Below are 57,233 nucleotides of genomic sequence, written 5' to 3' on the forward strand. Positions count from 1 at the left end.
GGGGCGGACGGTGGACGAACGCTGACCCGACGGGCGCGCGCGAACGTGATTGACACACCCAGAAGGCGCACGAAGGATGATGTGGATAGCAATTCACATTAACCCCGGAGTCGAAGCTTCCGCGTATGACTCAGTCGTACGTCATCATCGGCGACGGTATCGCGGGGAGTTCCGCCGCCGAAACCCTCCGCGAGGAGGAGCCAGACGCCGACATCACCGTCGTGACCGACGAGGGTGAGGCCCTGTACAACCGCATCCTGATCAAGGAGTTCGCCAAGGGCAAACTCCCGGAGGCGCCCATCTCCATCCACGACCCCGAGTGGTACGACGAACGCGACATCGAGCTGAAGATGAACACGCTCGTCACCGACGTCGACCCCGAGGGCCACACCATCGAGACGCACGAAGGGGAGACGCTCTCGTGGGACAAACTGCTCGTCTCCGTGGGAGGGACGCCGACGCAGTTGCCCGTCGACAACTCCGACGCCGAGGGCGTCCACCACTTCTGGACGTTCCAGGACGCCCGCAAGATTCGCTCGCACATGGAGGAGGCCGACAGTTCCGTCATCGTGGGAGCCGGTCTGCTCGGCATCGACCTCGCGGCCATCACCGCCGCGCAGGACGTCGAGGGCAAGTACCTCATGCGCGGGAACTGCTGGTGGCGCTACGCGCTCTCCGAGGATGGGGCGGAGATAATCCACGAGGCGCTGCGCGAGCGTAACGTCGAACCCGTCTTCGACTCCGGCGTCGACCACTTCGAGGTGGACGAGGAGAACAACGTGACGACGGCCGTCGACCCGAACGGCGACGAGTACGACGCCGACTTCGTCGGCATCGCCATCGGCCTCGACTTCAACACCGAGATTCTACAGGGGACCGACATCGAAGTCGACGGCGGCATCGTCGTCGACGAGTACATGCGGACGAATCACGACGACATCTTCGCCGCCGGCGACATCACGCAGTTCCACGACACCATCCTCGGCGAACGCGCGCAGAACGGGGCGTGGGGCTCCGCGAAGGAGCAGGGCACCATCGCCGCGAAGAACATGGTCGACTACGAGTCCGAGGCGTTCCGCTGGGTCTCCTCGTACTCCATCACGCACTTCGACTTCCCGTTCCTCTCGTTCGGCCACCCCACCCTGGGCGACGACGAGGCGGAGGCGAAACACTCCGATAGCGAGTGGCGCCGCCTCGCGTTCAAGGACGGGAAGATATGCGGCGGCGTCCTCATCGGCGACCTCGCCCCGCAGTCGAAGTACAAGAAGCTCATGCGCGAGGAGCGAGTCGTCGCCGACCAGAAGGACGTGCTGATGCAGGAGGAGTTCGACATCGAGGACCTCGACCTCGAAGAGGCGCCCGCGGAGTAGCGCGGCCCGTTCTGAAGGTCAGTTCTCCCGTTTCGCCCGACTCGGCGCCACGCGCTCTCGCTTTCGTTTCTCCCCGTCCGACCCGCTCGGCCGACAAATTCCCCGCAGAGACCGATTCTCTCTTCGATTCGAACCCTCGCTGGTTCCCCAATCTTTATCAAAAGTCGTGTTGTTTGTTACCCTATGTCACGAACCGCGCGCGGCGCGCAGGGGGATGCTTCGACCGATGGCGTGACCGTCGTCCGGACGGGTCCGGCGGACATCGACGCGGACGCGACGGTCCGCCACTACGACCAACTCTCTGAACGGGGCCGGCGGGCCGTCGCCGAGGCGGCCGCCGGATTGGACCCGACCGTTCGGGCGCCGGACCTCGCGCCCGGCGACGTCGTCCGCTTCACCGACTACTACGTCGTCCGCTGACGCCGACACCGACGGCCCGCACCTTCGCGCTCTCCGGTCCCCGTCGCTCGCGCCGTCTCTCGTCCCCCGTCGCTGAGAGTCGTCAGCGGCGTCCGCCGAACCGAAGCGGTTTTGCGTCCCACGCGACCACGTTTCTCCATGGACGGAGGCGGCTCGACAGACATGACGCTGGCGTTCGAGTTGGAGGCGCTGAAGGCGCTCGCCGACCCGACCGCCGTGTTCAACGACGCGCGACAGTGGACGGAGTACGTCGGCGTGGTGAGCGAGAAGCCCACCTACGTCGTCACGAACTTCACCCGGAAACACCGCGTCCGTCAGGATTTCTTCTCGGGGCCCCGCGGCGTCAAGGAGAGCCTGGAGAACGTGAAACGCCAGTTCGACACCGACCGGCACGTGTTCGTCGGCACCTCCGAAGAGGACCGCGCGCTGGCCGAGGAGACGGACTGGGAGTACCTCCCGCTCGAACAGGCCTCCGAGGCGGCCGACTGGGCGCTGGCCGGCGAAACGGAAGAAGACGACCCGTTCGACTCGGAGACGCGGGACGACTGGCCCTGACCTCGACGCGAGGGAGACGCCTCGTATCGCTCGAATTCGCGGTAGAGAGGGGTTCCCGTAACGAAAGCGTTAATCGACCCCAAACTAACCGTTGGTACGATGAGTCACCAGTTGCCTGACGTGCAGGCAAGCCAACCCGACGTCACCGTCGGACTGAGTCAGGTGGGAGTGACGGGCGTCGACAAACTCGTCAAAATCGCCCGCGACGGCAAGCGACCGCTGATTCTGATGGCGGAGTTCGAGGTGTTCGTCGACCTGCCGAGCGGCCGGAAAGGTATCGACATGAGCCGCAACATGCAGGTCATCGACGAGGTGCTCGAAGCGGCCGTCGCCGAACCGACCTACCGCGTCGAGGATATGTGCGGCGACGCCGCCGAACGACTCCTCGCGAAGCACGACTACACCTCGAAGGCCGAGGTGCGGATGACCGCCGAACTCGTCCTCAAAGAGGAGACGCCGGCGTCGGGGCTGCCGACGCAGAGCACGACGGACATCATCGCCAGCGCCGTCGCCACCGACGAGGGCACCCGCGAGGAGATCGGGGCCGAGGTCGTCGGCATGACGGTCTGCCCGTGTTCGCAGGGGATGTCCGCTTCGCGCGCCCGCGACGTGCTCCGCGACTTGGAAGTCGACGACGACACCATCGAGGAGTTCTTAGAGCAAGTGCCGCAACCGGGCCACTCCCAGCGCGGACACGCGACGCTGACCGTCGAGACGGAGGGGTCGCCCGACGTCGACCTCATCGACCTCGTGGACGTCGCCCGCGACTCGATGTCCGCGCGCATCTACAACCTCGCGAAGCGCCCCGACGAGGACCACATGACCTACCACGCCCACGCCGACGCGAAGTTCGTCGAGGACTGCGTCCGCTCGATGGCCGAACAGGTCGTCGAGCAGTTCGACCATCTCGACGACGACGCCGTGGTCCACATGAAGCAGTCGAACGACGAATCCATCCACCAGCACAACGCCCACGCGGAACGCGTCGCTCCGCTCGGCGAACTTCGCGACGAGGTCGAGGTCGCCGACCGCTCGTAGTCGCCCTCGACGGGTCGGGGCTCTCTGTACTCCGTTACTTCCGCTGCCGCTACGCCCGCCCGCCGGGCGCGATGACCGCTTTCAGTATTCTGTCCTCCTCGGCCTCCGCGATGTCCGGCGCGTCGAAGCAGGCGCGGACGACCTTGCAGGTAAGGAGCACACGGGGTCGAGCGCGCCGAGGGCTGGCGATTTAGCCGGCGGTGGAATCCGCTTAGCAGTCCGTCGAGCTCGGAGCAGCCCTCTCAGCCGTCTGCGTCGACCGTCGAGAGCGACAGCACGTCGGCGTCCGCCCAGCGCGGGTCGAACATCTCCCGGATGTCGGCGGCGAAGTCGGCGTCCTTCAGGTCGATCATCGCGAACGCCTCGCCGGGGTCCAGCGGGTTGGGAACTTCGATGCACACCTCCACGTCGTCGATGAGGTTGAACGTCCCCGGAAGCTGTTCGGTCGTCCGCACCTCGAACCGGGGATGGTCCTCCAGTCGCTCCACGTAGCGCTGGCCGACGCTCCGCGGGAGGGAGTCGACGATTTCCGGCGACATCAGCACCGACACCTCGACGCCGCGGTCCAGGGCGGCCTCCAACTCCCCGGTGACGAGTTCGCCGACGCGCCCGAGGTCGAACTGCGGCGAGAGCGCCCCGGCGACGATGACGAGCGAATCGTCGGCCGCCGAGAGGCGTTCGAGAAGCAGGTCCACCGACTCGTCCATGCCGACCGCGGCGGTCCAGAACTGCCCCTGCACCGGTTCGGCCGTCTCGAGTTCGTCCGTCAGGTCGTCGACGACCGACTGGTACTGTTCGGCCTTCTCCTCTAACTCCCGCCGCTTCGTTTCCAGGAGGCGGTCCAGCGCCGTGTCGGGTTCGACGGCGACGTACTTCTTCGGCCGACTGGCGGCCTGACTCCGCACGAGGCTGTGCTGTTCGAGGCTGTTCAGAACGTCGTAGATTCGGCCCATCGGCACGTCGCTGGCGCGCGACAACTCTTTGGCTGTTGTCGCACCGGTCCGAAGCAGCGAGCGGTACGCGCGCGCTTCGTACTCCGACAATCCGAGGTCCCGGAGGCTGGCCATACCGCTCACACAGTCTCCACCGGTAAAAACAAATCGGAGGTTTACACGGTTCGGTCGTTCACCCGTCCGCTTCTCTTCTGCGGGTTCAGGCGCCGTCGGTGAGGTCGGAGACGGCGGTCATCAACTGCTCCGGTGTGGTCGCCGCCCGTTCGCGCTCTCCGACGCGAACGACGGCCTCCTCGGGCGAGACGCCGTCGGCGCCGGGGAGGACGACCTTCTCGTGGTCGGCGACGCGCAGGGCCGCGCGGTGGAGGTCCGACCCCGCGGTCGCGCCGACGGCGACGGTCAGCGTCGGGCGCGTCAACCGGGCGGCGACCGACCCGTAGCCTGCGACCTGCACGCCGATGCGGTCCCACGCGCCCGCGAAGGCGCCGACGGCCCCGCGGGCCGCCTCTTCGTACCCTCCCTCGCCGGTCGCCGCCGCGAGGTCGACCAGCGCGTCCGCCATCTCGACGTTCCCGTCGAGGGGGCGGAGCGGTCGGTCGAGGAGGCCCAACCCGGACGCCGGGCCGTCGCGGAACGCGCCGTCGTCCGACCGCAGTTCGTCGACGGCCGCGTCCGCGACGGCGCGCGCCCGGTCGAGATATCGCTCGTCGCCGAGCACCTGCCGGGCGCGGACGAACGCGCCCACGGTCCGCGCGTGGTCCTCCAAGAGGAGCGTCTCGCCCGACTCGTCGGCCGCCTCGAAGTGCGTCACGACGCCGTCGTCGACGAGGCGGTCCGCGAGGTAGTCAAGCGTCCGCGCCGCGTACTCGCGGGCGTCCTCGTCGTCGGTGTACGCGGTCAGCGTCAGGAGGGCGTCGGCGGCGAGGGCGTTCGCGCCCGCGTAGGCCGTCAGGTCGCGGCGCGGGCCGGCCCCCTCGGCGCGTTCGGCGGCGTCGCCGTCGTGGTAGTCGTCGTCGCCGGGGCCGACGCTCCCGCCGAACGCGGCGCCGTTCCAGAGTCGGTCGACGAGGAACCCGCGGGTCCGCCGGGCCGGGTCGAGGAGGGCGTCGTCGCCGGTGTAGAGGTAGCCGTTGGCGAACGCGCGGACGAGGGCGGCGTTCGCGTCGAGCAGTTTCTCGCGGTGGGGCTCCGACCAGTCGCGGCCGTCGGCGTAGCGGAAGAACCCGCCGGCGACGTCGTCGAACAGCGTCTCGCCTATCGTCCGGAGCGTCTCGACCGCCTGCCGGTTCGACCGTTTGAGGGCGAACTCTATCGTCCGCGGCATCGGGAACTTCGCCTCGTCGCCCCACCCGGCGAACCGGTCGTCGTACTTCTCGTCGAGTTGGCCCGCGAGGTGCTCTTCGATGTGGGTGTCGACCGGTCCCGAAGGGGTCGGGTCGCCGGCGAGGGCGCGGGGAATGCGTCCGGACTCGGCGCCCTTCTCGGTCCAGGTCTGCCGCACGCGGTTCAACACCTGTCGCATCCCGTCGGGGCCGAGGTACATCGCGCCGGTGATGAGTTCGCCCGCGGGCGTGCAGAACACCGTCGAGGGGAACCCGCCCATGTTGTAGCGCTCCCGGACGCGCGGGTGGCGGTCCACGTCGACGCGGACGGGGACGAAGTCGTCGTTCACGTTCGCGGCGATGCGCGGTTCGCCGTACGTCTCGACGTCCATCTCGTGACAGCCGTCACACCACGTCGCCGTGAGCGAGAGCAACAGCGGCTTTTCGGCCGTCTCGGCCTCCTCGAACGCCTCCGGCCCCCACTCGCGCCACTCGACGCGCGTCTCGTCGTCCGTCATGTCCACACGTGGGCGGCGGCCGGGGGTAAGCCCTTCGAGGCGTCGCTCGGTTCGGCGCCAACGAACGCGAGGCGCGCCGATGCGAAAGCCGCCGGGTGTTCCGCGAGGGAGGTAGTCAGATGGGAGAGACTGTCTCGGACGAGAGTTAGTTTCCGCGGCGGCGTGTTTTAAGACAAGGCGAGTGATACTGTACGGCGAGCATGCCCTCTCAGTTCGAGTGTTTCCAAGACGGTTGCAACTTCATGGTCCGCGCGGACAGCGACGAGGAGGTCGTCCACCTCGTCCAAGAACACGCGCGGTTCACGCACGACATCTCCCTCGACGGCGACACCATCGAGTCGGAGATCGAACACGTCTGATGCGTGCGCTCCCGGTGCGCTCCGTGTCCGAGCGCGATTCCGAACTCACTCCCTCCACATGGACGACGACGACCTCGTCGAGGTAGTCAAGCGCCTCCCCATCCTCGAAGCCCTCCGGAACGGGCCGCAGAGCGCGGGGGGTCTGGAGGAACGGCTCTCCTTCTCTCGGTCCACGGTCCACCGGGCCACGAACGCCCTCGGCGCCTTAGGGATGATCCGCAAGCGCGACGGCGAGTTCGAGTTGACCTCGTTCGGCCGCGTCGCGGTCCGACGCCTGTCGGAGTGCCGACGCGACCTCGACATCGCCGACCGCCTGTCGCCGTTTCTCAACGCCGTCGACGCCGACGTGGCGTTCCCCGTCGCCGCCCTCTCGGACGCCGCGGTCACCTCGCCGGACCGCGGGCAGGCCCACTTCGCCGTCAAGCGCGTCTCCGACCTGATGAGGGAGTCCAAGTCGCTCCGCACCTTCTCGGCCGTCGTCTCCCCGGTGTACGTCGACATCTGCTGTCGACAGGCGCGACGGGGCGCGAGCGTCGAGGCCGTCTTCGACAGACGCGTCGTCGACATCCTGTTCGACGAGTACGGTCCGGAGGCGCGCGAGGCGATACGGGGCGGCGACCTGGAGGTGCTCATCTGCGACGACTGCCCCTTCGAACTGTTCGTCTTCGACGACTGCGTGGCGATGACGGCGCACGGTTCCGGCGGCGAGCGAACGCCGTTCGTCGAGTCGTCGAACCCCGACCTCTACGAGTGGGCCGAAGACCTGTTCGTGCGATACAAATCCGACGCGGAGTTCGCCACCGTCTTCTGAGCCGTCGCGCCGTCCAGCCGAAGTGACCTGTTCGATCACTCTTCCCAGATTTGAAACGGCTCTCACCGGCCGAACCGTTTTCTAAACTGAACAAACGTGCAAATTTTGTCCGCCACACCGACGTATATTTGTGTGTTCGTCCAAGGTGGTGAACGAAGGATGTCAGCCGACACTGGGGATGGAGACGGACCGTCGGTTCCGTTCAAAACGATAGACGACTTCCGATACGACGACCAGATGGGGATGTACCGAGCGAGATACGACGCCGCGTCCGCGCACGAACTCCTCGTGGATATCGTCCTCGCCGTCGCGGACATCGAGGGCGCCACGACCGACGATATCGACCCGGCGTACCGGAGTATCGACGCGGACGCCTTCGAGACGCTGGTGCGCGCGAACGCGGGCGAGGACCTCTCGGCCGGACCGCTGACGTTCCCGCTCGGCGGACATCGAGTGACCGTGGTCGCGGGCGAGGTCACGTTCGAGCGCCGACCCCCCTGACCGACCGGCGGCCGCCGCCTCCGCCTTCGTCGCCGTCGTCGTCGGGACCGGGGTCGCCGGCGAACGTCTTATCGGTAGAGCGACGAATCGGCTGTCAGAAGATGTTTTAGGCACGCCCGTGCTACGTTCGGGTAGTCGGGCGCCCCCCGTCGCCCCGTCGAACATGAGACCAGAACTCTACCGAGAGACTCGAACCCGGAGCCCGAACCACGTCCAGACGGACGGCGGCGAGCCCTCGCTCGATACCGTCTTCCAGATACTCAGCAACCGTCGTCGCCGCTTCGTCCTCTACTTTCTCACCGAAATCGACGACCCCGTCGGGCGCGAGGAGTTGGCGAGGCGCATCGCGACGTGGGAACGAGACGAGGACATCGGCGACGTCCCGAGCGACGAAATCGCCCGCGTCACCGTCTCGCTCGACCACGCGCATCTCCCGCGACTCGAAGACGGCGGCGTCGTCTCGTACGACCGCGAAGAGCGAGAGATAGCGGCGACGGACGCCGTCGACCGCTTCCTGCCGTATCTCGACTTGGCTCGATCCGAAGACTTCGACTGACGCCGCCGCCGTCCGCGTTCGCGTCCGCATCCGCACCCGCACCCGCACCCGGTCGTCCAGTCCCGCGGTCGGCGCCCCGCGGGACACAAGGGCTATGAACGACGACCGAAAAGAGGGGGTATGCAGACGCGCTGGGTCATCGCGGCACTCCTCGCGATTCCGCTCTTGGACACGCTGCTGTTGATTCCGCTGTCCGGGTTCATCGGGTTCACGTCGACGGTGCTCCTGGTCGTTCTGACCGGTCTCGTCGGGATGCTCCTCGTCCGCGCCGAGGGGCGTCACACCCTCTCGAAACTCCAGCGGAAGGCCGCGACGGGCACGTTGCCGACGAACGAACTGCTGGATGGCGGCCTGCTCATCGCCGCGGGCGCATTTCTGCTCACGCCCGGTATCGTCACCGACCTCCTCGGGTTCGTCCTGGCCGTCCCAGTGACGCGCTATCCGCTCCGCGAGGCGCTGAAACGCTTCGTCGTCCGCCCGTACCTCGAAAAGCAGACCGAGGGGTTCTTCTCGGGCGACGTCTGGGTCGGCGGGTTCCCCGACGACGACGTCATCAACCTCGACCCCGAGAACTACGGTCGCCCGGACGACGATAACTCCTGATCCACGACTGACCTCCGGACTCGTCCGTTCTCATCCGCGTTTACCCGTCTTCGTCCTCGTCCTCCGTCAGATACCCCTCTCATAAACGATCTGGAATCTTAGAGGCTTTTCTGTCGATAAACTGGGCTTCATGTAGTCCTCTGTTCCCATATCTGAAGTTAGATATGATGGTGATAAAAACACATCTATCTATCGAGAGATGTTGTCTCAATTTTGAATCTATATCTCCGGAGACGGACACGAGAGGCCGTTGGTCGAAAGCTATACCCGAGGAGAGTAATCAGATACCGAACCCTCGCCGTTCGGCCGGCGGTCTGCGGCCGCCACCGGCTCGCGGTGACTCGGAATTCCCGACGGCGTGCCAACCGTTCCCATTACGGACGTATACCTGTAACTAGCCCCGTCACGAGTGACTGGGGCCCTCACGGGTCCGTTCGTCGACGCTGCCCTGCGGGGTCCGGTGGTTCGGTCGTTAGGCGACGTGACTACTGGTCCGCGAGCGCCGGAACGGTTTCGTTCTCCCACCGTCGGCGCTTCTCCAACGCCTCGCGGCCGGCCTCGGAGAGCGTGTAGTAGTTCGTCCGTCGGTCGAGTTGTCCCTTCTCGACTAGTCCGTTCTCCACGACCACGTCGAGGTTCGGATAGAGGCGACCGTGGTTCACTTCGTCGATCTCCTTTTCGATCTCCTCTTTGACGGTCTGACCCGACGGCTTCTCCAGTCCCGCGATCACCGTCAGCAGGTCCCGTTGGAACCCGGTCAACTCGAACATATCGTTCGTCATCGAGCATCTCTTCTCGCGACGAACATATATATTCGACTAATGTTCTATATTGATGACTGTACCATATCCTTGTATGACTGCACTACCGGAACCCGGCCGACGGCCGAGGCCCGGTCAGTCTTCGGTGAGGCTCGGAACGGTTTCGTTCTCCCACTGCCGGCGGTTCGCGAGCGCTTCGCGCCCCGACTCGGAGAGCGCGTAGTAGTTCGTCCGTCGGTCGAGTTGTCCCTTCTCGACCAGACCGTTCTCGACGAGGGCGTCGAGGTTCGGATAGAGGCGGCCGTGGTTCACCTCGTCGATCTCCTTTTCGATCTCCTCTTTGACGGTCTGACCCGACGGCTTCTCCAGTCCCGCGATTACGGTGAGAACGTCTCGCTGAAATCCCGTCAACTCGAACACGTCGTCTGTCATCGCTAGCCGTTCTCCGCTGAACGGCAAATAAGTATGGAGAGTATAGACAAGAATACTGTCTCATTATATGACTAGTAACGGGTCGCGACCCCGAGCGAATCCGCCGAGCGCTGAAGTGGCCGTCTTCGACGGTATCCCTGCCGGTCGACTCGAACCTCGGAGCGACCGTTCCGAACACGTACTCGCTCGGGCCGCCGAGAGCGGCGTGACCGACGCGGTTTCGAGGCAGTGACAGAGAGGGCTTCTCGGCTCTCCGCTCGCGCCACCGGGGATGCGGTTTCGGAGAACCGACTTAGGCCCTCGGGGCGATTGAGATCTCTTAGATAGTATCTATAACTATCTAAGCATCATCTCGTCTCGTAAGTTCGTATCTAGAGCTTTTTAACCGCGCTAAAGTGATAATTTTTCGATTGTGTACTCAAATACGCACTAGTCACATCTATAGTCCCCGATATATAGGTATATAGGTAGTCTCTGCGGTTGGTATCGAAATAGCCGGAATCGACGCCCCTCCGGTGGCAGTGCGTCGGTACGTATCACCCGGCGGAGTCGCCTCGAAAAGAAACTCTTAAACGAATCCTCGAACAACGACTGAATGCGCTCACCTGGGCCAATAGCTCAGTCAGGTTGAGCGCTCGGCTGATAACCGGGAGGTCCGCGGTTCAAATCCGCGTTGGCCCATCCACTGCGCGAGCGGTCTTCGACCGTTCCGCGTTAGGGGCTGAGAACTCCCCAGCCACCTAACTTCGTTGTACTTACTCCCGAAGGGGTTCCGGTATCTCCGTCGAACATCGCTCCGCGACGAACCGGCGACGTCGGCGCGTTCACGCCCCAACTCGATAGCTCCGAAAGCGGCGCGTCCGGTGTTTCGGCGGTCCGCAGGATTCGCGCTTAGTCGTCCGTCTTACCCGGGCGGCCCGTAGAACGGAAGCTCTCTTTCGGCCGGCCTAAAAACCGAAGCAACTATGATGTTTTAGGTGTCCCTAAAGACATGGCGAGAGCGAGTTCGGGTCGGGAGGTGCCGATTCGGCGCGGATGAGCGAGCGCTCGCAGTATCTCCTCGCGCTGTACATCGTCGAGCACCGGCACCGACCGCCGGTCGCGCCCGGTCGGGTCGCCGAACTCGTCGGCCGCACGCCGGCGACGGCCATCGAGGCGTTCCACCGGTTCGACGACGAGGGGTTGGTCGACTACGAACCCTACGAGGGCGTCGAACTCACGGGCCGAGGTCGAGCGGTCGCGTCGGACCTCCACGAGACGTACGTGACGCTCTCGTGGTTCTTCCGGAGCGTCCTTGAACTCGACGACTACGAGGGCGAAGCGATGCAGATGGCGGGCGTCCTCAGCCCCCACGTCGCCGGGCGACTCGCGTCGACGCTCCCGTACGAGGGCCCGGACGGGGAGGAGGGCGCGGCGTCGATGCGAAACGGCGAGGAGTGACGAACACGTCCGCGCCCCGCCCGTCGATGCTTCGGCGCGGCGTCCCTACCGACGACGTCGTCGTTCCCGAAGGTAGCGGATAGTCGAGAAACGCGCGTAGAAGTGTGGGTCCCATCCCGACGGGACGCTCGCGGAGAGAGGCGGCGTCCCGAGTTCGGATCGCCGCTACTTTCGCAGGCGAGTCTGCATCAGTCGACTCGCCGTGTAGTAGCTCTCAGTGAGCACGTATCTGCTCGCTTTCAGCGAGAACGCGACCGGGTCCTCGCTGAACTGCGCGGCGTAGTCGGTGCTCTTGTTCTGGATGCGGTCGACGTAGCCCGGATTCATCAGTTCGTTCGTCTCGTAGCAGAGCACGGGCTGCTTCGAGCGCTCGCAGATGACGGCGGCCTGCTTCGGCGAACTCTCGATGAACAGCTTCGTGTCCGTGTTCCGGTAGACGTTCGCCTTGTACTCGGCGTGGTTCCCCGCCCGCTGTCGAGCCTCCTTCGAGGGGTGGTCCATCATCACCAAGTTCTCGTACTCGACGCCGTGTTCGTTCAGCCACGCCTCAGTCTCTTCGCGGTACTTCTCCAGCCGGCACGTCACCAGCCACCCGATGGTCTCGGTGGGGACGACTCGCGGCTCGACGCTCTGCAGGAACTCGCGGTAGCGCGGGCCGTCGTCGTTCTCCTCGCGCGTCGGGTCGCGGCAGAGCACGCCGTCGATGTCGACGCAGGAGTGTTTCAGGTCGGGGTGATGCATCACGTTCCACTCGAACACGCGCGGTTTGTCGACCACGTCGACCCAGTAGTCGACGAACTGGTGTCCCTTCGAGGAGACGTAGACCGCTGCGTACTCGATGTCGAAATCGAGATTCTTCTCGGCCAACTGCGCCTTCGTCTCCCGCATCTGCCGTCCCGAGTCCACCGAGTCGTCGACGACGAGCACCCGCTCTACGTCGTCGAACGACGCCTCGCCGTCGTACCGGTGGCCGGTCTGGAGTACGCGTCCCTCGCACAACCCCTCTACGTCGGTCATCGGCACGTCGAGATTCAAACAGAGCAGGTTCGCGGCGAGCAGGCCGCTCCGCGGGATACCGACCACGAGGTCCACCCCACGTGGAACCTTCTGTGAGAGCCGGCGCGCCCCTCTGTTCAACTCGGCCACACTTCTGTAGTTCACTATACGATGTTCAGAGGGTTTGACCGTATTATTCTAACTATGATAACGCCGATTAGGAGGGGGAAAATCTGTCATCCGGACGGAAGTCGCGTGAAACAGAACCGCCTCTTGATAAGCCGGAGGGTCCTACGAGGGCCTACCCGGGGGAGCGTACGGTCTCTTCTCGTCCGGAACCCGACGCAGTCGGCCGATTCGCTGCCCGAGCGGACGAGCGCGGCCGACGGACTGCCCGAATTTACTCTGTTCCGTATCACAGTAGTATTATCTGTGTGAACGTCGTACACGGGTCGATGCCCGAGATACGCGTCTCCGACAGCCTGTACAGACAGCTCGTCTCCGCCTCCGAGGCGGAGGGCGGCGACCTCGACAAGGCGATGTGGAAGATGGTCGCGCGCTACGGCCGCGGCAACCACCCTGGCGACTGATACTCTCTGTTGGCGACCAGTACCGCCGGGTCGCCGGAACGGGATGAGGAACCGGCGGTCGTTCGCACCGCGCGCACGCCGGGGCAACCGGTATATCCGCTCGGCGCGTAGGGCGGACGTGGCAAACAACGACGACCTGTCATCCATCGCCGGACTCCCCGAAGAGCTCGGCATCGACCAGGACCTCTCGAAATCCCAACAGCAGCTCTCGGTCCACGTGGACACCCGCCGCTACGGGAAGGCGGTCACCGTCGTCAGCGGCTTCGACCTCTCGAAGGACGACCTGCGGGACGTGGCCTCGCAGTTGAAGAGCAAACTCGCGTGCGGCGGGACCGTCGAGGACGACTCGGTGGAACTACAGGGCGACCACACCGGCCGTATCGGCGACATCCTCCGCGACATGGGCTACGAACTGCAGACCTGAGCGGTCCGCGACGACCGACGCTGACGGACGCGCGACTGTTTTTCGCCGGTATCGTCTCCGCTATCCGACGAGCGACGTGACCCCGAGGCTCTCGGCGACCAACCAGACGATGAACGCGCCGTAGAGGGCGACGAGGAGGTACGCCTCGCGGTGGGAGAGACGCATGTCCGTCCGAAGGACGGCGAAGAACGCCACCGACGCGGCGACGAGAAAGCCCATCATGGGCACCACCTCCGAGAGCGATATCGTCGCCCGTCCGGCGGCGAAGACGCCGGCAGGGAGGACAACCAACAGCGCGAAGATGTTGCTGCCGAGGACGTTCGCGAGACTCACGTCGGCGTTGCCGCGGCGCGCGGCGACGACGCTGACGAACGTGTCGGGGAGGCTCGTTCCGGCGGCGACGACGGTGAGTCCCCACAGGAACGTCGACGTGCCGAAGGCGTTACCGAAGCCGATGGCGGCGCGGACGAGCAACTCCGCGGAGACGACGATGACCGCGAGGGAGGCGAGCAGTCGAACCCACTCGCGTCCGACGTTCACGGCGTCCGGGTCGACGTTGAACGGCGAGTCCAGCCGGTGTTCGAGGGTGTCCGTGTACTGGATGAAGAGATAGAGCCCGTACAGGAGGAAGGGGACGGCGCCGAGCGCGGGTGTCATCGTCCCGGTGAACGGGTCGCCGTCGGGCGTCCCGTCGTAGAGGACGGCCAGTGTGAAGGCGAGGAATACCACCGCGACGGAGAGCAGGTAGAACTGCGCCTCCTTGAACACCAGGTCGCGGTTCGACGCGAGCGACCCCTCGCCCGCCAGCGCGGAGATGGCCGGGATGACGAGGATGTTGAATACCGCCGACCCGACGACGGCGCCGACGCCGATGTCGAACGCGCCGTACCGGGCGGCGGCGATGACGGTGCTCGACAGTTCGGGGAAACTCGAACCGACGGCCGCGACGACGGCCCCCTGCACGACGGGCGGGAGGCGGTAGTACGCGCCGAGGCTATCGGCCGCCTCGACCAGCAGTTCGCCGCCCCGGAACGCGAGTCCCGCGCCGACGACGGCGGCTCCGAGATACAGCGCCAGCGTGAACGCCGTGACGGCCACCGTTCAGAACCCTTCTCTGAAGAACGTTCGTTCGCGCGGGAACAGCGCGTCGAGCGCCTCTCGCACCGACGCGTCCGCGACGGTCAGGTCGCCGGTGCGTTCGAGTCCGTCGGAGTCGCGCGCGCCGACGGCCAACTGCGAGAGCGCGCCGATATCGAGTTCGGCGTCCGGGCTCTCGGCAGCGTCCCCGTCGAGACGGCTCACGTGCCCGCCCGCGGCGTCCGCGCGGAGTTCGAACGTCCCGTCGTTCCACGCGCAGCGGTCGTCGTCGACGTCGAGGACGACCGACTCCCGCGCGTCGTACGGCAGCGTCGAGAGCGCCTCGGCCACGTCGACGATGCGGACCATCGGTCCGGGCTTCACCTCCAGCGTCGCCGCCCGCGGGTCGGTCAGTTCGTCGATGGGGCGCGCCCATTCGGGGAGCGCGCGGAACGTCACCGAATCCACCTGCGAGTCGTGGTCGCGGCAGAACCGCAGCAGGTGCCCGCGCGCCTCGCCGTCGACGGCGGCGCGTTCCCACACGCGCATCTCGCGGCCGTCGCCGTCGTCCTCGTCGATGCTGTAGACGAGGTAGCCCCGCAGCGACCCCTCCTCGTCCGCCCAGCCGAAGGCGTAGGGGTTCTTTCGCCACCCGCGGAAGACGCGCTCGCGCCACCAGCCCTCCGTCCGGCGGACCGCGAGCGACTCCGTCGCCCACGCCTCGTGAACCGCGCGCATCGCCGGGAGGTCCTCGTCCGGCGTCAACCGTCGGAACTCCCCGCGCGGGTCGGGGACGACGTCCGCGAGTTGCTCGGGCGGGAGCGTCGCCTCGGCGTGGTTACAGCAGGTGGCCCACCCCAGTCGGCGGTAGAACGGGTACTCGAACGGCCACAGCGCCGAGAACGCCGCTCCCCCCTCCCGGTAGCGGGCGAGGAGGGCGTCGAGCATGGCGCCGACGGTTCCACGTCGGCGGCCTTCCGGCGGGGAGGCGACGGCGGAGACGCCGGGCATCGAGCGCCACTCGCCGCGCACGCGGACGGTGAAATCGTAGCTGCCGCAGACGGTGCGGAGGGCCGAAGCGTCGGGGTCGGACCCGGCGTCGGGGGCCGCGTCGTAGAAGCCGAGCGGGGTGAACAGGTCGGGGTCCTCGCGGTCGCGGTCCTCCCAGTCGGGCCCGTCCTCCGGCCGGAAGGCGTAGTTCACCATCTCGCGGAAGGCGTCGCGGTGGTCCGCCGGTAACTGACGCAGGTGCACGTCAACTCCCTCTTCGCGGACGGTGAAAAACGCTCCCCGTCCGTGCGAGCGCGGGGCACGCCGGACCCGGGTCGGTCCCGGGGCGGACCGGTAGAGCGGGCGACGACGACCGGCGCCGGACCGAGCGATTCAGGGTCGTGCGGTCCCGAGCGGACGTATGGGTCAAGACGAGGCTCCCGTTCGGGACGACGGGGAGTCGTCGGGCATGTTCGAGCTCACGCGCGACAAACTGCTCCTGTTGGCGGTGCTGTTCGTCGGTATCGCCGGCACGGGGCTCGTCCGACGGTTCCTCGGCGAACTCGGCTACAACGGCGTCGGCCGCATCGTGTTCGTGCTCGGCTACGGAGGGATGGTGTTCATCATCTGGTACGGCTGGATTCGGCCGATGGACATCACCGGTCCCGGCGAGGGGTGACGGGGGCGCCCGTTCGGCCGGAGAGAACGGAACTTTAATACTCGATTCGCGCCGAATTTCGCGGTAAGGATGCTCCCCCTACAGCTCATCGACAGCTTTCTGCTGGACTACAACGTCGGGCAGGCGCTGTTGCTCGTCTTCGTCTTGGCGACGCTGGGCGCGCTACCGCTGAAATCCGCGAAGGTGGTCGCCCTCAACACGATGGCGTTCGGCGTCATCTTCCTCTTGACGCCCCAGTCGCTGGTTCCGATCCACTACCTGTTCCTCGGCATCGCGCTCGTCATCATCGGTCCGCTACTGTGGACCACCTCGCGGAACTGACCGCGGCGCGAGGCGCCGGCCGCATCCTTTCGCCCGTCCGGGCGGCGACGGCGGGCACAGACGCCGGCGCGGGCGCAGGACGCGAACGCGAACGCGAACGCGACGTTTAACCCACCGCGACGACAACGGCGGCACATGGCACAACCGCGCGTCCCCGGCGGTCCCGGCGAGGACCTCGAACTCCCGTGCGGGGAGACGAAGCCGGTCCGGAGCCTCGACCTCGGCCTCCGGGAGTTCGACTGCCCGTGCGGCGAGTCGCACGCCGTGGTGATGGACGTGCACCCGCCGGAGCGCTTCCTGCCCGACTTCCTCGTCGAGGTTCTCCAAGAAGCGGTCGAGACGACGAGCGAGGAGATGCCGGAGTTCGGCACGGCGCATCTGATGGGTATCGTCCTCGAGGAGTTCCCCCGGAAGGTCGTCTCCGAGGACGTGAGCGACGACGGCGACGTGGGCGCGGGCATCGTCTGGGTGACCGACTTCGACTCGCGTCGCCTCCACGAGATAATCGTCGAACTGGTCGTCGAACTGATGGAACACGCCGTCTCCCACGCCGAGGACGACGCCGCGGTCTCCGACTTCGAGACGAAGATGCTCGACTTCGACGTGGGCGAGTTCGTCGAACAGTACCGCGCGCAACGCGACCTGTCAGAAGACGACGTGTACGCGTAGGCGCGGGCGGCCCGAATCGGGCCGGGCCGGACGAACCGGACGCGCGCGAACCCGGCACTGCTTTCTTCCCTTGTCTCTCACACGCACACCGCCCAGCGGCGCGTCTCGACCCGTGAGAGCGCCGATTCGGCCGCGTCGAACCCTGTCTACGATATTCGAAACTCTGTTTCGTATCTCGTAGCGATTCGCCGGGCTTATTACGATGTGCTGATTTCGTTTCCACGATGACCGACGAGGACACCTCGACTGGCTCTCAGGCAGAGGGCGAGAACAGGACCATACTGCTCATCGGGAGCGGGCCCATTCAGATCGGACAGGCGGCCGAGTTCGACTACTCCGGCGCGCAGGCGTGCCGGGCGTTACAGGAGGAAGGGGCACGAGTCGTCCTCGTCAACTCGAACCCGGCGACGATTATGACCGACCCGGAGATGGCCGACAAGGTGTACATCGAACCCATCACCACCGAGGCCATCTCGGAGGTCATCCGCAAGGAGAACCCCGACGGCGTCATCGCCGGTCTCGGGGGCCAGACGGGGCTGAACGTCACGGCCGAACTCGCAGAGGAGGGAATCCTCGAGGAGTTCGACGTGGAGATAATGGGAACGCCGCTGGATACCATCTACGCGACGGAGGACCGCGACCTGTTCCGCCAGCGCATGGAGGACATCGGGCAACCGGTCCCCGCCTCGACGACCATCTCGCTCGACGAGGACGAGTCCGTCTCCGCGGTCACGGAGGAGGACCTCGCGGACCGCGTCGAGTCCGCGGTGGACGCCGTCGGCGGCCTCCCCGTCATCTCGCGGACGACCTACACCCTCGGCGGGTCGGGGTCGGGCGTCGTCGACGACATGGAGGAACTGAAACGCCGCGTGCGCAAGGGCCTCCGCCTCTCGCGCAACAGCGAGGTGCTCATCACCGAGTCCATCTCGGGGTGGGTCGAACTGGAGTACGAGGTGATGCGCGACGCCGACGACTCCTGTATCATCATCTGCAACATGGAGAACATCGACCCGATGGGCATCCACACCGGCGAGTCGATGGTCGTCACCCCCTCGCAGGTGATTCCGGACGAGGGTCACCAGGAGATGCGCGACGCCGCCCTCGAAGTCATCCGCGACCTCGGGATTCAGGGCGGGTGTAACATCCAGTTCGCGTGGCACGACGACGGCACCCCGGGCGGCGAATACAGGGTGGTCGAGGTGAACCCGCGCGTCTCCCGTTCCTCGGCGCTGGCCTCGAAGGCGACGGGCTACCCCATCGCCCGCGTCACGGCCAAAGTCGCCCTCGGCAAGCGCCTCCACGAGATAGAGAACGAGATTACGGGCGAGACCACCGCCGCCTTCGAACCGGCCATCGACTACGTGGTGACGAAGATTCCGCGGTGGCCCAAAGACAAGTTCGACGACGTGGACTTCACGCTCTCGACGGCGATGAAGTCGACCGGCGAGGCGATGTCCATCGGGCGGACGTTCGAGGAGTCGATGCTGAAGGCGCTCCGCTCCACCGAGTACGACCCGGTCGCGGAGTGGTCCGAAGTCTCCGACGAGGAACTCGAAGCCGACTACCTCGAACGCCCGACGCCCGACCGCCCGTACGCCATCTTCGAGGCGTTCGAGCGCGGGTACTCCGTCGACGACGTCGTGGAGATGACGGACATGAAGACGTGGTACGTCGAGCGGTTCAAGCGCATCACCGACTCCGTCGCCGCCGCCCAGGAGGGCGACTTCACCGCGGCGGCCACCGCCGGCCACACGAACGCCGAAATCGCCGCCGCGACGGGCAGCGACGTCGGCACCGTCGAGACGCAGGTGCCCGGCCGGACGTACAAACAGGTCGACACCTGCGCCGGCGAGTTCGCCGCGCAGACGCCGTACTACTACTCCTCGCGCAAGCCGGAGTTCTTCTCCGGTCCCTACGAGGGCGACGCCGCGGCGGGCGAACTCCGCGTCGACCGCGACGTGGAGAGCGTCGTCGTCGTCGGCGGCGGTCCCATCCGCATCGGACAGGGCGTCGAGTTCGACTACTGCTCGGTCCACGCCGTGCGCGCCCTCCGCGAGATGGGCATCGACGCGCACGTCGTGAACAACAACCCCGAGACCGTCTCGACTGACTACGACACCTCCGACGGCCTGTTCTTCGAGCCGATAACGGCCGAGGAAGTCGCCGACGTCATCGAGGCGGCCGACGCCGACGGCGTGATGGTCCAGTTCGGTGGCCAGACCTCCGTCAACATCGGCGAGAAACTGGAGGACGAACTCGACCGCCGCGGCGTCGACTGCGAGATTCTCGGGACGACCGTGGACGCGATGGACCTCGCGGAGGACCGCGACCGGTTCAACGTCCTGATGGACGAGTTGGAGATTCTCCAACCCGAAGGCGGGTCCGCCCGCAGCAAGGAGGAGGCCTTGGAACTCGCGCGCGACATCGGCTACCCCGTCCTCGTGCGCCCGTCGTACGTCCTCGGCGGCCGCGCGATGGACGTGGTGCACGACGACGACGAACTGGAGACGTACATCGAGGAGGCCGTGCGCGTCTCGCCGGACAAACCCATCCTCGTGGACGAGTTCCTCGCGGACGCCGTCGAACTCGACGTCGACGCCGTCTCCGACGGCCGTCGCACCCTCATCGGCGGCGTGATGGAACACGTCGAGAGCGCGGGCGTCCACTCGGGCGACTCGGCCTGCATGATTCCGCCGCGCGCGCTGGACGAGGAGACGATGGCGCGCGTCCGCGAGGTGACCGAAGAGATAGCCGCCGCCCTCGACACGGTGGGTCTGCTGAACGTCCAACTCGCCGTCAAGGACGGCGAGGTGTACGTGCTCGAAGCCAACCCGCGCTCCTCGCGGACGGTGCCGTTCGTCTCGAAGGCGACGGGCGTCCCCATCGCCAAACTCGCCGCGAAGGTGATGGCCGGCGAGACGCTGGCGTCGCTGGACGTCGAGGAGCAGATTCCCGAGCACACCTCGGTGAAAGAGGTCGTCCTGCCGTTCGACCGCCTGCCGAACTCCGACCCGCGCCTCGGCCCCGAGATGAAGTCGACGGGCGAGGTGATGGGCACCGCGCGGTCGTTCGCCAAGGCGTACGACAAGGCGCAGGACGCGACGAGCAAGGCGGTTCCGGCCGGCGGCACCGCCATCGTCGACCTCTCGGCCGAGGAGTTCCCGGACCTCGACACCGAGGCGGGCGCGGCCCTCCGCGACGGCTTCGCCGACTACTTCGACCTCGCCTCCTTCGAGGACGCCGAGGAACGCGACGCCGCCATCCGCGAGGGGAAGATAGACCTCGTGGTGTCGCGGAACCGCGACATGCTCGAACTCTGCGTCGAAGAGGAGATAACCTACTTCTCGACGCACGCCTCCGCGTCGGCGGCGCTCGAAGCCATCGGCGCGAAGGACGACCCCCTCGACGTGCTGGCCGTCTCCGACCGTCCGAAGCGGACGGCCGAGTGGGGCGGCGAGTAGGGAGTCGGAGCGCGTAACCCGGACGGAGAGACGCGCGACTCGGTTCTCCGTCCCCTCTATCTTCTCTCGCCGCCCGTTCGCCCACGTCCGCGTCCGACGAGCTCATTGCCTCGTGGTACCTATTCTCATCTGCGGGGCGACGTCGCCCGCTTGGGAAGCGGTGACCTGGTCACCTTGGGTACGCCGCGGGCGCCCGCTCCCGCCCTGCGCTCTCCCCGGAGAACGCGGATTTTGTGCGCGAACGAACCGTTATATGCGCTCGGGAGCCACGGTAGCGTATGTCGTTTTCACGCGGCCGGGTGCTGGTCGCCGGCGCGACGGGCGGGACGGGTCGGCGCGTGCTCGATACGCTCCGGTCGCTCGACGCCCACGTGACCGTCCGCGCGCTGACGCGGTCCGCCGACGAGGAGTCCGCGCTCCGCGGGCGGGGGGCCGACGAAGTGGTCGTCGGCGACGCCCTCTCCGCCGAGGACGCCGCCCGCGCCGTCGAGGGCTGCGACGCCGTCGTCTGCGCCCTCGGAACCTCGCTCGGACTCGGCTCTCTCACCGGCGACCACGCCGACGGGCGTGGGGTGGAGAACCTCGTCGACGCCGCCCGCGACGCCGGCGTCGAGCGGTTCGTCCTCGTCTCCTCCATCGGCGTCGGCGACTCGAAGCCGGGGATGCAACTCGGCCTCCGCCTCCTCCTCCGCGGCCTCGGCGTTCTCCCGGCGAAGGCCCGCGCAGAGGCGCACCTCCGCTCGTCGGGTCTCGCGTACACCATTCTCCGGCCCGGTGGGTTGACGAACGCCGAGGCGACGGGCGACGTGGTCGTCGGCGAGGGCGGCGACACCGTCTCGGGGTCGGTTCCCCGCGCCGACGTGGCGGGGCTCTGCGTCGCCTCGCTGTTCACGCCGGCGGCGGAGAACAGGACGTTCGAGGTGGTTTCCCGACGGGGCCTCCGCGGCAACCCCGAGGGCGTGGTCGAGGTGGACTGGCGGATGCGTCCCTCCGACTCCGAGCGACGGTCCGCGTCCGGGGACGCGCCAGAGGACGCCGCCGTCGAGGAGAGCGAGTCGGCGGACTGAACGCCGAATCGACCGGCCGAGTCGCTCAGTCGAGTTTTCCGAGCGCCTCGAAGAAGTCGGAGGGCGACCCCGCGAGGCGAACCGGGGCGTTCGCGGACGCGACGGTCACCTCGGCGGGCGGCGTCAGGTACGTGCGCCGCCTGCCGTCGGTGACGACGACGGCCTCCTCGGCGCCGGTCACGGAGACGGTCACCTCCGCGTCCGGCGAGACGACAAGCGGCGGCATCCCGTCCTCGGCGACCATCTCGTTGACGACGAGGCCGCCGACGCTCGGGTGGACGAGCGGTCCGCGTTCGCTGAGGTTGTACGCCGTGCTCCCGGTGGGCGTCGCCACGAGGACGCCGTCGACGTGCCCGTCGCTGTACAGGGAGCCGTCGACGCGAACCTCGACGTCGACGCCGCCGCCGTGACCGCGCCGGGGACCCTGCACGACCACCTCGTTCATCGCGGGCCGTTCGGTCCAGCCGTCGCCGCTGGCGGCGATGCGCGGCACCTCCCGGACCGCCAGCGGTTCCCCGCGTCGGAACTGCGCTACCTCCTTCATTACCGCCTCGACGGCCTCTTCGGGGCCGACGGCGTTCAGGAACCCGACCTCGCCGAGATTGACTCCGAGGACGGGCGTCCCGCCCGCGCCGCGCGCGGCGAACAGGAACGTGCCGTCGCCGCCGATGCTCACCGCGAGGTCTGCCGACTCGAACGTCTCGACGTCGTGGCCGGCGACGCCAAGCGTTTCCGCCGTGTCCGCGTCGACGCGCACGTCGACGCCCGCCCCTTCGAGTCGCTCCCGGAGGTCGTCGGCCACCCGCGCGGCCCGGTCGTTCCCCCGTTGTGCGACGATGGCCACCTGCATGCTCGTCTGCCGGGTTCGCTCTCACCGGGCAAAAGCCCACCGTCACCCGATTCCCTTCCGGTTCCCTCGGTTCGACCCCCGCTCGTCGACCGGCGGGCGAACCAGTCGCTACGGGTAACATTCATACATACTGGCGACTATCTATCCACGACTGCGATGGAACCGACCGCTTCGCGTTCGCGTTCGCGCGCGACACGACACGACGACCGGGGGGACGACGCGTGAGCGACGACGACTGGTTCGAGCGCGCGTTCGCGGGCGAGGGGTCCGACGCCGACACCGACCCCGACTCCGACTCCGAATCCGAATCCGGCGCCGATATCGACGCCGACGCTGACTCCGAGGCCACGGCCGACGAGGAGATGGAGGCGGACGGGGTCGACGCCGCGCGACCGAACGCGGGTCCCGAGGGGGCCGGAACGGACGAGAGGCCCGACGGCGCGGCCGACGACGGGGACGACTTCGAGCGCGCGTTCGGGGCCGACCCGGACGACGGGAACGAGGACGGGTTCGGCTTCGACGTCGGTCCACCCTCGAACGAGGACGAGTCGGACGCCGCTCGGACCGACGCCACCGACCCGTTCGGCGGCGTCCGCGGCGGGCGGGCGGACGACCGAGAGCGAGGCGGCGCCGGGACCAGCGACGAAAAGCACGACCCGTTCCCCGACGACTTCGCGGCGGCGATGGAGAGCGCACCGGGGTTCGGCGGCCCGGACGACGACTTCGCGGCGGCGATGGAGAACGCGCCGGAGTTCGGCGGCCCAGACGCCGGGTTCGGCGGTCCGGGCGGCGAGGAGACGTTCGACGACGAGGCGTTCGAGTCCGACATCGAACGCCTCGACATCGGTATCGAGGGACTGGACGAGATGATTCTGGGCGGCGTTCCCACCCGGTCGCTCATGGTCGCCATCGGGTCGGCCGGGACGGGCAAGACGACGTTCGGCCTCCAGTTCCTCAACCGGGCGCTCGAAGACGGCGAGAAGGCCGTCTACATCACGCTGGAGGAGAGCCGACAGCGCATCTTCGACACCGCCGAGGAGAAGGGGTGGGCGTTCCGCGAACACGCCGAGGCGGACCGACTCGTCGTCATCGACCTCGACCCCGTCGAGATGGCCAACAGCCTCGCCAGCATCCAGAACGACCTCCCGCGCCTCGTCTCGGAGTTCGGCGCCCAGCGACTCGTCCTCGACTCGGTCTCGCTCTTGGAGATGATGTACGACCACCCCTCCGAGCGCCGGAGTCAGGTGTTCGACTTCGCCCGCGCGCTGAAAGAGGCGGGCGTGACGACGCTTCTCACCTCCGAGGCGAAGGAGAGCAACCCCTACGCCTCCCGGCACGGACTCGTCGAGTACCTCGCCGACGCCGTGTTCGTCCTCCAGTACGTCCGCCCGAGCGACTTCCGGGAGACGCGACTCGCCATCGAAATCCAGAAGATACGGGACGCCAACCACTCCCGCGAGACGAAGCCGTACGAACTCACGAGCGACGGGATCAGCGTCTACCGGCAGGCGAACATCTTCTGAGGCGTTCGGTCCGGCGCTCCGGCCCCGGACCGCTCGGTCCGTCGCTGCCCGCCGTCCTGACAGATATTCGAAAAAGAGTGTTTTTGTTTCACTACTATCTTCGAAGATTCGTTTGGTAGGGTACCCGTTTAGGATGACTTCGCGGGAACGACCCGTACGACTGGTGGGCGAGTCGAAGGCCGGACGCGCGCGATGCCGCGCCGTCGCGGCGTTCCTTCGACCTGCCCCGCGAGAGCGCGGACACGACAGCGCGCCACTTTTACGAGTATTTACAAATAAGTGCTACTAGTACGGCCAATTGTCTAATTATTAGCCAAGAGTCCGCAGTATTTATGGTGTTTTGTTATCCAATCACGGAGCGATGCCTGACGGAACCAGCGTCGATTTGACCTTGCTGTTCGGACCGTTCGTGCTCTACTTCGTGTTACTCGTCGTCTACTACGTCTGGGAGGGGCGGCGGGAGCGCCGGATGCGCGAGCGATACGAGTCGGAGGGCGGCCGTGCCCAGTAGCGGCATCGCGGGGTCCGCGGGGACGTGGGTCCTCGGGACGTTCGCGGCCTACCTCGTCGTCCTCCTCGGCATCGGCCTGTACTCCTCGCAGTTGATGGACACCGTCGACGACTACGTCATCGGCGGGCGGGAGATCGGTCCGGTCGTCACCGGCTTTTCCGAACGCGCCTCCGAGATGAGCGGATGGCTCACGCTGGGCGTCCCCGGCGACGCGTTCAACACCGGGGTCATGGCGTTCTACAACGGTCTCGGGATGATACCCGCCGACCTCCTCGCGTGGGCCGGGATGGCCAAGCGCCTGCGGAAGTACTCCGAAATCGTCCGCGCCGTCACGCTCCCGACGTTCTTCGCCACGCGCCTGCAGGACGACTCGGGCGTCGTGAAGGGCGTCTCGTCGGTGATGCTGATGCTGTTCGAGGGCGGCTACGTCGGCGCGCAGATCGTCGCCGCCGGGACGCTCCTGCAGGTGCTGACCGGGGTTTCCCCCCTCGTCGGCATCCTCGCGGGCGGCGTCATCGTCGTCGGTTACACGATGCTCGGCGGCTACTTCGCCGTCGCGTGGTCCGACTACTTCCAGGGCGCCATCATCCTCGCCGCGTTCGTCGCCCTGCCCGTGCTGGCGTTCACCTCCTACGGACTGCCGTTCGACGACCTCGCGTCGATGGGCGGCGGCCTCGCCAGCGTCACCGCCGGGATGACCGGGTGGGCGGCGCTGTTCGGCATCATCAGCTACGCCGCCATCGGTCTCGGCGTCCCCGGCAACCCGCACATCATGGTGCGCTTCATGGGTATCGACGAGGTGCGGAACGTCCGCCACGCGGCGCTCGTCGCGCAGTTGTTCATGTTCGTCGCCTACATCGGCGCCGGCCTCGTCGGCGTGTACGGCCTCATCATCTTCGGGCAAGGTGGCATCACCAATACGGACAACGTGATGCCGATGCTGACGCTGGACCTCCTCCCCGGCGCCCTCGCGGGCGTCGTTCTCGCCGCCGCGCTCGCGGCCATGATGTCCAGCGCCGACTCCCAACTGCTCGTCGCCACGAGCGCCGTCGTCGAGGACGTCTACCACGGCTTCGTCAATCCCGACGCCAGCCAGGCCCAACTGGTCCGCTACTCCCAGATAGTGACGCTCGGACTCGGCGGGGCGAGCATCGCCTTCGCCTACGTCGCCCGGAGCACGCCCATCTACACGCTCGTCCTCGACTACGCGTGGGGCGGCCTCGGCGCGGCCATCGGTCCGACGCTCATCGCCTCGCTGTGGTGGAAGCGTCTCACCACCGCGGGCGCCGTCGCGAGCATGATCGTGGGCGCGACGACGATGATACTCTGGACGCAGCTCTCGACGCTGTTCGCCGCGTTCGGGATGGCCGGGCTGCTGGAGGGCTCCGGCTTCCTCGCGAGTCTCCTCGGCGTCTACGGACTCTTCCCGGCGTTCATCCTGTCGACGCTCACGCTCGTCGTCGTCTCCCTCTTCACCCGCCCGCCGGAGGGCGTCGAAGACCACTTCGAGACGTTCAACCAACCCTGGATGGAGGTCGACGACGCCGGCGGCGCCTCGGGGTACGCGACCGACGGCGGTCGAGTGAGCGACCGAAGCGCCTCCTCGGACGCGCGGTCCGACGGCGGCGACCCCCGCGACCGCGACCGCGACCGCTCCCCGAAGGCCGTCACCGAGACCGACAACATCCGGGCGCACGTCCGCGCGTCGGACTACTGGGGGAAGTGATGCGAGCCGACCCGAGCGCGGCGACCCCGCCGAGCGAGCGGTCGCCCGAGACGGCGACGCTCCCAGTCGTCCCGCCGACGCGCACCCGTGAGTCGGTCGAGTCGGCGGGCCGCGTCGGCGCCGTCGCCTACCCGTACCGGGTGTACGAAGCGTCCGCGACCGTGGGGCGGTCGTTCCTCCCCGAGCGGGAACTCTCGTACGTCGCCAGTGTCGACCGGTCGCGCCGCCTCGTCCTCCGGGCCGACGCCGTCCCCGAGACGGAGACGCGAACCGTCGAGGACGTGTTGGTCCTGCCGGCCGACCTCTCCGAGGACGAGTGCGACGAGCGCGTTCGGAGCACCGTCTTCGAGTGGACGATGCGGAAGTTCGCGCTGGGGAGCCCCCCCGAGGTGTCGTTCGGGCGCGTCGTCGACGCCTACAAACTGTTCTGGGTCGCCGAGCGGCCCGACGGAGACGTCATCGTCGACAGCGTCCGAGACGAGGAGTCGCCGCTGGACGGCTGAGGTCGGTCGCCGGCGCGAGAACCTCCCGCGCGGGCGGAAAGAGAAGAAGCGTTCGGCGAGGGTGCTGCTGCGCTACTCCTCGCGCCGAAGCGTGAGCCAACAGACCAGCAGGCTCATCGCCGCGAGCGAGACGACGAAGCCGAAGCCGGGCGTGGAACCGCTCGTCTCCGTGCCGCCGGCGCCGACTTCGGTGTTTACCTCCGTCGCGGGCGCGGCCGTCTCCTCCGCCTCAGTCGCGGACGCCGCCGTCGGCGTGGCCGTCGACTCCGCCGTCGCGGCGGCCGTTTCGGTCGCCGTCGGCTCGTTCGCGGCGACGGTCACGGTGCCGGCGGCGATGGAGTTGACGCCGAGGGCGTACGTGCCGGGGGTGTCGAAGGTGATGGAGAAGTTCACCCTGCGGCTCTCCCCCTCGTCTATCTCGACGGCTCGGCTGTACTCCGTCTCGTTGCCGTCGACGTACAGTCGCGCGTCGAACTCGCCGTCGGCGTCGCCGGAGTTCTCGACGAGCGCCGAGACGAGCACCGCGTCCCCGACGCTCCCGTTCGTCGCGTTGAGTTCGACCGACTCGACGGAGAACTCCGGTTCGTCCGCCGAGTAGCCGCCGCCTCCGCCGCCGCTACTCCTGCTACTGCTGTCGTCGTCATCGCTGCTGCTGTCGTCGTCATCGTCGTCGCTGCTACTGCTGTCGTCGTCCTCTTCGGCCGGAACCGGGGTTTCGGTTTCCGTTTCGGTCTCGGTCTCAGTCTCCGTTGCCGTCTCAGTCGCGGTTTCCGTTTCGGTCTCCGTAGCCGTTTCAGTCTCCGTTTCGGTCTCCGTAGCCGTTTCAGTCTCCGTTTCGGTTTCTGTCTCCGTTGCTGTCTCAGTTTCCGTCTCGGTCGCGGTTTCGGTTTCTGTCTCCGTAGCCGTCTCCGTCTCGGTCTCGGTCTCGGTCGCAGTCGGCGTCTCGGTCTCGGCCGCCTCGACGCTCACGGTCACGTCGTTGAACGTTTCTGGGACGACCGTCTCGCCGTCGGCGGAGGCGAACTTCGTCTCGGACTCGTCGAACGAGAGCGCCGCGCTCTCGCCGTCCTCGCCGGTCACTTCGAGCGTTATCTCGGCCAGCACGGGACCGTCGACGTTCGACCCGCGAATCTGGTTGAACGCGACGCTACCGTCCTCGTTGTCGACGTTCGCGATTGGGTCGCCGAAGTCGTCGCTCCCCGAGACGTCAGTCACTTGGACAACGTCAGCGTCGTAGGTGAGCGTCGTCTGATAGCCGCTCACGTCCGTGGCGTCCGCCCACACGCTCACCGTGACGGTCTCGCCCGGTTCGGCGGTGAGCGTCCCGTCCGGCGACGACGTGACCTCCTCGCCGACGCTGATGGTGGAGGCGGTCTGCGCCCCGACCGGGGCCGCGCCGGCCGGTAGACCGACGAGCAGTGCGAGGACGACTCCGAGCACCAGCGCCCGGTTCGCGCCGCTCATTGTCCCCCCTCGCTGATGTTCCGCACGCGAATCGCATCGCCGATGTCCACGTCGCCGTCGTCGTCGACGTCCGCGGCCTCCGTGTCGATGTCGACGTCCTCGCCGGCGATGGAGCGCTGGATGGCTTCGACGTCGTCATCGTCCACGTCGCCGTCGCCGTCGGCGTCGCCCGCGAGCGGTCCGTCCGAAGCGGACCCGAAGCGGGCGTCGAAGTCGAGGTCGAAACCGAACTCGCTGTCCCCGTCTTCGAGGTACTCGTCCTCGCTGGGCGAGTACGTCTGGACCTGAATGCGGTCGGGGTCGTCCCCGCTTCCGCCGCCCGGTTGGAACCGAATCTGTCGGAGCAGTCCGTACCCGCCGTTGTCGCGGTCCTGGAAGTTCGACAGCAGTTCGTACACATCCTCGCCGTCGTCGTTCGAGGAGACCTGGTCGGCTTCGCCGTCCCCCCTGTGCCAGTGGCCGCAGAGGACCATGAACACCTGCGAGTTCGGCGAGATGAGCTCTTCCCACACCGTCTGGCCCTCGGTTCCGATGCCGTTCTCTTCCTGTACCTGCAGGGTCCGGCGCTGCGGGGAGTCCCGGAGGTACGAGTGCGTGCTGACGATGGTCGGTCGGTCGGGGTACTGTTCGAGGACGCTCTGCGCCCACCCCAACGCGGTCGAGGCGTCGTCTATGTCCCCCGGAATCTCCCACTCCAAGGCGAGGTGGAGGAAGTCGTAGCCGCCCGCGGAGAACAGTTGGTAGCTGTTGAGGTCCTCCGGTCCCGCGTTCTGGGACGCCCCGAAGTACTGCCGGTAGTTCTCGATGGACGACGTGCGGTCGCCCTGCGTCGCCCAGTCGTGGTTGCCGGGGAGCGTCGAGAAGGAGATGTCGTCGAGGGGTGCGAGCGCCTCCGCCATGTGCTCCCACTCCGCCTCGACGTCGCCGTTCTCGACCACGTCGCCGAGGTGGCTGACGTGGACGATGTTCTCCGAACCGACGTTGTCGACGACCCACTCGGCCTGGTCCCGCGGATACGACGTCCTGTCCTCGGCATAGAACTGCGTGTCGGGGAGGGCGACGACCGTCCACGGCTCCGCGCTCTGAGCGGCCCCGGCCGTCGCGCCGATTCCCGCCAGCGTCGCGCCCGCACCCAACGCACGCAGAACGGTTCGTCTCGTCGGACCCGACCACCCCGTCGTCTCGGGGTCGACAGTCATGCTATCACGCGTTCACGTCGCAGGTCGGTCCGGCAGGCGGCCGCCCGCGCCACGGTGCGTCGGCGCGTCGCCCGAGACTGCTCTGTCGGACTCGACCGCGCGCCGTAACCACTGTGGGGACTCGTTGATATTCGGCTCATAGGCGCTTCTTATCTCGAATGTAATTCCTCGTTGACGGATAGTTATATATGAGTTAAGTACGCGGCGCCGAATCGACGCTTCGTGTTAATCGGAGTGCCACGTATCGGTCCCCGTCGGCGCCGCGAGAATTGGTCTCCCTAACGAACGCGCCAGACCGGTCACTCGGGCTCCGACACCCCCGATGCGGACGTTCCCGTCGATAAAGGGGAGGCTGTCACCGAGCATCGTCTCGGACGCGGCTTCGATTTCGGTCCGTTCGAATCAGTCGGACGCTTCGACTGCTCTCCGCGGTTCGAGCGAGTCTATCATCTCGACGACTTCGGTGTCGAGTCCGTGCTCGGTCCAGTTACGCTCCCGCGGGATTCGGGCGCAGTACGTTCCGACGTCCTCGAACAGTTCCTCGAACACCTCGCGTTCGCGCCGAATCACCTCGTCCAGCGACTCGATCATGGCGCCGTCGCCGACGAGGGAGTCGTAGGCGTGGAAGTACTCTCTGAGCCGACCGTCCCACTCGAAGTTGCAGATGGAGGTGATTCCCTTCATCGCCTCCTCGGTCGAGAGGGGTTCGCTGGTGACGTGACGGTTGTTGGGCGCCGCCTGCAGGAAGACGATGTTGTCGACCGAGGAGCGTTCGACGTACTCGGCGGTGGAGTACAGCGAGCCGACGTCCGTGAAGTCGCGGCCGTCGTCGGAGAGGAACTTCCCGTTCAAGTAGAGAAGCGCCGTCGCCGGCAGTTGATCCGCACCGCCGAACCGGTCGTCGACGTACTCGTGGACCTCGTGGCGGAGTCGGTCCTTCAGCGAGTCGTGCGTGAGTTCCACCTCGGAGAACGACTCGATGTTGTAGGGCTGGAGGTTCACGCCCAACGGGTAGCCGAACGCCTCCCCGTCCGCGCCGACCCAGAGCCGGTCGTCCGAGAGGAAGTTCGCGCCCTCGCGGAGCAGGGAGAGGAGCGTGTTCGTCTTACCGGCCCCGCGCCAGGCGGGGAACAGCGTCGTCTTCCCGTTCAACTGGACTCCGGAGGCGTGTACGAGCGCTCTGCCCTCCTCGACCATCCGCTTGCGTATCTCGAACTCCATCGGGTAGATGGCGTAGAACGGCTCGAATCCCGGCGTGACTTGGATGTGGTCCCATCCGGGGGTGACCGCCATGAACGAGGTGCCGTTGCGGATTACGAACTGCTCGCCCGTCCAGCCGTAGTAATCCTTCGGGTCGCCGAGGACGACGTCGGGGTCGACGTCCTTCGTCGTCTCCTCGATGACTATGTCGGGTTCGCGCCCCGGCGACGCCACCCGGAAGTGGTCGTACATCTTCCGAAACTGTTCGTCCGTCCGTCCGCCGGAGCCGCTCACCTCGACCAACAGACCGTCGAAGAACTCGTAGTGATGTTTGTTCATATCTGTAGACTATAGATTCTCTGCTGGAAGGCGGTCCGTGAGTTCGGAAACCTCATGACTGGACACACGCCCAGAGTCTATATTGTTATACAACCCAAAAAGCGTCAGTCCGAATTCTGGTCGGATTAGCATCAGGTTTCCTGCTTCGTCTACCGGTGAGATACCGTCCCACGGAACGCCGCAAACGCTCCGTTTCGACCCCGGAACGCCGACGTACGGGCTGATACTCGTCCGTCGCCAGCCTGCCGGGCGAGGGGAGGGGTGCGCTCCGCCGCAGTCGCCCGGTTGGGTCCCGGCGCGCGCCGCTCGGAACGCTCTCGACGCCGCGACGAACTGGCGACGGTTCCCCCCTCGCCTTCACAGCGCGGACATCCCCCCGCCGCAGGTCCGGCGGTTCCGCGGGCCCGCGTCGGCGTTCGTCGCGACTCCGCGACGTCGACGGCGGTCGCTGGAGGGAGAGAGCCGGATAAGCGTCGGAAAACGAGTCAGCGAGTCCGACCGGGAAGCAAGAAGTGAGGGAGCGTACTTCAGGGCAACAGCACGGGGAGCTGTCGGAGGACCAGATAGCCGAAGACGACGAACCCGGTGCGCACGACCCAGTTGAGGCGGCTCCACCAGGCCGGGATTCGGTCGGTCGGAGCGAGGACGGTCCGGATGGCGAGGAGAGCGAGGAACGAGACGACGAAGTATAGCTCCGGCGTCCACATCTCCATGGCGAACAGGGCCACCCCAAGAAGCACCATCGCCGCCGCCTGCGCGACGGCGAAGATACGGAACCGCTCCCCGCCGTCGGACCACTGCTGTCGCTTCGGCGTCGCGGTGCGGTAGCCTCCCGACCCGTCGGGTGCGATCCGTTCGGTCTCTTCTCCGTCAGACGTGCTGTTCTCGTGCATTGTGTCTCTTCGTCATCGGTTTTCGTTCGTGCGGACGTTCGTGTCGGGCGGTGTTCAATATTTCGACTGTCATGAATTTGTGCCGAGAGGGGGTTTCAGATCATGTCGCGGATGTCTTTGATGTCGTGGAGGATGTTCCAGTTGATGCGCGAGTCGAGCACCACGACGGCCGCGGCGTACGTCACCACGCCGATGAGGACGAGGACGATGAGTTCGACGAACGCCGGAACCGACGTCACGACCTGTCGGGTCCAGTAGACGGCGGCGCCCATAAACACCGCCGCCGGCAGGGGGTAGGCGAACTCCAGCAGTAGCCGTCGGAAGTCGGCCTCGACGGACTTCGCCGCCAGGTAGGTGTCGAGCGGGAACATGATCACCGCGTAGACCGCCGTGATGACGAACGCGGTGCCGGTGAGGCCGTACTCGACCGTGGCCGGGTAGATGGGAATCGCCATGAAGACGATGGCGACGAGTTGGAGTTTCACCAGGTAGTCGGGGTGGCCGGTCGCCTGCCAGACCGACCCGTACGCGGAGACGAACCCGCGTATCATCCCGTAGACGGCGAGAATCTGCATCGGGACGACCATCGGCATCCACTGCTCGCCGAGGACGGCCTCGACGAACGTCGGCGCGACCATCGCGATACCGATGGCCATCGGGGCCGCCAGGAACGAGGAGATTCGCACCGTCTTGTAGAACGCCGGTCTGAGCCGGTCCAAGTCGCCCTGTATCTCCGAGTAGGCCGGGAAGGAGACCGACGAGATGACGTGCGTCACCTCCGTCGCGGGCGCGTTCGAGAGCCGGTACGCCATCTGGTAGAACCCGAGCGAACTCGCCGCGAGGAGCCATCCGACGAAGTGGTCGTCCCCCTCGTTCCGGATGTAGTTGGTGATGCTCGCGCCCGTGATCCACTTACCGTAGTCGAACATCTCGCGAGCGCGTTCGACGTCGAAGCGCGGCCGCGGACGGTAGCCGTGGAGGATGTAGGACAGAATCGTCCGAATCACGTTCCGGGCGAGGTAGCCGACGACGAGCGCCCACGCCGTCGGACTCCAGAGCGCGTACGCGAACGCGGCGATGAAGTACGCCGCCTCCCCGCCCACGTCGTACACGAACTCCTTGTGGAAGACCAGGTCCTTCCGGAAGTAGAGTATCGCCGGGTTCCGAAGCCCGAGGACGAGCGGTCCGAGCGCCATCACCGGAAGGATGTCCACGACGACCGACTCGCTGTAGAAGCGGCCGATGAAGGGGGCGCTGAGGTAGAGTAGTCCCGCGAGGACGGCCCCGCGAACCGCGTTCATCATCCACGCGGTGTCGAGGTACGGGTCGACGTTCGACTCCCGGTTGTAGATGAGCGCCTCGTCGAGGCCGAGTTTCGAGAAGCGCTCGAGGCCGATGATGACCAGCATGCCGATAGCGACGATACCGAACGCTTCCGGCGTGAGGAGCCGGGCGAGCAGAATCGCCGTCAGGAGCTGGAAGACGCGCCCGGAGACGTTGAGCGCCGTCGCCCAGATTCCGCCGGTGACGGCCCGCTCCCCGAGCGTCCCGCCGGGCGTGAGCACCTGCTTGAGTCGGACGAACGCGTTCCGGAACCAGTCGATGATGTTCGGCATCTACCCGGACACTCTATTCTGCCTGTCGGTTTCGATCCGGTCACCGTCTCCGCACCGCCGACCGCGGACGCTCCGGTCCCGCCCGTCCCGCGTCCGCGGGCCGCCTCCGTGAGTACGGAGGCGACGCGGGGGCGATTCCGGTACGCGACCGATTCGGACAGTCTCGTTCATGTTTTTCGTCAGTTGTGATTTTAGCCAGTTAGTTAATTAGTGTAAACCCGGACTGAACGACTCGTAAAACCGAGGAATCAAGTCCGTAACGGTCGTACCCTCCGATAACGGGTAGGTGGGTCGATTACGCCTGAATGTCGGCTAACGGCTACCTACCCCGCGAACGGTCGGTCAAAATACATAGTAGGAGCGAATTAACAAACCCGAATCATATCTCATACTTCGTTCATGGACAGAAGATTCTCCCGAGACGCGGGGAGGCCTCCGTCGCCCTCCGTACGCGGTGGTATCGCACAGAGCCGCGCCGGCGGGCGCGGAACGGAGACGCTCGACGATGGCTGACTCGCGCGACCGCATCGTCGTCGTCTCCCAGCAGTTCCCGCCCGACACGAGCGGTCACGCCTCGCGGATGCGTGACATGACGACGAACCTCCAGCGGATGGGCTGGGACGTCGACGTCCTCGTCCCGCCGCCGAGTTTCCCCCACGGGGAGTTCGAGCAGCGGTGGAGCCGAAGCGAGACGCGGGAGATGGACGGGGTTACCGTCCGTCAACTGTGGAGTTGGCAGCCGACAGAGTCCGACCCGCACGCCCTCTCGCGGCTCGCGTACTACATCACGTTCGCACTTCACGCGACGCTGTGGCTGCTGTTCAACGCCCGCCGATACGACGTGGTCCTCACGACCACGCCGCCCATCTTCACCGGGATGGCGGGGTTCGTTCCCTCGCTCACCGGTACCCGGTGGGTCGTCGACGTCCGTGACCTCTGGATCGACGCCTCCGTCTCCCTCGGCTTCATCGAGGAAGGCGGGATTCTGGAACGGGCCAGCCGGGCGTTCCAGCGGCGGGTGCTGAGACGCGGCGACCGCATCGCCGTGACGACCGAGATGCTCGGCGAGGAACTCTGCGAGCAGTACGGCGGGGAGTTGGCCGAGAAGATGCTCGTCGTCCCCAACGGCGTCGACATGTCCCGGTTCGGCGTCGAAGTCGGGTCGAAGGACGCCTCGAAGGTTTCCGTCCCCGCCGGCGGCGCCGACTCCGCCGAGTCGACCGGCTCGCCGTCGTCGGACGAGCGCCCGGTCATCGTCTACGTCGGGAACATCGGTCACGCGCAGGACCTTCCCGCCTGCATCCGCGCGATGAACCTCATCGACAACGACGCGGAACTCAAACTCGTCGGCGGCGGCGACACCGTCCCGCAGCTCCGACGGCTCGTCGAGGAGGAGTCCCTCGAAGACCGGGTGACGTTCGTCGACCCGGTCCCCCGCGAGGAGGTTCCCGAACTCCTCTCGGAGGCGGATATCGGCATCGCGCCGCTCGTCAAGGACGAGGAACTCGCCTACGCCATGCCGACGAAGGTGTACGAGTACTTCGGCTGCGGGCTCCCCATCGTCGTCACCGGCTGCGGCGAACTGCGGCGGTTCGTCGAGGAGTCCGGCGGCGGCATCCACGTCGACAACGACCCGAGTCGTATCGCCGCCGCGTTCGACAGACTGCTCGAAGACGAGGCGCTGCGCACCGAAATGGGCACCCGCGGGCACGAGTTCGTCCGGACGCGGTACGACCGCCGCCGCATCGCCGAGCGGTTGGACGACAGCGTCCGGCAGCTCATCGGGAGGCGCGGACCGGCCGACGGCTCCGCGCCGGCGGCCAGCCGTGATCTGTCGTGAGCGGCGACTCCTCCTCGCGCCGGTTCGCGGACGTGCGGACGCTCTCGCTGCTGTTCCGGACGGTGTCGAACATGGAACCCAGACAGCTCGCCGGCGTGGCCGACCGGAAGCTCCGACACGCCGTCGTCCCGCGGTCGCCGGTCGATTTCGACGCCCGGTACGACCGGCGAGTCCCCGACGACCTCACGTGCACGCCGGGACCCCTCCGAGCGAACACGACCGTGCTGCGCCGGAGCCTCTCGGACGCGGACCGCTCTGACTTCCGCGCCCGCGCGGCCGAGGCGGCGGACGGCGAGGTCACCTTCCTCGACCGCACGATTCGCGTCGAGGGCCCCGACGGGGTCGGGTGGCACAGCGAGGCGGTGTACGAACCGCCGGCGCTCTGGGCGCTGAAGTTCCACGGGTTCGAGTTCCTCCGAGGGGCGTACCTCGGCCACGACGACCCGACCGACTGCCCGGCCGCGACCGAGACGTTCCCGCGCTGGATCGCCGACTGGCAGGCCGACGAGAGCACGGACATCGGGACCGAGGCCTACCTCCGGCGCGCGTGGACGCCCCACTCCGTCTCGTTCCGCCTCCTGAACGCGGCGCGGTACTACGCGTGGGTCGGGGCCGACGAGCGGCATCCGGCGCTCGCGGAGCGGTTGCACCGCCTCCTCTACCGCAACGCCTCGTTCCTCTCGAACCACGTCGAACACGACATCGGCGGGAACCACCTCATCGAGAACGGCATCGCCCTCGTGGTCGCGGGACTGCTGGTCGACGACGCCGGCGACCCATGGGTCGACGCGGGCGTCGAGGTGCTGGCCGACGCCGCCGACCAGTTCCTGGCCGACGGCGGCCACTTCGAGCTGAGTCCGATGTACCACGTGCTCACGCTGACGCGGTATCTGACCGCGCTCGACCTCCTTCGGCGGTACGGGCGGACGCCGCCGGCCGAGATTCGAGAGGCCGCCGAGCGGGGGACCGCGTTCCTGCGCGCCATCGCGCCGCCGGACGGGCGGCTTCCGCTCCTCAACGACTCCGTCCACGGGGAGTCGCTGTCGCTCCGGGCGTGTCTCCGCTACGCCAGCGCGGTCGGCGTCGACCCCGGGCCGTCGACGACGACGGCGCTGCCGGACTCCGGCTACTACTGGCTCGGCCGGAGGGACGACGCGATGCTGGTCGACGCCGGCGGAATCGGCCCCCCGCACCTCCCGGCGCACTCGCACAACGACCAGTTTTCGGTCCTGCTGTGGGTCGACGGCCGGTCGGTTCTAACGGACACCGGGACGTACGAGTACGCGCCGACCGACAGGCGACAGCGCACCCGGAGCGTCGCCGCCCACAACACGGTGCAGTACGGCGACGTCGAACCGATAGACATCGCGGGGAGCTACCTGATGGGCCGGCGCTTCGACCCGAGGGTACGCTACGGCGTCGCCGACGGCGTCACCGCGTTCGACGGCGCCTACCGGCGGACGGGTCGCGACGCCTACGCCCACCGCCGCCGCATCTACGCCGCCGACGACTGGTGGCTCGTCTGGGACCGCGTTGCCGCCGACGAGGCCCGCCCGGTCCGCAGCAGACTCCACGTCGACCCGGACATCGCCGTCGACGCTCCGGCGTCCGCCGACGCAGACGCGGGCGCGGCCGGCCTCGAACTCCGGCCGGACGACGGCGACGGCGCGGACCCGCTCGCCTACCTGTACCCGCTCGACGCGGCGGAGACGACCGTCGGGACCAGCCCGTACTTCCCCTCGTTCCTGACCGAGGTCGAGCGGCCGTCGGTCACGCTCCGCTCGTCCGGCGCGGACGTCTCGTTCGGCTTCCTGTTGTCGACGCGCCCGCACGAGACCGTCGCGCTCGAACGCGACGGCGACGACCCGCGCGCGCTGTCGCTCGACGGGAGCGACCGCTCGCTCCCGGACTCGGACCGACTCTCCTGACTCGCGGCGTCCCCGGCGACGTCCACGAGACGCCCCGGGACGCCCGTTCGCGGGCGTATGCCGTCTATAACAATGCCCCGTCTGTCCCACCCTACGACCAGGACCGGCCGCGGCGCAGCGTCGCGGTCACGCACGGCGATTCGCCGTGCCGACGGAGACTGACATGGTAGACATCTCAATCATCATCCCGACGCTCGAAACCGACCCGACGTTCGGTTGGGAAGAACAGCTCGAAGCCGCGTCCGTCGAGGGGGAGGTCATCCTCCGCGGCGACGCGACGGCATCGGCGGCCCGGAACGAGGGTATCCGGCGGGCGAACGCCGACAAACTGGTGTTCCTCGACGACGACTCCGACCCGCGACCGGGCTACTTCGACCGCGTGTCCGCGCTCTTGGACGAGCATCCGGCGGTGACGGGTCGAATCATCGACACCGGCGCGCAGATAACCCGCGGGCTCTCCTCGCAGTACGACCAGGGCGCGGAGGGGCACGTCACCGACGTCGTCGTCGGCTGTAACATGGCCGTCCGGCGCTCCGTGCTGGAGGACGTGGGCGGGTTCGACGAACGCCTCCCGTACGGCCACGAGGAGACCGAACTCGCGAACCGCGTCTCCGAGAAGTACGACTTCTGGTACGACCCGGACCTCGTCGTCGCCCACCCGTTCGCGGACTCGCTGTGGGACTACTACGGCAAGGCCTACCGGCACGGCCGGGAAGCCGTCCCGTACTACCTCATCCGGGGAGAGAACGTCCGCCTGCGACTCCTCACGCAGATTCTCCTCCCGACGAACTACCTCGGCGACTCGCCGCGGGAGACGCTGTTCGAGGCGACCAGTCAGGTCGCTCGGTCGGTGGGGCTCGTCCACGGCTACCTGAAGTACGCGCGGGACGGACGGTCGGCGGCGTACGCCGGACGAAAGCGGACGATAGAAGAGTGACCGCATCCTCACCCGTTCCCCTCGCGTCGGCCCCCGCGAAACCGGTTTCTGGGGACGTTAGCCGCTTCCTACCGAGCGATGCTTTTAGACGGATCAGGTACATTCTCCAGCTATGGTAAGTCGCTCCCTCGGAGAGCAGGCGCCGGAGGCGAGCGCCGCGGCGGCGTTCCTCGACCTCGCCGTCGCCGCCGTCCTCGCCGTCGCCGCCTTCGGTCTCGCGGTGGCGGTCGGCCCCTCCGCGCTCCTCGCTCCGGTCGCAGTCGTCCTCGGCGCACTGTACGTACTCGTGCTTCCCGGGTACGCGCTCACCGCCGCGCTCTTCCCCGCGCGGTCGCCGTCCCCGGAGACCGTCCCCGTGAACCACCCGACCGTCTCCGCGGCGGAGCGGGCGGCCCTCGCCGTCGGACTGAGTCTGATGGCCACCCCGTTGGTCGTGCTCGGGCTGAACTTCACCGAGTTCGGCATCACGCGGCTATCCGTGCTCGTCGGACTCTTCGCCGTCGTCGCCGTCGGCCTCGTCGTCGCCGCCGTCCGACGCGCGAGAGTCCCGCCCCGCGAGCGGTTCCGACTCCCGCTCTCCCGCCTCACGGGCGGGCCCGGGGGTATCGGCTCCCTCCCGAAGACGCACCTCCTGATCGCCGCGTTCCTCCTCGCGTCGGCCGGACTCGCCGGCGCGACGCTCGCGGAACCGCAGAACGGGGAGCGCTACACGGAATTCTACTTGCTAACCGCCAACGGCGAGAACGGCACCCTGGTCGCCGACCAGTTCCCGTCGCAACTCAGCCCGACCGAACCCCGGTCCATCTACGTCGGCATCGGCAACCACGAGGAACGGACCGTCGAGTACACCGTCGTCACCGAACTGCAGCGGCTCGAAACGGTCGACGGTCAACGCCGCGTCGCCGCGGAGAGCGAACTCGAGCGGTTCTCCACGACGCTGCAAGCGGGCCAGACGTTCCGCGGGCAGCGCGAACTCAGGTCCCGTTCGTCGGTGACCGGCGAGCGCCTCCGACTCATCTTCCTCCTCTACCGGGGGTCGCCGCCGGAGAACCCGACGGAGGAGAACGCGTACCGCTCGACCCACGTGTGGGTGAACGCGACGGCGTCCTGAACTCTCGAACCATGAACGACAACACATTCGACCGACCGAACCGCCTTCCGACCGACCGTCCGACGAGCGGAGGGGCCGAACGATGAGCGCGTCGTCGGTCCGCAGACCGGACACGGGATGGGTCGTGACCGCCGGGTTCGCGCTCGTCGTCGCGCTGACGTACATCCTGTTCTCGACGCCCTCGGCGAGCGCCTACGAGATGTCCATCTACGAGGCGTACCCGTGGTACTTCTGGGCGCTGGCGGTGCTCGCGCTCCTCATCGGCCACTACGCAGTCCTCGAACGCGTCTTCGGCGGCGAGTCCGAAGGCGGGGCGTGGCGACTCGGCCTGCTGTTGATACTGGTCGTCGAGGCGCTCCTCCTGTTGCTCCCGTACTTCCGGGGCTACCCGGTGTTCGGGCGCGGGGACGTGCTGACCCACGTGGGTCAGATCGTCACCATTCAGGCGACGGGTATCGCCGGCCAGCAGGACATCTACCCGAACCTGCACTTCCTCGTGCTGAGCCTCTCGTACGCCAGCGGCGTCGAACCGATGCACCTCATCAACTCCGTCGGCGTCGTCATCTCGCTGTTCTCGCTCGTGGCGTCGTTCGCCCTGGTGACGACGGTGTACGACCGGACGCGCGCGTTCCTGTCGCTGCCGTTCGTGACGCTTCTCATCGGCGGGACGGCGCACGTGAACCCCTCGCCGTACCCGCAGAGCGTCCTGCTCGTCCCGTTCGTCCTCTACCTGTTCTTCAAAGAACAGCGGACCCGGTCGACGGCGGTGCGCGTCGCTCTCGTCGTCACCGCCGCGGCGATGGTCGTCTACCACCCCCTGACGACGCTGTTCCTCCTGTTCGTCTTCGGCGTCTACACCGCGGCGAAGTTCGTCCACGACCGGGGGCTGCTGCCCGGCGCGTCGGGGGAGTCCGGCGAGTGGCGTAGCGCGGTCGGCGCGACGCCCGTCGCCCACCTCGCGCTCGGGATGTTCGCCGCGTGGTACTTCGACTTCTCGCAGGTGACCGGGAAGATACAGACTGTCGTACAGACGTTCCTCACCACCGAGAGCGGGACGTCCACGCTCGACTCCTACAGTTCCACCGTCTCGGAGGCCAGTCCGGCGCTGATAGACCTCGTCCGTATCGGACTCGTCCAGTACGGCGTGTCGGCCATCCTGCTCTCGCTCGCGGGGCTCTACGCGCTCTGGGCCCTCTCGTCGGCGGAGCGCCGCCGCGACCTCGGCGTCTACCGGACGACGTTCCTCGGCGGGTTCGCGCTGTTCGCCGGCCTCGCGGTTCCGTTCCTCGTTATGGACCTCGTGGTCGGGTTCGGCCGACCGCTCATGCTCGCCCGCATCTTCGCCGCCCTGCTCGTCGGGTCGCTGTTCTACGCGCTCTACCGCTCGGCCGACGCGGGCGGCAAGCGTATCGTTCAGGTCGGCTGTTACGTCGTGCTGGCGTGTCTCGTCGTCATCAGTACGTTCGGGCTCTACTACTCGCCGTACGCCATCGAGCGGAACCACCAGGTGACGAACGCCGAACTCGACGGCGCCGACTGGACGCTGGAGTTCCGAGAGCCCGACAACCCGACGATACAGTACGGCATCAACCTCCGCCGGTTCCGCGACGCGCTGTACGGGACGGCGGGTTACACCGAGGACGAGGTGATTCCGGCGAGCACCACCGTCGGACCCCCGCCGCACTTCAACTACACCGAGCACGACACGCTGGGTGCGAGCTATGACGAGAATCGGTACATGATCATCACCCGGAGCGGACGCATCTTCTACGAGGAGATGTACCCCGACTACCGGGAGTTCTGGCAGTTCGACGACGGCGACTACGCGCGCCTCGAACGCGACGGGACGGTGTCGCACGTCTACGCCAACGGCGGCTACGACACCTACCTCGTCAACAGCACCCAGACCGCGTAGACCGACCGCGGCGGCCCTCGCTCGTCTTGTAACTGGCCTCGTTCTTCGATGCTCGACGCCCGACGCTTTTCGTTCCGTCACCGCCCGTCTCCGAAGACGGGCGCGTCCCCTCCGCGGGCGACGACGCGCCGGCGATTACGTCGCCGCGGCGCGTTTCGTATACCGACTCCACTGGGCGACGTGCCTTCCGGTACCACACCGCCGGGCACCGCTCCGTCGAGCATCGTCTCGGTCGGTCCCCCGCGGTGACACGGTGACCGTGTCTCGCCTCGCTCGTCGTTCGGACGACTTCGGGACGACGCGGCAGCGTCCGAGTCACTCCCGCACCGAACGCGGCCGCCGGACCGCTTCGACCGCGACCCGAAGACCCACTCCCTCGTGAGCGTCCGCTCCGTCGGAGGTTTCGTAGTAGAGGGGACGGCGTCCGCGGTGTGCGACGAGGAACTCGTTCGCGTCCGTCCGCGTCTTCGTCTCCGCGTCTCTTCCAGCACTCTTCGAACGCCGCCGTCGCACGTCCGGTTCTCGCGGGAGGCGCGTCGCCGCGCGACTCGCGAGGGCACGAGTCATCCGCTCGTCGACGGCCGAAGCGCCGAACGGCGACAGCCGTCGACTCGTCGAACCGTCGAGAGAAGAGCGTCCGGTCGGGAATCGTCGCGCGTCCGAATCTGCGGGCTACCGGCCGGAGACGATAGCGTCGATGGCGGCGACGAGTTGGTGCCCGATTGTCTCGGGGTCGTTCTCCGCTCGTACTCGCGTCCGGGCGTTCTCGCCGAGGCGTGCGCGGTCGTCGTCGTCCAGCAGTCGCGTCACCTGCGCCGCCACCTGTTCGGACGTCGCCTCCTTCAGGACGACGCCGGTCTCGCCGTCCTCGACCTGTTCGACCATCCCGTGAGCGGCGTTGACCATCGCGGGGAGCGCGGATTGCTGTGCTTCGAGCACCGACCGCGGGTAGCCGTCGATGTGCGAGACGTAGACGAAGGCGTCCGCGAGGGCGTAGAGGTCCGCGACGTTCTCCACGAAGCCGAGCGCGTGGATGCGGCCGCGGACGGCCGGGTCGGCGATGGCGTCGACCGCCGCCCGCACGTCGTCGAGGTAGGCGCCGCCGCCGGCGACGACGTAGGCCACGTCCTCGTGCGAGGCGAGCACGGACTCCATCCCCTCGACGATAGTGCGGACGCCGTCGTACTTGCTGGGGTATTTGAGGTTCGTCACGGTCAGCAGCACCGTCTCCGCCTCGATACCGAACCGCTCTCTCGCCGCCCGCGCCGACCCGTCCTCCCGGTCGGGGACGAGGGGCACGTGGACGACGTGCACCTGCTCCGGCCGACAGCCCGTGCGCTCGACGACCACGTCTTTCAGTTCCGCGGAGACGACGACGTAGCCGCGGGCCGACCGGTAGATTGCCTCGTCGAGGGCGTACGTGAGGTAGTATCGAAGCTTCGTCGCGAAGCCGTCGTCCTTCCCCGTCCGGTATATCTCCTCTAACCCCTGCCAGTGGTTGCCCTTGAAGCGGAAGACGAACGGGACGCCCCGGAGGACGCAGATGGCGGCGACGAGGAACCCGAGCAGTCCGAGGCAGTCCGACAGCACGGCGTCCGGCTTGGGGTCGCTGGTCAGTTCGAGCAGCCGAGTGACCGTGTTCAGGTTCCGTTCGAGGAAGCCGTCAGAGGGGTCGATATCGACGAGTTGGACCGTGCCGTCGGCCAGCGACAGCGGTTCGGCTACCTCGTGGGAGCGGTGCGCAGTCACCGCCGCGATGCGGAGCGCGTCGGTCATTCCAGCGCCTCGCGGTGGAGTCGGTGCACCCGTTCGGCGTGGTCGTCCCACGTCCACCCCTGTTCGAGGAGGCGCTCGCGCCCCTTGCGACCCATCTCCAGCAACCGTTCCCGGTCGCCGGCCAACTCGGTCAGCGCCTCGCGGAGCGCACCGGTGTCGCCCGGCGGTATCAGCACGCCCGTCTCGCCGTCCGCGACCTGTTCGGGGATACCCCCGACGGTTGTCGAGAGCACGGCCGTCTCCGACGCCATCGCCTCGTAGATGACGGTCGGCCGTCCCTCGGCGTGGCTGGGGAGGACGAGCACGTCTGCGACGGCCAGCCATCGGCGCAGTGCCATCGAGGTGATGCCGGTGTACACGTGGCGGGCGGAGAACCGACTCGACGCGAGGGAGCGCCGGAGCGTCCACTCCTCGTCGCCGCCGTGGCCCACGAACACGAACTCGGTGTTCGGGAGGTCGAGGTCCGGGAGGACGTCGGCCAGTTCGGGGATGCCCTTTCGCTCGCAGAACTCCCCGACGAACAGCGCTACCGTCGCGTCCGGGTCGATGCCGAGTTCCTCGCGGAGTTCCGTCTTCCGTTCGACGGGGTACCGGGAGGGCGTCGCTCCGATGGGAACGACTTCGACCTTCGAGCGCGGGACGCGCCGCGCGGCCTTCTCCGCGAGGGCGTCGCTGACGCAGAGCACCTTTTCCGCGGCGTCGAGCGTCTCGTCCACCTTCTCTCGCACGTCGTCGGCCAACTCGTCGTACTCGTTCATGAAGTGCCCGTGCGAGACGACGAACAGGGGGACGTCGTGCCGTTCGCAGTAGTCGACCATGCCGTAGCCGTCGAGGTAGATGTGGCAGGCGTGGACCACGTCCGGAACGTCGAACGTCTTCTCGACGTACCGGGGAACCCGCTTCGCGAAGGAGTCGCCGGCCCGTCCGTAGAACAGTCGCTTCGGCAGCAGGTAGAAGAACCGGGGGTGGTGGACGCCGTAGCCGTCCCACTCCTCGACTGTCGGGAGCATCGAATACTCCGAGTGTGGGCCGACCGGCGGCGCGAACGGCCGCGGCGAGACGACGTCGACGTCCATCCCGCGCCGCATGAGCGACTGGACGATCCGTTGGTTGAACAGTCCGATGTACGGATTGATGGCGTCCGGATGGTTGACTGCGCTCGCCAGAACGCTGTGAGTCATTGCGGTATCTAGGGTAGAATTCGCCCTAAGTTATATCACACCTACTGAACGAATCCTCGGGTCTGCGTCCCGCGCGACCGGGTCTCTCGGTGCCCCCGATACGCCCGAAAGCGGCAGACTGCGCCGGGCGTGCGAAGCTGCGTCGGCGTCGCAGCCATCGGGTCGCCTCCTCCGCATCTCGAACACGACGGGCGGATAGAGAGTAAGTAACTATTTGGGTAAGATAACTGAAGTATGCTACATGTCAGGATTGGTTGGAAGCCCCTCGCTCGCGGACTGCGAGGACGCGGCCGACGACACCCCCGTGCACGGCGTCTCCGAGGAGACCGAAGAGCGGACCGAGCGGGAGACCACCTCCATCTACGCCCGACTCCCCGTCTCCGACTCGAAGGGCGTCAAGACGCTCGTCGACGGCGACCGGACGCTGTTCGTCTACGGCGCCGTCACCGGACGCGAGTGGCGCGAGACGGACGACGAGCGACTCGTCGAGGAGTTCTTCGAAGAGCCCGTGGCCACCGCAGAGCGGACCGACGGGACGTTCCTCCTCGTGGGCGTCGACGACGGTGCGGACCGCCTCCTCGTCGCGACGGACAAACTGGGCGCCCGTTCGTGTTTCCTCGTCGACGACCGGCCCGCGTTCTCGACGTCGGTCGCGGCGTGTCTCCCGTTCGTCGACGACCCGACGATAGACGAGCAGGCCGTCTCGGACTTCCTCTTGATGGGGCTGCTCTGGGGCACCCGGACGCTCGTCTCGGAGGTGTCGATGGCGCGTCCCGCGACGGTGTACGAGTTCGAGGACGGCGAGTGGCGCGGCGAGCGCTACTGGAAGCCCCGGTACGACGAGGCCGACCCCGACGGCGCGTACCTCGACGAACTCGCCTCGCGCTTCAGGACGGCCGTCGACCGCACCGCCTCGACGCTCCCCGAGGAGGCGAGCATCTGGCTCTCCGGCGGGTTGGACAGCCGAAACACGAGTTCCGCGCTCTGTAAGTCGGCCGCCTCCGGCGACCACGAGTTCGAGACGCTGTCGGCGTACACCTACGACGCGAACCCGCCGACGGGCGACAACATCGAAATCGCCCGCGAGGTGGCCGACCGCCTCGGCATGGAACTCACCGAGTTGGACCTGCTGCCGTCGCCCGAGCGCATCGAGCGACTCGTCGACGTCTGCGGCGGGATGGTCGCCTGGCACATCACGAAGAACCTCTCGGGGTCGTACGACATCGAGGATTCGAACGTGTTCATGGAGGGCGTCGAGGGGTCGCTGTTGGGCGACCACCTCCTCCAGTCGCACTTCAGCCGGTACAACTCGGCGGTCGAGTCGCAGATAGCCAGCGAGGCCGCCCTCGACATCGGCCTCGTCGAGGACTGCCTCGCCGTCAGCGTCGACCCCGTCAGGACGTTCCGGCACGAGGCCGAGGAGAGCGACGAGAACACGTTCCACCACAAGGTGTTGGACATCCACTTCAAGAACTACTACAACCGCTGCGCGATGGCCTCGAACGCCATCATCCGCGACGTGGGCGGCGACAGGGTCGTCTACACCGACGGCGACTTCCTGGAGTGGTGCGCCCGCATCCCGACGAAGTACCGCAAGGGGACGTTCCCGTTCACGACGAAGATTCCGATGGGCACCTCGCGGGCGAAACTCGGGATGACCAAGCGCGTCGCCCCGGAACTCGCGGACATCACCTACGAGCGCACGAAACTGCCGCCGAAGTACCCCTACCCGGCGCACGTCCTCGGCTTCGTCGCCAACGTGGGCCTCGGACGGCTCCGATCGGAACAGACGTACGGAAACGGACAGCTCTCCGACATCTGGCTCCGGATGGACACCGACCTGGCCGACTGGGCCGAGACGTACCTGCGGCAGGCGGCCGAGCGAGACGTGTTCGCCGACGACCTTTACGACCTCTGGACGCGCCACCAGCGGGGGGAGAACCTCTCGCCGGTCATCGCCCACATCACGTCGCTGGAGTACTGGCTCGACACGTACCTGTGAGCCGGCAGTCGGCCGTACCGCACCGAGAGACCTCCCGCCGCCTCGCGCTCTCCCGACAGAACGCCTCCGAGACGCGCTCTGCGCGGAGTTAGGTGGCGGCTTCGCTTCACGAATCAACTTATGCACTGCAAAAATAAAGCCACCGAACGCATCGATACGGTAGAACAATGACCGACACTCGCCCAAACATCGTCTGGCTGAACCTGGACAGCATCCGGGCGGACCGGACCTCGCTGGCGGGGTACCACCGCGACACGACGCCGAACATGCGACGCATCGCGGAGGGCCCCACGAGCAAGGCGCTCACGAACTGCGTCTCGCACGCGATGTGGTCGCTCCCCTCCGACTCGTCCATCCTCACGGGCACGTACCCCTCCCACCACGGCACCGGCCTCTGGAACGACGTGCTGCCCGAGGGCATCACGACGATTCCGGAGCGGTTCGCCGAGTTGGGCTACCGAACGGTCGGCCTCTCGCAGAACGCCTACTGCAGCGAATCGACGGGGCTCGACCGGGGCTTTCAGGACTTCACCTGGATGGACAAGTCCAACCTCCTCCAGACCGCCGGGCCGAAGATACTGCTGAAGTACCTCCTCGGCATCCGAAAACACTCGGCGGGCTTTACCACCGACGCCAGCCGGCACCGGCCCGAGTTCATCGCCACCGAGTTGGCGAAGCGTCGCATCAGCGACTACGGCGGGTCCGACGAACCGTTCTTCATGTTCGTGCACACGCAGGGTGCGCACCTGCCGTACATCCCGCCGCTGCCGTACCGCGACGCCTTCACCGACGACATCGAGATGTCCACCGAGGAGGCAGCCGACGTCGCGTTCGACCGGAGCATGAACTACTACCGCGAGATAGCGAACGGCTGTGAGTTCTCGCCCGCGGAGAAGGAGGCCATCGACGCGATGTACGACGGCGTCCTCGCATACGCGGACCAGCAGGTGGGCGACCTCTACGACCACATCCAGTCGCTCGACATGGGTCCGACCGTCTTCGTCGTCACCGGCGACCACGGCGACCTCTTGGGCGAACACGGCGTGCTCGGCCACCAGTTCTCGCTACACGACGGACTGGTCAACGTCCCCACCGTCGTCCACGGACTCCCGTCCGTCACCGACCTCCCCGAGGACGCCTTGGTGCAGCATATCGACGTGATGCAGATGCTCCTCGACGAGGCCGGGGCGTCCGAGGAGACGCTGGCGGAACTGCAGGGCATCGACCCGCGAGAGGAGACGCGGACGTACGCGCTCAGCCAACGCGGCAACGAGACGTACGAGACGGCCGTCGAGCAGGTCAGAAAGCACAACCCGGACGCTGACCTCGACCGGTTCCAGTCGGGGTTGGTCCACGCCGTCCGCAGCGACGACTACAAGTGGCTCCGCGGGGACCGCGGCGACGAACTCTACCGCCTCGACGACGAGGACACCGACGTGTCGGCCGACAACCCGGACGTCGCCGACGACCACCGCGAGTTCTTCGAGACGTTCTCCGAGCGACTCGGCCGCGGCGAACGGAACGCCGAGCAGCGGGAGATGTCCGACGCGATGAAGAAACAGCTCTCCGACCTCGGCTACGTGATGGACTGATCCGCCGCTCCCGGTCCGTCCGACGCGCCGCTCCCTTCTCTCGGTTCCCTTCGCGCCGCCGCGAGTCCGCCGACGAGCAGTCGCGTCGTCGAGCGGCTTCCTTCCCTTCTCGACCACCGGACGGGGCCCACGCGGCGCTGAGCGGTCGCAGCGTGCGCTGGGCGCCGACGAGCGACCAATCACACGAATGCGGGCGGCGGACCGAGAAGGAGAGCCGTTCGGGCGTCGATTCGACTACAGGTAGCCGAGTTCTTCCAGTCGCTCCTGGACGTCGTAGTCCGCGTCGGTCTGTCTGGCCGTGTCGACGTCCGGGACGACTTCGCCGGTGTCGGTGCCGGTGGCGAGGGCCCACGGGACGCGTTTCAGGTCGGGGTGGACGAACCCCTCGGGGTGGCCGTAGCCGCCCATCTCCCCGAACAGGTCGCCGTGGTCGGCCGTGATGACGACGCGCTTGGCGTCGATGTTTTCGAGGAGTCTCCCGATGTCGTCGAGGACGAAGCGCAGGTTGTCCATGTACAGTTCCCACGCCTCCTCCCTGGTGGCGCGGCCCTGCATCATCTCGCGCCACGGGTCGTCCTCCAGCGGCGTCAGCGTCCGCTTCTCGCGGTGCGCCTCCGAGATGTACGGCGTGTGCGGCTGGAAGTAGTGCAGCACCATCCGCTCTGCGGGGTCCTCGCGCGCCATCTGGATGGCGTAGTCGGTGACAACCTCCGGCGGCGGGGCGGCGAAGTACTCGTCGTAGTCGTGTCGGTGTATCTGCAGGAGGTTCTGGAACGTCGACTTCTCGACCACGTCCCACTTCCCCGACATGAACGGGATGGCGTACGCCTTCGGCGGGAACACGCGGTCGTCGAACGTCTGCGGGACGAACGGGTTCGTCGTGACGAGCGACGTGTTCTCTATCTCCGAGCGGTACTCGTTGGTGAACGTCTTGCAGATCCACTCGTGGGAGGCGCTCCCGACCGACCAGATGGAGCTGACGAGTTCGATGTAATCGTACTCGGGGGCGACCGCCCGAAGGGCGTCCAGTCGACAGGCGTCGAGGACGATGAGGAGGTCCCACTCCCGTTCGTAGATGTTGGTTCCGAGGGGGTATCGAGTCGTGAGCGAGAAGTACGGTCCGTTGAACGCGCCGCGGAGGGACTTCAACAGGGCTTGCTTCGGACTGCTCCCGCTTTTGACTTCCGAGGGGAACTCTCTGAGCCACGCTCGGATGTCGGTGTGCATGTGGCTACAGGGTACGGCGGATAGCGGATATAGTTATGGAGCGTACAATTCTGAATTCGGCCCCCTCCGGGCGTGAAACTATCGTTTCGCGAAGATGTCCGCGACACCGCCGGCGCCGGTCGACGGTCGGTGAGAGGCTCCATACTTTTAGGGACCGAGAGGGTTCTTCGTACCATGGCGCTCTCCATTCCCCGTGGACGCTCGTTCGTCGGCGCTGCCGACGTGATTCGCGGACGCCCGGTCACGACGACGGCGACCGTTCGAGAGCCGACCGCATCGACCGAGGGTCGAACCGCGACCGACGGAACTCGCCGATGATACTCTGGGACCGCATCCGGGAGAACCCGGAACTGCTCACCCGCGCCCTTCGGGACCCCGGTCTGATCGGACTCGGACTCAACCGGGCGTACTACGACTACACCGGTGACGGCCAGTACAACGCGAGGGGGGTGGACGTCTTCGAGGAGGACTGGGACAACCTCATCCTCCTCGACGCCTGCCGGGCGGACACCTACGCCGAGATGACGCCCTTCGCGGGCGCCCCCGAGACGCGGCAGTCTCGCGGGAGCGCGAGCAAACAGTTCGTCCGCGGAAACTTCCAGGACAAGCGGCTCCACGACGTGGTGTACATCTCCGGAAACCGCTGGTACCTCCAGCTACAGGAGCAACTGAACTGCGAACTCCACGCGTACCACGACGTCGAACGGGACGTCGCGGACGGGTTCGTTCCCAGCCCCGAGGCGGTCACTCGGGCGGTGCTCGACCTCAAGGACGAGTATCCGAACAAGCGGCTCCTCATCCACTACATGCAGCCGCACTACCCGTACCTCGACACCGACAACGACGCGTTCGAACTCGACAGGACCGGCCTCCGGGAGACGGTCCGCCGGAGCGACGTGAGCTACGAGGACGTCCAGGAGGCGTACCGCTCGAACCTCCGGTACGCCCTCGAACACGTTCAGACCCTCGTCGAGGAACTCGACGGCAAGACCGTCATCAGTTCTGACCACGGCGAGATGCTCGGCGACCGACTCACGCCGTTCCCGGTCCGCTGGGTCGGCCACCCGCCGGGCATCTTCACCGACAAACTGGTCACGGTTCCGTGGCACGTCGTCGCCGACGGTCCGCGCCGGACCATCAGAGCCGACCCGCCGGTCGAGTCGGACGCTATCGACATGGCCGAGGTCGAACAGAACCTCAAAGACCTCGGCTACAAGGTGTAGTCGTCGGTTTCGGACTCGATTCGACTCGGTTCGACCCGTATCGGAGTCGCCGCGCGCGCCGAACCCCGCCGGTGCGCGCCGGGACCCCGGGGAATGCCAGAAAGAGGGTCGAGCGTCGGTTCAGTGCTGTTCTTCGAGCTGCTGCACCCGCGCGAGGAGTTCGAGCACGTCGTCTTCTATCTTGACGAAGTTCTCGTTCAGCGGGACGTGCCAGTCGACGGTGCCCGGTTCGGGGAGCACGTAGCCGCCGTACGTCTCGGGGTCGGCGGGCGCCGGTTCCGAGGTTTCCGGGTCCGCGCCGTCGCTCGCTCCGGGGCCCACCTCGGACTCGCTGGGGACGGAGGGTTCGAGGGGACTCCCTCGAACCGTGGACTTGACGATGCCGCGGTCGCGGCCGAGCGAGATGCCCGACCCGTGGATGATCTCGTCGATGGAACCGCTCGCGCTGTCGGTGAAGTTGACCATCGTGTCGGTGCCGTGGACGGAGACGCGTCCGCCGACGACCTCCATCTGGTCGGTGTAGATGCCCGCGCCGTCGCGGTGACCGCCCTGCCCGACGTTCTTGATGGCCACCTCGTTCAGTTCGAGGCGCCCGGGCACGGGGAAGTCGATGCCGGGGAACTTCCCGCCGTCGATGATGCAGTTCTCCAGAGCGACCGTCCCGATGGACGCGTCGGAGGGGTTCGCCTTCACCGGGATTTCGGTGTCGGAGTTCCCGATCATGATGGTGTTGCGGATGGTCGTCTTCGCGTTCTCCTGCGTCATCTTGAGGCTCCCCCGGTAGGAGTCCCGCATCACGCAGTTCTCGATGAGGACCGTCTGCCAGTCTTTCGGCTTCGCGTGCCCCACGTCGACGTCGGCGCCCTTCTGGTCGGTGAACAGGCACTTCCGGATGTTCGTCGTCGTCTTCGCGGTCTGGTTGGGCGAGATGCCGTGACCGCCGTTCCAGACGTAGCCGGCGTTGTGGAAGTGCGAGTAGGTTATCTCCGAGTCCATGTGCCCGGAGTGTTTGAGGTTCGCGTTCTGCGCGTTCATGAGCCGGCAGTTGTGCATCTTGAACAGCCCCTCGGCCTCCGTGAGAACGCACAGCCCGACGCTGTCGTTCGGCTGCTGGTCCTTGTTGCCGTCGACGGTCAGTCCGTCGAATGTCACGTCCCGCGGGGACTGCGAGCCCTTCACCAGGAAGACGAAGTGCGCCTTCGTGTGGCCGCCGGCCATCTTGATGACGGTCTCGTCCGCACCGGCGCCCTTCCAGGTCAGGTCGTCCCAGCTTCCGTCGCCGGGGTACGCCAACGGGATGCGGCTGTCGGAGCCGACGAGATACGTCCCGGGCGGGAAGTAGACCGTCCCGCCGGGCCCCGCCGCGTCCGCGGCCTCCCGTATAGCGTCCGTGTCGTCGCGCGATCCGTCACCGACCGCACCGAAGTCTGTAACTTTCTTCACCATGATACTGCTCTCAGTTGTTCCGCTCCGCGGTCGAACGGGAGGTCTCGTGTCGGTCGTCCGCTCGCTTCTGGAGGCACCCGATGGCGCCGCGTTCTGCGTCCATACCTCCGAATTCACCGTTCAGTGAATAACTCTTCTTTCCACATGTCATCCCGAACGTGTCCGGTGGTAGTGAGATGTAGCCGGGTACTCGCGATTTGATTATCGCTTGAATACCAGAACGGGCCGTTCGGGTTCGCGCACGTCGCGGCCGCGGCCGACGCGGATGGTGGCCGTCACGACGCGGACCGCGGACCGACGTTTTCCCGGGCGACGACGTTCGGTTCCAGCGGTTCGCCGCGGGTGGTCTGCTTCACGTCGACGCCCTGGCTCTTGCCCACGCCGGAGACGTTGCCGTAGACGAGTTCGGCTATCGAACCCGCCCCGTCCTCGATGTTGAGGGCAATGCTCTCGTTGTTTCGACCGACGTTGTGAATGGAGATTCGACCGGAGTCGCGGAAGTCGATGTCGCGGGTGAATATCCCGCCCCGGTCCTGTCCGCGCTGTCGGTTGTTCTGGTCGACGTTCATGATGGCGACGTTGTCGAGACGCAGGCGTCCGGGACACGGCAGGTCGATTCCCGGCCATCCCCCGCCGTCGATGAGCACGTCTTCGAGAACGAGGTCGTCGATGCTGATGTCCGTCGGGTTGACCTTGACCGGAATCGTCGTCGCGTCGCCGCCCAGCATCTGCGTGCGGCGAACGGTCGTCAGTTTGTTCTGCGTCGAGAGCTTCAGCGACGCGAGGCTGTTCTCCAGAATGCACTCGTCGATGAGAACGGTCTGTAGCTCCGTATCGGCCGTCTGCCCGACGTCGACGGACGCCCCGCCCGAGTTGTGGCAGTGACACCGCCTGATGACCGTCTCCGACTGCCGCCGGACCTGGTTCGGCGAGATGTCGTGGCCGCCGTTCGACCGCATTCCGTTGTCGCTGAACTCGCAGTACTGGATGTCGGCGTCCATCCCGCCGGACAGTTTCACGCCCGCGTTCAGCCACGAGGTGACGTGGCAGTCGCGCATGATGAGCGTCCCCTCGGCCTCCGTCCGGACGCCCAGACCGGGGTTGACTCCCTGATTCCGCTTGTTGCCGACGATGGTGAGGCGTTCGAGTCGGACGGTCCCGACGCTGTTCCCCGGGTCCGTCCCGATGTACACCGCGCTGTGGACGCCCTCGTGCCCGGGGGCCAACACCAGCCTCGTCTCCCCCGACTCCGGGCCGGCGCCCCGGAGCGTGACGTTCCTGTTCGAGGCGTTGAGTCGGATGGCCTTGGAGTCGGTGTCGCGCGCGTCGAGGAGGATGTTCCCCGGCGGGAGGTACACCACGCCGCCCGGAGAGGCCGCCCGTACCGCTCGCATGATGGCGGGAGCGTCGTTGGTCTGTCCGTCTATCGCCGCGCCGTAGTCCCGGATATCTTCGCCCTCGGGCACCTGCTCGTCGGTCTCGGTCGGCGTCGGGGATATCGGGGTCGGCGCCTCCGAATCGACGTCGTCGTCCCCGTCCGAGAAGAGATACGAGAGCCCGAGCGTCGCGGTACCGACGACGCCCGCAGTCGCCGCTACGATGGTCTCTCGGCGCGTTATCGTCTCCTCTCCGGTCCGCTCTCCTTCTCCGTCGACGCCCCCGTCTTCGGCCTCCGCTCGGCGCTCCGCGTCCTCACTCATCTCTCGTCCGCACCCCTCGCTGTCCTGCCCCTGTTCGCTCGGCCGGCGCGTCCTCCGCTCCGCCGAACGCCGTCGGATATCTCGTGTCTGTATTCATGGTTCTGGGGTTGCCAGGTCCGCCGACCGCGTGTCCGTTTGCTATCCGGAAGGTCCCCATCGGTTAAAGGTATACGCTCCGTAGACGACCGACTGCGGTGGTGTACGCCTCGAATCTCCCGCTTCGGCCGGATTCGCCGCCGCCGCGGTTCGTATCCGAAGATTAGTAGCAATGTAACTAATTTCTCGCCTCAATCATAAACTTCCTGTCCTTTGTTTCGCGTCGCTCGGCGGCCCCGCTCGTTCCGTAATAACACGCATAACAGTATGCGCACGCCGGGAGAGAACGGACGAGAACGATGTCCGGATCGAACGCCACGCAACCGCGCTCGCGACGCCCGCCCGTCCGGTGACCCGATGAGCCGAACCGACTCCCGCGCCGACGACCCCTTGGTCACGGTGATCATCACCACGTACGACCGTCCGACGTATCTGCGGACGGCCGTAGAAACCGTCTCCGACCAGGAGTACGCGCCCGTCGAACTGATAGTCGTCGACGACTGCTCGGAGGTGCCGGCGAGCGAGGCGCTCGACGGCGTCTCCCCGGACGTGCACTCCTTCGAGATACGCCGGCACTCGGAGAACCGCGGCGCCAACGCCGCCCGGAACACGGGCGTCGAGGCGGCGACGGGCGAGTACATCGCCTTCCTCGACGACGACGACCGGTGGGACCCCGAGAAGCTCTCGAAACAGGTCGCCCGCTTCCGGACCGCCGGCGACGACGTCGGCCTCGTCTACGTCGGTCGTAAAGGAGAGATGGACGGCAACGTCCGCGACGTGGTCATCCCCGACCCCGTCGACGGCGACGTCACGAAGGCGGTGCTCTGCCGGAACGTCGTCGGCACCCAGTCGGCGGTGATGGTCCGCTCGGACCTCGCCAAGGAGACGCCGTTCGACGAGCGGTTCAAGCGGTGGGCCGACCTGGAGTGGTACGTCGCCCTCTCGACGAAGTGCGAGTTCGAACCCATCGGAGAGGCGCTCGTCACCTACGAGTACGACGCGCACAACCGCATCTCCGACGACTACGACAACCTCCTGGAGAGCTACGGGCTGTTCGTCGAGAAGTACCGCGACCTGGCGGCCGAGTACGGCCCCCTCTTCGAGCGCAAGATGCTCGGCTGGACGGCCTACCGGGTCGGGTCGGCGTCGATAAACGACAGGAACTACGAGGTGGCCCGCCGGTTCTTCCTGAAGGCGGTCCAACACTACCCCTTCGAACCCACGTTCCTCCTGTACGCCGGCGTGACGCTCGGCGGGCGGACGACCCACCGACTCGCGCAGGTCGCGAACCGTTTCGTCGCCGGGTCGTCGGTCCCCGAGTGACCCTCGGGTCTCAGTTCGACCGCTCGACGCCGCCGTATCCCATCTCGCCGTAGCCCTGTAGCCCGTAGTCGTCGAGCGAAGGCGTCGGGGTTGGCGTCGGCGTCGGCGTGGGTGTCGGAGTGGGCGTCGGCGTGACGGCCGGTTGGTTGCTCGTGAACTCGATCCAGTTGAGGTTCACGTCGCCGTCGACCACTTCGACCCGCAGCACCTGTTCCCGCCCCTCGGAGAGGACGACGTCGTCTATCGTCACCGTCTGCCAGGACTGCCAGCCGCCGGTGTTCGGCACCTCGACGACGCCGAGTTCCTCGCGGTCGAGCAGCACGCGGAATCGCTTGCCGCTGGCGGGCGAGGCGACGCGGAGTTTGATGTCGTACGTCGCGGCCGTCACGTCGACGGTGTACTCGAGCCACTCGCCCTCCTGCATCCATCCGACGTTGTACGTCCCGGAGTCGTCCTGCGTGTTCTCGATGTCGACCAGTTCGTCCGTCCGGTAGTCGCCGCCCTTGGCCGCGCTCGTGGTGTCGAAGTACGCGACGCCGGCGCCGCCCTCGTCGAAGTGCTCGGCTTCGATCTGACCCGGAAGCGTCCTGACCTGCCCGCCGAAGGGCGACTGCCCGTCCGTCGGCGCGGGGGTAGGTGTCGGCGTTGGAGTCGGCGTCGGCGTGGGGGTCGGAGTGGGAGTGGGCGTCGGAGTCGGCGTTTCCGTCTCCGCTCCCTCCCCCGAGACGGCTAACGTGTAGTCCCCGCCGCCGTTCTCGACGTCGATAACCTGTACGTAGTACGTTCCGGACTGCTCGACCGCGCTTCGGACCGTCACCGGTCCCGAAGCGCCCAGGTATCGGAGGTCGCTCCACTCGCCGTCGGTGTCGTAGACGACGACCGCGACCACGCCGGCGTCGGCGGCCCGTTCGAAGTCGACGACGAGTTCCTCTCCCGCCGTCGCGTCCACGGCGTACCAGTCGACCTCCGAGGACGCCAACCGCCCCGACACGGTGGCGCCGAGGTCGACGGCCATCGCCGTCGCCCGACTGTCGTTCGACTCGGACTCGTCCACGGTGAGGTCGAGCGAGGAGGCCTGCCGGAGGACGGCCGCCCCGCCGTATCCGAACGCCGAGACGGGTTGGACGCTGGCGACGCTCCCCGACGCCCCGGTACACCCCGCGACGGAGGCCGTCGCCGCGGCGACGCCGACCATCTTCAGATACGAGCGCCGACCGATTTCGACCTGGTCGGGCGACGTTTCGTCCGCGTCGGAGTCGGGGTCGGAGTCGGACGCGGTCCGCGTCCGCGGACGCAAGGTCGCCCCCGAAACCCAACTCCTCACGGCCCCCCCGAGGCCGCTCCGTTCCGTTCGATTTTCGTCGGAAAGTTTTCTACTCATCCTGAGAAGAAATACAGGAATAGCTTAATTATCGCTTTTGCATACTTAACAGCGAACGGTAGATAACTTCTATCCAGATACCGGCGGATAGTTATTAGATAGTTACCAAAATTGCGGTCGAGAGGGTAGACGGTCGCGCCGGCGCGACTACGCGTCGCCGGACGCGAGCAGTTCGTTCGACTCGACCATCTCTTCGAGCGCGTTTCCGTCGACGTCGAGGGGGAAGACGACCCGTTCGCGCCGGCGCGCGGACTCCCAAGCGCCGAAGATGAGCTCCGTGGACTGGAGGGCGTTCTCGCCCGAGAGCTCCGAGGGGCGGTCCTCCGCGAGCGCCGTCACGACCTCTTCGATGGCGCGTTCGATGTACGTCGGCGTCCGGAACCGGTCCTCGGAGACGAACGGAAGCCGCGCGGCGACCTTCCGCGCGGCGACCTGCGGGAGCGAGTCGGTCGGTCCGTGGGCGCCGTCGCGGCCGGTGTCGACGGATTTCCACCCGCTCGTCGAACCGCTGCGGTACCGGAGCGGCGGGCCGTCGTCGGTGCAGATATCGATGAGGCCGTCGTCGCCCACGAGACGCATCTGCGCGGGGACGACGCCGTAGTCGCCCGTCGAGGCGATGCCGACGACGCCGTTCTCGTGGCCCCACTGGGCTATCGCGTTGTTCTCGTTGTGCGCGCCGAACTGGACGTTCTCCTCGCCGTAGTCGACGCCGCAGAGGACCCACTCGGGCGGGGACTGGTCCGTGTAGTAGCCGCAGAGGTCGAACAGGTGGGTCCCGAAGTCGTAGAGGTTCGGTCCGCCTATCTCGACGCGTTCGA

General features: G+C 67.0%; 50 protein-coding genes and 1 tRNA gene (1 of these 51 running past the window's edge). 31 read left to right on the forward strand and 20 right to left on the reverse strand.

Features of this window, described 5'->3' with window-relative positions:
• Positions 1–125 precede the first annotated feature (125 nt).
• The 4 genes from NDI79_RS08715 (at position 126) to mptA (ending at position 3,383) form a co-directional block, all read left to right on the forward strand.
• Positions 126–1,370 (forward strand): NAD(P)/FAD-dependent oxidoreductase, encoded by a 1,245-nt coding sequence (locus tag NDI79_RS08715; protein WP_310928087.1) that lies wholly within the window; start codon positions 126–128, stop codon positions 1,368–1,370.
• Between the two features lie 183 nt (positions 1,371–1,553).
• Complete coding sequence (locus NDI79_RS08720; protein WP_310928088.1) at positions 1,554–1,790, forward strand: DUF7979 domain-containing protein; 237 nt, start codon at positions 1,554–1,556, stop codon at positions 1,788–1,790.
• A 138-nt stretch (positions 1,791–1,928) separates the two neighbouring features.
• The gene (locus NDI79_RS08725) at positions 1,929–2,345 is read left to right on the forward strand and encodes a DUF7124 domain-containing protein (protein WP_310928089.1); all 417 of its coding nucleotides are present in this window, start codon (positions 1,929–1,931) and stop codon (positions 2,343–2,345) included.
• A 99-nt stretch (positions 2,346–2,444) separates the two neighbouring features.
• The gene (gene mptA / locus NDI79_RS08730) at positions 2,445–3,383 is read left to right on the forward strand and encodes a GTP cyclohydrolase MptA (RefSeq protein WP_310928090.1); all 939 of its coding nucleotides are present in this window, start codon (positions 2,445–2,447) and stop codon (positions 3,381–3,383) included.
• Between the two features lie 242 nt (positions 3,384–3,625).
• Here mptA and NDI79_RS08735 read toward each other — a convergent pair whose 3' ends face one another.
• Positions 3,626–4,450, reverse strand: a complete 825-nt coding sequence (locus tag NDI79_RS08735; RefSeq protein ID WP_310928091.1) for a TrmB family transcriptional regulator — start codon at positions 4,448–4,450, stop codon at positions 3,626–3,628.
• An 85-nt stretch (positions 4,451–4,535) separates the two neighbouring features.
• Complete coding sequence (locus tag NDI79_RS08740; protein ID WP_310928092.1) at positions 4,536–6,176, reverse strand: DUF255 domain-containing protein; 1,641 nt, start codon at positions 6,174–6,176, stop codon at positions 4,536–4,538.
• A gap of 200 nt (positions 6,177–6,376) precedes the next feature.
• Between NDI79_RS08740 and NDI79_RS08745 the strand changes: the two genes are divergently transcribed.
• The 5 genes from NDI79_RS08745 to NDI79_RS08765 all read left to right on the forward strand — a co-directional run bounded on the left by NDI79_RS08745 (position 6,377) and on the right by NDI79_RS08765 (position 9,006).
• The gene (locus NDI79_RS08745; protein ID WP_310928093.1) at positions 6,377–6,535 is read left to right on the forward strand and encodes a DUF1059 domain-containing protein; all 159 of its coding nucleotides are present in this window, start codon (positions 6,377–6,379) and stop codon (positions 6,533–6,535) included.
• A gap of 58 nt (positions 6,536–6,593) precedes the next feature.
• On the forward strand, positions 6,594–7,346 hold the full coding sequence (locus tag NDI79_RS08750) for a helix-turn-helix transcriptional regulator (protein ID WP_310928094.1): 753 nt from the start codon (positions 6,594–6,596) through the stop codon (positions 7,344–7,346).
• Positions 7,347–7,505: 159 nt separating this feature from the next.
• A complete protein-coding gene (locus tag NDI79_RS08755) occupies positions 7,506–7,847 on the forward strand; it encodes a HalOD1 output domain-containing protein (RefSeq protein ID WP_310928095.1) in 342 nt (113 codons plus the stop codon).
• 163 nt (positions 7,848–8,010) lie between these two features.
• Positions 8,011–8,403: a DUF7344 domain-containing protein gene (locus NDI79_RS08760; RefSeq protein ID WP_310928096.1), complete on the forward strand. Its 393-nt coding sequence runs from the start codon at positions 8,011–8,013 to the stop codon at positions 8,401–8,403.
• Positions 8,404–8,523: 120 nt separating this feature from the next.
• Complete coding sequence (locus NDI79_RS08765) at positions 8,524–9,006, forward strand: FxsA family protein (RefSeq protein ID WP_310928097.1); 483 nt, start codon at positions 8,524–8,526, stop codon at positions 9,004–9,006.
• Positions 9,007–9,491: 485 nt separating this feature from the next.
• Here the strand turns inward: NDI79_RS08765 and NDI79_RS08770 are convergent, their stop codons facing one another.
• Together NDI79_RS08770 and NDI79_RS08775 are read right to left on the reverse strand one after the other, a co-directional pair.
• Positions 9,492–9,776, reverse strand: coding sequence for a PadR family transcriptional regulator (locus tag NDI79_RS08770; RefSeq protein ID WP_310928713.1), 285 nt, complete (start codon positions 9,774–9,776; stop codon positions 9,492–9,494).
• 126 nt (positions 9,777–9,902) lie between these two features.
• Positions 9,903–10,187, reverse strand: coding sequence for a PadR family transcriptional regulator (locus NDI79_RS08775; protein WP_310928714.1), 285 nt, complete (start codon positions 10,185–10,187; stop codon positions 9,903–9,905).
• A 619-nt stretch (positions 10,188–10,806) separates the two neighbouring features.
• On the opposite strand from NDI79_RS08775, the gene NDI79_RS08780 reads away from it, so the two are divergent.
• A tRNA-Ile gene (locus NDI79_RS08780) sits at positions 10,807–10,880 on the forward strand.
• Positions 10,881–11,234: 354 nt separating this feature from the next.
• Complete coding sequence (locus tag NDI79_RS08785; protein WP_310928098.1) at positions 11,235–11,639, forward strand: metal-dependent transcriptional regulator; 405 nt, start codon at positions 11,235–11,237, stop codon at positions 11,637–11,639.
• A 165-nt stretch (positions 11,640–11,804) separates the two neighbouring features.
• On the opposite strand, the gene NDI79_RS08790 is transcribed toward NDI79_RS08785, so the two are convergent.
• Entirely contained in the window at positions 11,805–12,800 is a 996-nt protein-coding gene (locus tag NDI79_RS08790; protein WP_310928099.1) for a phosphoribosyltransferase family protein, read from the reverse strand.
• A 269-nt stretch (positions 12,801–13,069) separates the two neighbouring features.
• On the opposite strand from NDI79_RS08790, the gene NDI79_RS08795 reads away from it, so the two are divergent.
• A complete protein-coding gene (locus NDI79_RS08795; protein ID WP_310928738.1) occupies positions 13,070–13,225 on the forward strand; it encodes a hypothetical protein in 156 nt (51 codons plus the stop codon).
• A 118-nt stretch (positions 13,226–13,343) separates the two neighbouring features.
• Positions 13,344–13,649 carry a translation initiation factor gene (yciH, locus tag NDI79_RS08800; RefSeq protein ID WP_310928100.1) on the forward strand — a complete coding sequence of 102 codons (306 nt, stop codon included), beginning with the start codon at positions 13,344–13,346 and terminating at the stop codon, positions 13,647–13,649.
• Positions 13,650–13,709: 60 nt separating this feature from the next.
• Here the strand turns inward: yciH and NDI79_RS08805 are convergent, their stop codons facing one another.
• Together NDI79_RS08805 and NDI79_RS08810 are read right to left on the reverse strand one after the other, a co-directional pair.
• Complete coding sequence (locus NDI79_RS08805; RefSeq protein ID WP_310928101.1) at positions 13,710–14,747, reverse strand: sodium:calcium antiporter; 1,038 nt, start codon at positions 14,745–14,747, stop codon at positions 13,710–13,712.
• Between the two features lie 3 nt (positions 14,748–14,750).
• Complete coding sequence (locus NDI79_RS08810; protein ID WP_310928102.1) at positions 14,751–15,980, reverse strand: GNAT family N-acetyltransferase; 1,230 nt, start codon at positions 15,978–15,980, stop codon at positions 14,751–14,753.
• Positions 15,981–16,137: 157 nt separating this feature from the next.
• Here NDI79_RS08810 and NDI79_RS08815 point away from each other — a divergent pair, with 157 nt between their 5' ends.
• From NDI79_RS08815 to NDI79_RS08835, 5 genes are all read left to right on the forward strand, one after another.
• Positions 16,138–16,395, forward strand: a complete 258-nt coding sequence (locus tag NDI79_RS08815) for a DUF7996 family protein (RefSeq protein ID WP_310928103.1) — start codon at positions 16,138–16,140, stop codon at positions 16,393–16,395.
• Positions 16,396–16,464: 69 nt separating this feature from the next.
• Positions 16,465–16,716 (forward strand): DUF8006 family protein, encoded by a 252-nt coding sequence (locus tag NDI79_RS08820; protein WP_310928104.1) that lies wholly within the window; start codon positions 16,465–16,467, stop codon positions 16,714–16,716.
• A gap of 135 nt (positions 16,717–16,851) precedes the next feature.
• Positions 16,852–17,385, forward strand: a complete 534-nt coding sequence (locus NDI79_RS08825) for a DUF5815 family protein (protein ID WP_310928105.1) — start codon at positions 16,852–16,854, stop codon at positions 17,383–17,385.
• Positions 17,386–17,609: 224 nt separating this feature from the next.
• On the forward strand, positions 17,610–20,846 hold the full coding sequence (gene carB / locus NDI79_RS08830) for a carbamoyl-phosphate synthase large subunit (protein ID WP_310928106.1): 3,237 nt from the start codon (positions 17,610–17,612) through the stop codon (positions 20,844–20,846).
• A 278-nt stretch (positions 20,847–21,124) separates the two neighbouring features.
• Complete coding sequence (locus NDI79_RS08835; protein WP_310928107.1) at positions 21,125–21,913, forward strand: SDR family oxidoreductase; 789 nt, start codon at positions 21,125–21,127, stop codon at positions 21,911–21,913.
• 25 nt (positions 21,914–21,938) lie between these two features.
• On the opposite strand, the gene NDI79_RS08840 is transcribed toward NDI79_RS08835, so the two are convergent.
• Positions 21,939–22,763, reverse strand: coding sequence for an NAD(+)/NADH kinase (locus NDI79_RS08840; protein ID WP_310928108.1), 825 nt, complete (start codon positions 22,761–22,763; stop codon positions 21,939–21,941).
• A gap of 221 nt (positions 22,764–22,984) precedes the next feature.
• On the opposite strand from NDI79_RS08840, the gene NDI79_RS08845 reads away from it, so the two are divergent.
• From NDI79_RS08845 to NDI79_RS08860, 4 genes are all read left to right on the forward strand, one after another.
• Complete coding sequence (locus tag NDI79_RS08845; RefSeq protein WP_310928109.1) at positions 22,985–24,286, forward strand: KaiC domain-containing protein; 1,302 nt, start codon at positions 22,985–22,987, stop codon at positions 24,284–24,286.
• Positions 24,287–24,647: 361 nt separating this feature from the next.
• On the forward strand, positions 24,648–24,797 hold the full coding sequence (locus NDI79_RS08850) for a hypothetical protein (protein ID WP_310928110.1): 150 nt from the start codon (positions 24,648–24,650) through the stop codon (positions 24,795–24,797).
• A complete protein-coding gene (locus tag NDI79_RS08855; RefSeq protein WP_310928111.1) occupies positions 24,787–26,523 on the forward strand; it encodes a sodium/proline symporter in 1,737 nt (578 codons plus the stop codon). Before NDI79_RS08850 ends, NDI79_RS08855 begins: the two co-directional genes overlap by 11 nt.
• Entirely contained in the window at positions 26,523–27,026 is a 504-nt protein-coding gene (locus tag NDI79_RS08860; protein ID WP_310928112.1) for a hypothetical protein, read from the forward strand. The genes NDI79_RS08855 and NDI79_RS08860 overlap by 1 nt, the downstream gene beginning before the upstream one ends.
• A gap of 72 nt (positions 27,027–27,098) precedes the next feature.
• Here the strand turns inward: NDI79_RS08860 and NDI79_RS08865 are convergent, their stop codons facing one another.
• The 5 genes from NDI79_RS08865 to NDI79_RS08885 all read right to left on the reverse strand — a co-directional run bounded on the left by NDI79_RS08865 (position 27,099) and on the right by NDI79_RS08885 (position 33,737).
• Positions 27,099–28,490 (reverse strand): CARDB domain-containing protein, encoded by a 1,392-nt coding sequence (locus NDI79_RS08865; protein WP_310928113.1) that lies wholly within the window; start codon positions 28,488–28,490, stop codon positions 27,099–27,101.
• Positions 28,487–29,689, reverse strand: a complete 1,203-nt coding sequence (locus tag NDI79_RS08870; RefSeq protein WP_310928114.1) for a metallophosphoesterase — start codon at positions 29,687–29,689, stop codon at positions 28,487–28,489. Before NDI79_RS08870 ends, NDI79_RS08865 begins: the two co-directional genes overlap by 4 nt.
• Before the next feature lie 402 nt (positions 29,690–30,091).
• Positions 30,092–31,228, reverse strand: a complete 1,137-nt coding sequence (locus NDI79_RS08875) for a hypothetical protein (RefSeq protein WP_310928115.1) — start codon at positions 31,226–31,228, stop codon at positions 30,092–30,094.
• Positions 31,229–31,755: 527 nt separating this feature from the next.
• On the reverse strand, positions 31,756–32,121 hold the full coding sequence (locus NDI79_RS08880) for a DUF8044 family membrane protein (RefSeq protein ID WP_310928116.1): 366 nt from the start codon (positions 32,119–32,121) through the stop codon (positions 31,756–31,758).
• A 95-nt stretch (positions 32,122–32,216) separates the two neighbouring features.
• Entirely contained in the window at positions 32,217–33,737 is a 1,521-nt protein-coding gene (locus NDI79_RS08885; RefSeq protein WP_310928117.1) for a lipopolysaccharide biosynthesis protein, read from the reverse strand.
• 505 nt (positions 33,738–34,242) lie between these two features.
• On the opposite strand from NDI79_RS08885, the gene NDI79_RS08890 reads away from it, so the two are divergent.
• The 5 genes from NDI79_RS08890 to NDI79_RS08910 all read left to right on the forward strand — a co-directional run bounded on the left by NDI79_RS08890 (position 34,243) and on the right by NDI79_RS08910 (position 41,468).
• A complete protein-coding gene (locus NDI79_RS08890) occupies positions 34,243–35,577 on the forward strand; it encodes a glycosyltransferase family 4 protein (protein ID WP_310928118.1) in 1,335 nt (444 codons plus the stop codon).
• A complete protein-coding gene (locus tag NDI79_RS08895) occupies positions 35,574–37,505 on the forward strand; it encodes a heparinase II/III domain-containing protein (protein WP_310928119.1) in 1,932 nt (643 codons plus the stop codon). Before NDI79_RS08890 ends, NDI79_RS08895 begins: the two co-directional genes overlap by 4 nt.
• A 163-nt stretch (positions 37,506–37,668) precedes the next feature.
• Positions 37,669–38,442 carry a glycosyltransferase family 2 protein gene (locus tag NDI79_RS08900; protein ID WP_310928120.1) on the forward strand — a complete coding sequence of 258 codons (774 nt, stop codon included), beginning with the start codon at positions 37,669–37,671 and terminating at the stop codon, positions 38,440–38,442.
• A 112-nt stretch (positions 38,443–38,554) separates the two neighbouring features.
• Positions 38,555–39,553, forward strand: a complete 999-nt coding sequence (locus NDI79_RS08905) for a DUF1616 domain-containing protein (protein WP_310928121.1) — start codon at positions 38,555–38,557, stop codon at positions 39,551–39,553.
• A gap of 82 nt (positions 39,554–39,635) precedes the next feature.
• Entirely contained in the window at positions 39,636–41,468 is a 1,833-nt protein-coding gene (locus tag NDI79_RS08910; protein WP_310928122.1) for a hypothetical protein, read from the forward strand.
• A 672-nt stretch (positions 41,469–42,140) separates the two neighbouring features.
• On the opposite strand, the gene NDI79_RS08915 is transcribed toward NDI79_RS08910, so the two are convergent.
• Both NDI79_RS08915 and NDI79_RS08920 read right to left on the reverse strand, forming a co-directional pair.
• Positions 42,141–43,244 carry a glycosyltransferase family 4 protein gene (locus NDI79_RS08915; RefSeq protein ID WP_310928123.1) on the reverse strand — a complete coding sequence of 368 codons (1,104 nt, stop codon included), beginning with the start codon at positions 43,242–43,244 and terminating at the stop codon, positions 42,141–42,143.
• Positions 43,241–44,425, reverse strand: a complete 1,185-nt coding sequence (locus tag NDI79_RS08920) for a glycosyltransferase (protein ID WP_310928124.1) — start codon at positions 44,423–44,425, stop codon at positions 43,241–43,243. Before NDI79_RS08920 ends, NDI79_RS08915 begins: the two co-directional genes overlap by 4 nt.
• Before the next feature lie 241 nt (positions 44,426–44,666).
• Between NDI79_RS08920 and NDI79_RS08925 the strand changes: the two genes are divergently transcribed.
• A complete protein-coding gene (locus tag NDI79_RS08925; protein ID WP_310928125.1) occupies positions 44,667–46,427 on the forward strand; it encodes an asparagine synthase-related protein in 1,761 nt (586 codons plus the stop codon).
• Positions 46,428–46,594: 167 nt separating this feature from the next.
• Complete coding sequence (locus NDI79_RS08930) at positions 46,595–48,019, forward strand: sulfatase (RefSeq protein ID WP_310928126.1); 1,425 nt, start codon at positions 46,595–46,597, stop codon at positions 48,017–48,019.
• 234 nt (positions 48,020–48,253) lie between these two features.
• On the opposite strand, the gene NDI79_RS08935 is transcribed toward NDI79_RS08930, so the two are convergent.
• A complete protein-coding gene (locus NDI79_RS08935) occupies positions 48,254–49,246 on the reverse strand; it encodes an alkaline phosphatase family protein (protein WP_310928127.1) in 993 nt (330 codons plus the stop codon).
• A 314-nt stretch (positions 49,247–49,560) separates the two neighbouring features.
• Between NDI79_RS08935 and NDI79_RS08940 the strand changes: the two genes are divergently transcribed.
• On the forward strand, positions 49,561–50,469 hold the full coding sequence (locus NDI79_RS08940) for an alkaline phosphatase family protein (RefSeq protein ID WP_310928128.1): 909 nt from the start codon (positions 49,561–49,563) through the stop codon (positions 50,467–50,469).
• A gap of 120 nt (positions 50,470–50,589) precedes the next feature.
• Here NDI79_RS08940 and NDI79_RS08945 read toward each other — a convergent pair whose 3' ends face one another.
• Both NDI79_RS08945 and NDI79_RS08950 read right to left on the reverse strand, forming a co-directional pair.
• Complete coding sequence (locus tag NDI79_RS08945; RefSeq protein WP_310928129.1) at positions 50,590–51,915, reverse strand: glycosyl hydrolase family 28-related protein; 1,326 nt, start codon at positions 51,913–51,915, stop codon at positions 50,590–50,592.
• A gap of 275 nt (positions 51,916–52,190) precedes the next feature.
• Positions 52,191–53,615: a right-handed parallel beta-helix repeat-containing protein gene (locus NDI79_RS08950; protein ID WP_310928130.1), complete on the reverse strand. Its 1,425-nt coding sequence runs from the start codon at positions 53,613–53,615 to the stop codon at positions 52,191–52,193.
• 453 nt (positions 53,616–54,068) lie between these two features.
• On the opposite strand from NDI79_RS08950, the gene NDI79_RS08955 reads away from it, so the two are divergent.
• Positions 54,069–55,034 carry a glycosyltransferase family 2 protein gene (locus NDI79_RS08955; RefSeq protein WP_310928131.1) on the forward strand — a complete coding sequence of 322 codons (966 nt, stop codon included), beginning with the start codon at positions 54,069–54,071 and terminating at the stop codon, positions 55,032–55,034.
• 10 nt (positions 55,035–55,044) lie between these two features.
• Here the strand turns inward: NDI79_RS08955 and NDI79_RS08960 are convergent, their stop codons facing one another.
• On the reverse strand, positions 55,045–56,415 hold the full coding sequence (locus NDI79_RS08960; RefSeq protein WP_310928132.1) for a carbohydrate-binding domain-containing protein: 1,371 nt from the start codon (positions 56,413–56,415) through the stop codon (positions 55,045–55,047).
• Between the two features lie 147 nt (positions 56,416–56,562).
• Positions 56,563–57,233, reverse strand: partial view of a Gfo/Idh/MocA family protein gene (locus tag NDI79_RS08965; protein ID WP_310928133.1) — the 3' portion only. It continues 478 nt past the right edge of the window; only the last 671 of its 1,149 coding nucleotides appear in the window; its start codon lies beyond the right edge, outside the window — the gene reads right to left on this strand; the stop codon is at positions 56,563–56,565.

The sequence above is a fragment of the Halogeometricum sp. S3BR5-2 genome, from assembly GCF_031624635.1.
In the GTDB taxonomy this organism is placed as follows: domain Archaea; phylum Halobacteriota; class Halobacteria; order Halobacteriales; family Haloferacaceae; genus Halogeometricum; species Halogeometricum luteum.

What these genes read in the sequence shown, in the direction of transcription:
- NDI79_RS08715 (WP_310928087.1), top strand. Translation starts at nt 126, where the DNA reads ATGACTCAGTCGTACGTCATCATCGGCGACGGTATCGCGGGGAGTTCC.
- NDI79_RS08720 (WP_310928088.1), top strand. Translation starts at nt 1,554, where the DNA reads ATGTCACGAACCGCGCGCGGCGCGCAGGGGGATGCTTCGACCGATGGC.
- NDI79_RS08725 (WP_310928089.1), top strand. Translation starts at nt 1,929, where the DNA reads ATGGACGGAGGCGGCTCGACAGACATGACGCTGGCGTTCGAGTTGGAG.
- mptA (WP_310928090.1), top strand. Translation starts at nt 2,445, where the DNA reads ATGAGTCACCAGTTGCCTGACGTGCAGGCAAGCCAACCCGACGTCACC.
- NDI79_RS08735 (WP_310928091.1), bottom strand. Translation starts at nt 4,450, where the DNA reads ATGGCCAGCCTCCGGGACCTCGGATTGTCGGAGTACGAAGCGCGCGCG.
- NDI79_RS08740 (WP_310928092.1), bottom strand. Translation starts at nt 6,176, where the DNA reads ATGACGGACGACGAGACGCGCGTCGAGTGGCGCGAGTGGGGGCCGGAG.
- NDI79_RS08745 (WP_310928093.1), top strand. Translation starts at nt 6,377, where the DNA reads ATGCCCTCTCAGTTCGAGTGTTTCCAAGACGGTTGCAACTTCATGGTC.
- NDI79_RS08750 (WP_310928094.1), top strand. Translation starts at nt 6,594, where the DNA reads ATGGACGACGACGACCTCGTCGAGGTAGTCAAGCGCCTCCCCATCCTC.
- NDI79_RS08755 (WP_310928095.1), top strand. Translation starts at nt 7,506, where the DNA reads ATGTCAGCCGACACTGGGGATGGAGACGGACCGTCGGTTCCGTTCAAA.
- NDI79_RS08760 (WP_310928096.1), top strand. Translation starts at nt 8,011, where the DNA reads ATGAGACCAGAACTCTACCGAGAGACTCGAACCCGGAGCCCGAACCAC.
- NDI79_RS08765 (WP_310928097.1), top strand. Translation starts at nt 8,524, where the DNA reads ATGCAGACGCGCTGGGTCATCGCGGCACTCCTCGCGATTCCGCTCTTG.
- NDI79_RS08770 (WP_310928713.1), bottom strand. Translation starts at nt 9,776, where the DNA reads ATGTTCGAGTTGACCGGGTTCCAACGGGACCTGCTGACGGTGATCGCG.
- NDI79_RS08785 (WP_310928098.1), top strand. Translation starts at nt 11,235, where the DNA reads ATGAGCGAGCGCTCGCAGTATCTCCTCGCGCTGTACATCGTCGAGCAC.
- NDI79_RS08815 (WP_310928103.1), top strand. Translation starts at nt 16,138, where the DNA reads ATGGGTCAAGACGAGGCTCCCGTTCGGGACGACGGGGAGTCGTCGGGC.
- NDI79_RS08820 (WP_310928104.1), top strand. Translation starts at nt 16,465, where the DNA reads ATGCTCCCCCTACAGCTCATCGACAGCTTTCTGCTGGACTACAACGTC.
- NDI79_RS08825 (WP_310928105.1), top strand. Translation starts at nt 16,852, where the DNA reads ATGGCACAACCGCGCGTCCCCGGCGGTCCCGGCGAGGACCTCGAACTC.
- carB (WP_310928106.1), top strand. Translation starts at nt 17,610, where the DNA reads ATGACCGACGAGGACACCTCGACTGGCTCTCAGGCAGAGGGCGAGAAC.
- NDI79_RS08835 (WP_310928107.1), top strand. Translation starts at nt 21,125, where the DNA reads ATGTCGTTTTCACGCGGCCGGGTGCTGGTCGCCGGCGCGACGGGCGGG.
- NDI79_RS08840 (WP_310928108.1), bottom strand. Translation starts at nt 22,763, where the DNA reads ATGCAGGTGGCCATCGTCGCACAACGGGGGAACGACCGGGCCGCGCGG.
- NDI79_RS08850 (WP_310928110.1), top strand. Translation starts at nt 24,648, where the DNA reads ATGCCTGACGGAACCAGCGTCGATTTGACCTTGCTGTTCGGACCGTTC.
- NDI79_RS08860 (WP_310928112.1), top strand. Translation starts at nt 26,523, where the DNA reads ATGCGAGCCGACCCGAGCGCGGCGACCCCGCCGAGCGAGCGGTCGCCC.
- NDI79_RS08865 (WP_310928113.1), bottom strand. Translation starts at nt 28,490, where the DNA reads ATGAGCGGCGCGAACCGGGCGCTGGTGCTCGGAGTCGTCCTCGCACTG.
- NDI79_RS08870 (WP_310928114.1), bottom strand. Translation starts at nt 29,689, where the DNA reads ATGACTGTCGACCCCGAGACGACGGGGTGGTCGGGTCCGACGAGACGA.
- NDI79_RS08875 (WP_310928115.1), bottom strand. Translation starts at nt 31,228, where the DNA reads ATGAACAAACATCACTACGAGTTCTTCGACGGTCTGTTGGTCGAGGTG.
- NDI79_RS08880 (WP_310928116.1), bottom strand. Translation starts at nt 32,121, where the DNA reads ATGCACGAGAACAGCACGTCTGACGGAGAAGAGACCGAACGGATCGCA.
- NDI79_RS08885 (WP_310928117.1), bottom strand. Translation starts at nt 33,737, where the DNA reads ATGCCGAACATCATCGACTGGTTCCGGAACGCGTTCGTCCGACTCAAG.
- NDI79_RS08890 (WP_310928118.1), top strand. Translation starts at nt 34,243, where the DNA reads ATGGCTGACTCGCGCGACCGCATCGTCGTCGTCTCCCAGCAGTTCCCG.
- NDI79_RS08900 (WP_310928120.1), top strand. Translation starts at nt 37,669, where the DNA reads ATGGTAGACATCTCAATCATCATCCCGACGCTCGAAACCGACCCGACG.
- NDI79_RS08905 (WP_310928121.1), top strand. Translation starts at nt 38,555, where the DNA reads ATGGTAAGTCGCTCCCTCGGAGAGCAGGCGCCGGAGGCGAGCGCCGCG.
- NDI79_RS08910 (WP_310928122.1), top strand. Translation starts at nt 39,636, where the DNA reads ATGAGCGCGTCGTCGGTCCGCAGACCGGACACGGGATGGGTCGTGACC.
- NDI79_RS08915 (WP_310928123.1), bottom strand. Translation starts at nt 43,244, where the DNA reads ATGACCGACGCGCTCCGCATCGCGGCGGTGACTGCGCACCGCTCCCAC.
- NDI79_RS08920 (WP_310928124.1), bottom strand. Translation starts at nt 44,425, where the DNA reads ATGACTCACAGCGTTCTGGCGAGCGCAGTCAACCATCCGGACGCCATC.
- NDI79_RS08925 (WP_310928125.1), top strand. Translation starts at nt 44,667, where the DNA reads ATGTCAGGATTGGTTGGAAGCCCCTCGCTCGCGGACTGCGAGGACGCG.
- NDI79_RS08930 (WP_310928126.1), top strand. Translation starts at nt 46,595, where the DNA reads ATGACCGACACTCGCCCAAACATCGTCTGGCTGAACCTGGACAGCATC.
- NDI79_RS08935 (WP_310928127.1), bottom strand. Translation starts at nt 49,246, where the DNA reads ATGCACACCGACATCCGAGCGTGGCTCAGAGAGTTCCCCTCGGAAGTC.
- NDI79_RS08940 (WP_310928128.1), top strand. Translation starts at nt 49,561, where the DNA reads ATGATACTCTGGGACCGCATCCGGGAGAACCCGGAACTGCTCACCCGC.
- NDI79_RS08945 (WP_310928129.1), bottom strand. Translation starts at nt 51,915, where the DNA reads ATGGTGAAGAAAGTTACAGACTTCGGTGCGGTCGGTGACGGATCGCGC.
- NDI79_RS08950 (WP_310928130.1), bottom strand. Translation starts at nt 53,615, where the DNA reads ATGAGTGAGGACGCGGAGCGCCGAGCGGAGGCCGAAGACGGGGGCGTC.
- NDI79_RS08955 (WP_310928131.1), top strand. Translation starts at nt 54,069, where the DNA reads ATGAGCCGAACCGACTCCCGCGCCGACGACCCCTTGGTCACGGTGATC.
- NDI79_RS08960 (WP_310928132.1), bottom strand. Translation starts at nt 56,415, where the DNA reads ATGAGTAGAAAACTTTCCGACGAAAATCGAACGGAACGGAGCGGCCTC.